37 protein-coding genes and 1 pseudogene are annotated in these 41,978 nt (G+C 66.3%); 21 read left to right on the top strand and 17 right to left on the bottom strand.

Annotation, left to right across the window (positions count from 1 at the left end):
* Positions 1 to 49: 49 nt before the first annotated feature.
* Complete coding sequence (gene glnP, locus VIR09_RS23775; protein ID WP_332015081.1) at positions 50 to 706, top strand: glutamine ABC transporter permease GlnP; 657 nt, start codon at positions 50 to 52, stop codon at positions 704 to 706.
* Positions 703 to 1,431 carry a glutamine ABC transporter ATP-binding protein GlnQ gene (glnQ, locus tag VIR09_RS23770; RefSeq protein ID WP_332015078.1) on the top strand — a complete coding sequence of 243 codons (729 nt, stop codon included), beginning with the start codon at positions 703 to 705 and terminating at the stop codon, positions 1,429 to 1,431. Before glnP ends, glnQ begins: the two co-directional genes overlap by 4 nt.
* 47 nt (positions 1,432 to 1,478) lie before the next feature.
* Here glnQ and VIR09_RS23765 read toward each other — a convergent pair whose 3' ends face one another.
* From VIR09_RS23765 to VIR09_RS23745, 5 genes are all read right to left on the bottom strand, one after another.
* Complete coding sequence (locus VIR09_RS23765) at positions 1,479 to 3,773, bottom strand: bifunctional (p)ppGpp synthetase/guanosine-3',5'-bis(diphosphate) 3'-pyrophosphohydrolase (RefSeq protein WP_332015077.1); 2,295 nt, start codon at positions 3,771 to 3,773, stop codon at positions 1,479 to 1,481.
* A 21-nt stretch (positions 3,774 to 3,794) separates the two neighbouring features.
* Positions 3,795 to 3,998, bottom strand: coding sequence for a DNA-directed RNA polymerase subunit omega (rpoZ, locus tag VIR09_RS23760; RefSeq protein ID WP_006219679.1), 204 nt, complete (start codon positions 3,996 to 3,998; stop codon positions 3,795 to 3,797).
* A 44-nt stretch (positions 3,999 to 4,042) separates the two neighbouring features.
* Positions 4,043 to 4,675: a guanylate kinase gene (gene gmk, locus VIR09_RS23755; RefSeq protein WP_332015076.1), complete on the bottom strand. Its 633-nt coding sequence runs from the start codon at positions 4,673 to 4,675 to the stop codon at positions 4,043 to 4,045.
* A 103-nt stretch (positions 4,676 to 4,778) separates the two neighbouring features.
* A complete protein-coding gene (locus VIR09_RS23750; protein WP_414639459.1) occupies positions 4,779 to 5,696 on the bottom strand; it encodes a c-type cytochrome in 918 nt (305 codons plus the stop codon).
* Positions 5,693 to 6,397, bottom strand: a complete 705-nt coding sequence (locus tag VIR09_RS23745) for a c-type cytochrome (RefSeq protein ID WP_332015075.1) — start codon at positions 6,395 to 6,397, stop codon at positions 5,693 to 5,695. Before VIR09_RS23745 ends, VIR09_RS23750 begins: the two co-directional genes overlap by 4 nt.
* Positions 6,398 to 6,741: 344 nt before the next feature.
* Between VIR09_RS23745 and VIR09_RS23740 the strand changes: the two genes are divergently transcribed.
* Entirely contained in the window at positions 6,742 to 7,512 is a 771-nt protein-coding gene (locus VIR09_RS23740; protein ID WP_332015074.1) for an SDR family oxidoreductase, read from the top strand.
* Positions 7,513 to 7,608: 96 nt separating this feature from the next.
* Here VIR09_RS23740 and VIR09_RS23735 read toward each other — a convergent pair whose 3' ends face one another.
* Positions 7,609 to 8,208 (bottom strand): C40 family peptidase, encoded by a 600-nt coding sequence (locus VIR09_RS23735; protein WP_332015073.1) that lies wholly within the window; start codon positions 8,206 to 8,208, stop codon positions 7,609 to 7,611.
* Positions 8,209 to 8,518: 310 nt separating this feature from the next.
* On the opposite strand from VIR09_RS23735, the gene VIR09_RS23730 reads away from it, so the two are divergent.
* Together VIR09_RS23730 and VIR09_RS23725 are read left to right on the top strand one after the other, a co-directional pair.
* Positions 8,519 to 10,018, top strand: a complete 1,500-nt coding sequence (locus tag VIR09_RS23730) for an AMP nucleosidase (protein WP_414639458.1) — start codon at positions 8,519 to 8,521, stop codon at positions 10,016 to 10,018.
* A 134-nt stretch (positions 10,019 to 10,152) separates the two neighbouring features.
* The gene (locus tag VIR09_RS23725) at positions 10,153 to 11,712 is read left to right on the top strand and encodes an amino acid permease (RefSeq protein WP_332015071.1); all 1,560 of its coding nucleotides are present in this window, start codon (positions 10,153 to 10,155) and stop codon (positions 11,710 to 11,712) included.
* 356 nt (positions 11,713 to 12,068) lie between these two features.
* Here VIR09_RS23725 and VIR09_RS23720 read toward each other — a convergent pair whose 3' ends face one another.
* On the bottom strand, positions 12,069 to 13,001 hold the full coding sequence (locus tag VIR09_RS23720; RefSeq protein ID WP_013393990.1) for a YicC/YloC family endoribonuclease: 933 nt from the start codon (positions 12,999 to 13,001) through the stop codon (positions 12,069 to 12,071).
* Positions 13,002 to 13,186: 185 nt separating this feature from the next.
* Between VIR09_RS23720 and rph the strand changes: the two genes are divergently transcribed.
* Positions 13,187 to 13,921: a ribonuclease PH gene (gene rph / locus VIR09_RS23715; RefSeq protein ID WP_332015070.1), complete on the top strand. Its 735-nt coding sequence runs from the start codon at positions 13,187 to 13,189 to the stop codon at positions 13,919 to 13,921.
* A 68-nt stretch (positions 13,922 to 13,989) separates the two neighbouring features.
* Here the strand turns inward: rph and VIR09_RS23710 are convergent, their stop codons facing one another.
* Positions 13,990 to 15,366: an MmgE/PrpD family protein gene (locus VIR09_RS23710; protein WP_332015069.1), complete on the bottom strand. Its 1,377-nt coding sequence runs from the start codon at positions 15,364 to 15,366 to the stop codon at positions 13,990 to 13,992.
* Positions 15,367 to 15,382: 16 nt separating this feature from the next.
* Complete coding sequence (locus tag VIR09_RS23705; RefSeq protein ID WP_013393987.1) at positions 15,383 to 16,543, bottom strand: acyl-CoA dehydrogenase family protein; 1,161 nt, start codon at positions 16,541 to 16,543, stop codon at positions 15,383 to 15,385.
* A gap of 212 nt (positions 16,544 to 16,755) precedes the next feature.
* On the opposite strand from VIR09_RS23705, the pseudogene VIR09_RS23700 reads away from it, so the two are divergent.
* Positions 16,756 to 18,189: pseudogene (locus VIR09_RS23700) on the top strand (methyl-accepting chemotaxis protein); the annotation flags it as partial.
* 150 nt (positions 18,190 to 18,339) lie between these two features.
* Here VIR09_RS23700 and VIR09_RS23695 read toward each other — a convergent pair.
* Positions 18,340 to 20,193, bottom strand: a complete 1,854-nt coding sequence (locus VIR09_RS23695) for an EAL domain-containing protein (protein ID WP_332015068.1) — start codon at positions 20,191 to 20,193, stop codon at positions 18,340 to 18,342.
* Positions 20,194 to 20,398: 205 nt separating this feature from the next.
* Between VIR09_RS23695 and rdgB the strand changes: the two genes are divergently transcribed.
* The 5 genes from rdgB to ntrC all read left to right on the top strand — a co-directional run bounded on the left by rdgB (position 20,399) and on the right by ntrC (position 26,630).
* Positions 20,399 to 21,022, top strand: coding sequence for an RdgB/HAM1 family non-canonical purine NTP pyrophosphatase (gene rdgB, locus VIR09_RS23690; RefSeq protein ID WP_332015067.1), 624 nt, complete (start codon positions 20,399 to 20,401; stop codon positions 21,020 to 21,022).
* Between the two features lie 37 nt (positions 21,023 to 21,059).
* Positions 21,060 to 22,280 (top strand): radical SAM family heme chaperone HemW, encoded by a 1,221-nt coding sequence (hemW, locus tag VIR09_RS23685; protein WP_332015066.1) that lies wholly within the window; start codon positions 21,060 to 21,062, stop codon positions 22,278 to 22,280.
* Between the two features lie 184 nt (positions 22,281 to 22,464).
* On the top strand, positions 22,465 to 23,877 hold the full coding sequence (gene glnA / locus VIR09_RS23680) for a type I glutamate--ammonia ligase (protein WP_332015065.1): 1,413 nt from the start codon (positions 22,465 to 22,467) through the stop codon (positions 23,875 to 23,877).
* Positions 23,878 to 24,057: 180 nt separating this feature from the next.
* The gene (gene glnL / locus VIR09_RS23675) at positions 24,058 to 25,122 is read left to right on the top strand and encodes a nitrogen regulation protein NR(II) (RefSeq protein ID WP_013393981.1); all 1,065 of its coding nucleotides are present in this window, start codon (positions 24,058 to 24,060) and stop codon (positions 25,120 to 25,122) included.
* Complete coding sequence (gene ntrC, locus VIR09_RS23670) at positions 25,122 to 26,630, top strand: nitrogen regulation protein NR(I) (protein ID WP_332015064.1); 1,509 nt, start codon at positions 25,122 to 25,124, stop codon at positions 26,628 to 26,630. The genes glnL and ntrC overlap by 1 nt, the downstream gene beginning before the upstream one ends.
* A gap of 21 nt (positions 26,631 to 26,651) precedes the next feature.
* On the opposite strand, the gene VIR09_RS23665 is transcribed toward ntrC, so the two are convergent.
* Positions 26,652 to 27,566 (bottom strand): LysR family transcriptional regulator, encoded by a 915-nt coding sequence (locus VIR09_RS23665; RefSeq protein ID WP_332015063.1) that lies wholly within the window; start codon positions 27,564 to 27,566, stop codon positions 26,652 to 26,654.
* A 180-nt stretch (positions 27,567 to 27,746) separates the two neighbouring features.
* On the opposite strand from VIR09_RS23665, the gene VIR09_RS23660 reads away from it, so the two are divergent.
* From VIR09_RS23660 to VIR09_RS23650, 3 genes are all read left to right on the top strand, one after another.
* A complete protein-coding gene (locus VIR09_RS23660) occupies positions 27,747 to 28,445 on the top strand; it encodes a pirin family protein (protein WP_332015062.1) in 699 nt (232 codons plus the stop codon).
* Positions 28,446 to 28,550: 105 nt separating this feature from the next.
* Positions 28,551 to 29,456, top strand: a complete 906-nt coding sequence (locus VIR09_RS23655; protein ID WP_332015061.1) for a pirin family protein — start codon at positions 28,551 to 28,553, stop codon at positions 29,454 to 29,456.
* Positions 29,457 to 29,544: 88 nt separating this feature from the next.
* Positions 29,545 to 30,522, top strand: a complete 978-nt coding sequence (locus VIR09_RS23650; RefSeq protein WP_332015060.1) for a tripartite tricarboxylate transporter substrate binding protein — start codon at positions 29,545 to 29,547, stop codon at positions 30,520 to 30,522.
* A 15-nt stretch (positions 30,523 to 30,537) separates the two neighbouring features.
* On the opposite strand, the gene VIR09_RS23645 is transcribed toward VIR09_RS23650, so the two are convergent.
* The 3 genes from VIR09_RS23645 to VIR09_RS23635 all read right to left on the bottom strand — a co-directional run bounded on the left by VIR09_RS23645 (position 30,538) and on the right by VIR09_RS23635 (position 34,178).
* Positions 30,538 to 31,314: an ABC transporter ATP-binding protein gene (locus VIR09_RS23645; RefSeq protein ID WP_332015059.1), complete on the bottom strand. Its 777-nt coding sequence runs from the start codon at positions 31,312 to 31,314 to the stop codon at positions 30,538 to 30,540.
* A gap of 5 nt (positions 31,315 to 31,319) precedes the next feature.
* Positions 31,320 to 32,990 carry an iron ABC transporter permease gene (locus VIR09_RS23640; RefSeq protein WP_332015058.1) on the bottom strand — a complete coding sequence of 557 codons (1,671 nt, stop codon included), beginning with the start codon at positions 32,988 to 32,990 and terminating at the stop codon, positions 31,320 to 31,322.
* A 144-nt stretch (positions 32,991 to 33,134) separates the two neighbouring features.
* Positions 33,135 to 34,178 carry a Fe(3+) ABC transporter substrate-binding protein gene (locus tag VIR09_RS23635; RefSeq protein ID WP_173148277.1) on the bottom strand — a complete coding sequence of 348 codons (1,044 nt, stop codon included), beginning with the start codon at positions 34,176 to 34,178 and terminating at the stop codon, positions 33,135 to 33,137.
* A gap of 336 nt (positions 34,179 to 34,514) precedes the next feature.
* On the opposite strand from VIR09_RS23635, the gene VIR09_RS23630 reads away from it, so the two are divergent.
* The 6 genes from VIR09_RS23630 to VIR09_RS23605 all read left to right on the top strand — a co-directional run bounded on the left by VIR09_RS23630 (position 34,515) and on the right by VIR09_RS23605 (position 39,509).
* On the top strand, positions 34,515 to 35,291 hold the full coding sequence (locus VIR09_RS23630) for a ferredoxin--NADP reductase (RefSeq protein WP_013393972.1): 777 nt from the start codon (positions 34,515 to 34,517) through the stop codon (positions 35,289 to 35,291).
* A gap of 186 nt (positions 35,292 to 35,477) precedes the next feature.
* A complete protein-coding gene (locus VIR09_RS23625) occupies positions 35,478 to 36,005 on the top strand; it encodes a 2,4'-dihydroxyacetophenone dioxygenase family protein (protein ID WP_332015057.1) in 528 nt (175 codons plus the stop codon).
* 47 nt (positions 36,006 to 36,052) lie between these two features.
* A complete protein-coding gene (locus tag VIR09_RS23620; protein WP_332015056.1) occupies positions 36,053 to 37,024 on the top strand; it encodes a tripartite tricarboxylate transporter substrate binding protein in 972 nt (323 codons plus the stop codon).
* A gap of 28 nt (positions 37,025 to 37,052) precedes the next feature.
* Positions 37,053 to 37,844 carry an SDR family oxidoreductase gene (locus VIR09_RS23615; RefSeq protein ID WP_332015055.1) on the top strand — a complete coding sequence of 264 codons (792 nt, stop codon included), beginning with the start codon at positions 37,053 to 37,055 and terminating at the stop codon, positions 37,842 to 37,844.
* 10 nt (positions 37,845 to 37,854) lie between these two features.
* Complete coding sequence (locus VIR09_RS23610) at positions 37,855 to 38,574, top strand: SDR family NAD(P)-dependent oxidoreductase (protein ID WP_332015054.1); 720 nt, start codon at positions 37,855 to 37,857, stop codon at positions 38,572 to 38,574.
* A gap of 104 nt (positions 38,575 to 38,678) precedes the next feature.
* Entirely contained in the window at positions 38,679 to 39,509 is an 831-nt protein-coding gene (locus VIR09_RS23605) for an IclR family transcriptional regulator (protein ID WP_332015053.1), read from the top strand.
* A gap of 51 nt (positions 39,510 to 39,560) precedes the next feature.
* Here VIR09_RS23605 and VIR09_RS23600 read toward each other — a convergent pair whose 3' ends face one another.
* From VIR09_RS23600 to VIR09_RS23590, 3 genes are all read right to left on the bottom strand, one after another.
* Positions 39,561 to 40,523, bottom strand: coding sequence for a tripartite tricarboxylate transporter substrate binding protein (locus tag VIR09_RS23600; protein ID WP_332015052.1), 963 nt, complete (start codon positions 40,521 to 40,523; stop codon positions 39,561 to 39,563).
* 35 nt (positions 40,524 to 40,558) lie between these two features.
* Entirely contained in the window at positions 40,559 to 40,942 is a 384-nt protein-coding gene (locus VIR09_RS23595; RefSeq protein ID WP_332015051.1) for an AtuA-related protein, read from the bottom strand.
* The coding region (locus tag VIR09_RS23590; RefSeq protein ID WP_332015050.1) for an acyclic terpene utilization AtuA family protein at positions 40,939 to 41,978 on the bottom strand (1,040 nt) is incomplete at its 5' end. The genes VIR09_RS23590 and VIR09_RS23595, both read right to left, overlap by 4 nt.

The raw sequence follows: 41,978 nt of genomic DNA, 5'->3' as shown, positions 1-41,978 counted from the left end.
GCCGCTTCCGCCGTGCCATGCCGCGGCGCTGCGCCATAGGGGGAATATCGTGGAGTTTGACTGGACTGTAATCAAGGACGCGCTACCCAATCTGCTCGAGGGTACGCTGATGACCATCAAGATCACGTTCTGGGGCCTGTTCGGCGGCTTCCTGCTGGGCGCGCTGTCTGGCGTGACGCGGGCTTACGGGCATCCCGTGCTGTCGGCCATCGCGCAGGTCTACGTCGCCGTCATCCGCGGCACGCCCATCGTGGTGCAGGTGATGTTCATCTATTTCGCCTTGCCCCTGCTGGCGAACATTCGGGTGGATGCGGAATGGGCCGCGATCGTCACGCTCGTCATCAATTCCGGGGCCTATATCTCTGAAATCGTGCGCGGCGCGCTGCTGTCGGTGCACAAGGGCCTGAAGGAAGCCGGCCAGGCCATGGGGTTGCCGTTCCACAAGATCCTCTTTCACATCATCGGGCCGGTGGCGTTTCGCCGCATGATTCCGCCGCTGGGCAACCAGTGCATCATCAGCCTCAAGGATTCGTCGCTCTTCATCGTGATCGGCGTGGCCGAGCTGACCCGCCAGGGGCAGGAAATCATGGCCAGCAATTTCCGCGCCGTCGAGATCTGGTCGGCGGTGGCGATCGTTTACCTGATCCTGACCGGCCTCATGGCGCTGGCCCTGCATCTGGTTGAAAGAAGGATGCGCATACTATGAGCATGGTCGAATTCCACAACGTCACCAAGAACTTCGGCGAGTCCATGGTGCTTGACGGCATCTCGCTGAACATCGACGCGGGCGAAGTCGTGGTGGTGGTCGGGCCGTCGGGCTCCGGCAAGTCCACCTTCCTGCGCTGCATCAACGTGCTTGAAACCATCAATGGCGGCGACTTGCTGGTCGATGGCCTGAGCGTGAACGGCGGGGCGGCGCAGGTGCGCGAGATCCGGCGTGAAGCGGGCATGGTGTTCCAGCAGTTCAACCTGTTCCCGCAGATGACCGCGCTGGAAAACGTCATGTTCGGCCCGGTGCATACGCGCGGGCAGAGCCGCGCGGAAGCGCGCGAGTTGGCCGAGAGCTTGCTGACCAAGGTCGGCCTGGCCGAGCGCATGAACCACTATCCGTCGGAGCTGTCCGGCGGCCAGCAGCAGCGCGTGGCGATCGCGCGGGCGCTGGCCATCAAGCCCAAGCTGATGCTGTTCGATGAGCCCACGTCGGCGCTGGACCCGGAGCTGCGCCACGAGGTCCTCAAGGTGATGCGCGACCTGGCCGAGGAGGGCATGACCATGGTGGTGGTCACGCATGAGATGGAGTTCGCGCGCAAGGTGGGCAGCCGGCTGATCTTCATAGACGCCGGCAAGATCGCCCATGACGGGCCGCCCGGCGAGTTGCTGAGCAATCCGCCCAGCCAGCGGCTCAAGGATTTCCTGCAGCACGTGACTTGAGCGCAGCGTGCAGGGCTGGGTTCAGCCCTGCACGCCGGCTTTGCGTTTCAGCCCTTCACGCGCACGATCTTCTGCACCTGCGGCACATGGCGGATGGCGCGGATGACCTGCGCCAGGTGCTTGCGGCTGTCGACCTGGATCGTAAGATGCAACGACACCGTGGCGACCGCGTCGTCGTGCATGGTGACGTGCACGATGTTGGCATCGGCCGCCGTGACTTCCGCGGCCAGCCGTCCCAGCACGCCGCGCTCGTTACGCGTGACGATGTCCAGGCGCGTGGCCAGGTGCTTGGCGGTGTGGGCGTCCCAGGCGACATTGATCCAGCGTTCCGGCTCGCGCAGGCGCTGGCGCGTCGCCACCGGGCAGTCGGCGGTATGCACCACCAGCCCGTGTCCCATGCGCATGCCGGCGATGATGGGGTCGCCAGGCAGGGGGCCGCAGCAAGGCGCCAACTGTACGGCCTGGCCTTCATTACCCTGGATCAGGATGGGGGCGCTGCGCGCCGAGGTCAGTTCGTCCACCGCCGCGGCCGTGGTCGCCACCAGTTGGTGCTCGGGCGCGAAACGGCGCGCCACCACGGCAGCCAGGCGCTTGCCCAGGCCGATGTCGGCCAGGATTTCCTCGCGCGAGCTGGCGCCGGTGCTGCGCGCCAGCTTCTGCCAGGCCGGGTCGTCGGTGGCGGGCAACGGCATGTGCAGTTCCTGCAGCGCCTGGCCCAGCAGGCGCTCGCCAAAGGCCACCGATTCTTCGTACTTGACCGTGCGCAGGTAATGGCGGATTTCGGAACGCGCCCGCCCGGTGCGCACGTAGTTGAGCCACTGCGCGTTGGGACGGGAGGCGGGCGAGGTGACGATTTCCACCGTGTCGCCGCTATTCAGCTCCGTGCGCAACGGTACGAATTCGCCGTTTACCTTGGCGGCCACCGCCTGGTTGCCGATGTCGGTGTGGATCGCGTAGGCGAAGTCCACCGGCGTGGCGCCGCGAGGCAGAGAAATGATCTTGCCGCGCGGCGTGAACACGTAGACCGCGTCGGGGAAGAGGTCGACCTTGACGTGCTCCAGGAATTCGCCGGAGTCGCCGGTCTGGCTCTGGATGTCCAGCAGTGACTGCAGCCACTGGTGGGTGCGCTTCTGCAGGTCGTTCAGGGTCAGGTCCGCGCCCTTGTACAGCCAGTGCGAGGCCACGCCTTCTTCCGCCACATGATGCATGTCGCGTGTGCGGAACTGGAACTCCACGGGCGTGCCGTAGGGGCCGACCAGGGTCGTATGGAGGGACTGGTAGCCGTTCACCTTGGGAATGGCGATGTAGTCCTTGAACTTGCCTGGCACGGGCCGGTAGAGCTGATGCAGCGTGCCCAGGGCCAGGTAGCATTCGGGCAAGGTGTGCACGATGACGCGAAAACCGTAGATGTCCAGGACGTCGGAAAAAGACTTCTTCTGGTCGACCATCTTGCGGTAGATGCCGTAGAGCGTCTTTTCGCGGCCGGTGACCTCGGCTTCGATGCCGGCGGCGGGCAGCGAAGCCCGCACTGAATCGGCGATCTTGGTGATGACTTCGCGGCGGTTGCCGCGCGCGGCCAGCACGGCCTTGTACAGCACCTGGTAGCGGTTCGGGTACATGGCCGCGAAGCACAGGTCCTGCAGTTCGCGGAACAGCAGGTTCAGGCCCAGGCGGTGTGCGATGGGCGCGTAGATGTCCAGGGTTTCGCGCGCGATGCGGCGGCGCTTTTCCGGATTGACCGCGTCCAGCGTGCGCATATTGTGCAGGCGGTCGGCCAGCTTGATGAGGATGACGCGCACGTCGCGCGCCATCGCCAGCAGCATCTTGCGGAAGCTTTCGGCCTGCTGTTCGGCCTTGGTGGCGAAGTCCAGGCGGTCCAGCTTGGACAGGCCATCGACCAGTTCGGCGACTTCAGGGCCGAATTTCTCGGCCAGTTCGTGCTTGGCGATGCCCTGGTCTTCCATCACGTCGTGCAGCAGGGCGGCGGACAACGCGTTGACGTCGAGCTTCCAGCCTGCGCAGATTTCGGTGACGGCGATGGGATGAGAGATGTAGGGCGAGCCGCTGGCGCGGAACTGGCCCAGGTGCGCCTGGTCCGCGAAGCGATAGGCCTCGCGCACGCGCTCTACGTCTTTCTTGTCGAGATAGCTGCCGATGATTTCGGTCAGCGGCGCCAGCGATGCGACCGGCGAGGCGGTCGCGTCCGCCGCTTCTTGCGCGGCGACGGACGGTGGCGTGGGGAGAGTCTTGTCTTTCTTGCCCGTGCGGCGCCCGAGACGGGAGCCGGCACGTAGCGCGGCAAGCAGACCTGATGAAGCGTACTTCAGCCCGGGAAAAGCCATGCTTGCCGCCCCCGGAAATTATCAGGTGGGTACTTTACGCAGCATTTCCACGCCGGTGAGGCCGCCCGCGATTTCGCGCAGGGCAGTGACCGTGGGCTTGTCTTTGCTGTCCAGGCGCGGGGCATGGCCTTGCGCCAACTCGCGGGCGCGGTAGGTGGCGGCCAGCGTGAGCTTGAAACGATTGGGGATTTGATTCAGACAGTCTTCGACGGTAATGCGAGCCATTAGGACACCTGGTGCTGATGGAGGATAGGGAGAATGCGTTCGACTCAGTGCTCGGCCGGGATGCCCAGTTGCGAGAACAACTGGCTGTGACGGGCGGCCTGAGACGAAAAGCGCAGCCGCGCGGCGCTAACTATTTGAGTCAGTTCCGACAAGGCCACGCTAAATTCTTGATTAATAATAACATATTCGCATTCAGGCGCGTGGGCGATTTCGCCGCCCGCAGCCATCAGGCGGCGCGCGATCACCTGGGGCGCGTCCTGGCCGCGCGCCTTGAGCCGGCTTTCGAGTTCATCGATGGACGGCGGCAGCACGAACACGCCGATCGCGCCGGGGAAGCGCTGCTTAACCTGGCGGGCGCCTTGCCAATCGATTTCCAGCAGTACGTCGCGGCCGGCGCGGGTCGCTTCGTCGATGCGGTCCCGCGGTGTGCCATAGAAATTGCCATGCACTTCCGCCCATTCCAGCAGGTTGTTGCCTTCGCGCAGGAGCTTGAATTCTTCCGGAGACACGAAGCGGTATTCGCGGCCGTCTTCTTCGCCGGGGCGGGGCGCGCGGGTGGTGCAGGAAATGGAGAGCAGGATGGAGGGGTCTTGCTGGAGCAAGGCCTTGACCAGGCTGGACTTGCCGGCGCCGCTGGGCGCGACGACCATGAAGACGTTTCCGGGATTGGCGGACATGAATGTGGCAGGCGTGTGATGCTGAGACACGAAGAATAACAAATCGCACGGCCGGGCAGGGGGGAAACCCGCAGCCCGGCCGCGTGATCTGCGGACGCCGGACTCAGCCTCCAGCGCGGGCGGCGGCCTGGGTCAGCTTGCCGCCGGGCGCCGGGGAGTCGCTGCCCAGCAGGTGGCCGTTGACCTCGATGCCGTACAGCGAGTCGTCGGAGTCGTGGTACTTGGCGCGGGTCGCGGCGACCGACTCGGTGTAGCGCGGGTCCTGCGGACGTTCATGCGCGTTCATGAAGTAGGCAACATCCCAGGCTTCCTGGTCGCTCAGCATGCCGGCCTGCCCGAGCGGCATATTGGCCTTGATGAAGCCGGCGGCATTGCCGATCTGGTGCATGCCCGCGCCCCAGTTGAAGGAGTCCGCACCCCACAGCGCGGGGAACACCCAGTGCTTGCCGTTCTTCTGGCCCTGGCCCGCGGCGCCGTGGCAGACGGCGCAATACTGCGCATAGACCTCGCTGCCGCGCACGTAGTCCGCCTTCCGGGCGGGCGGCGGCAATTTGCGGTAACCCTGGCCTTCCAGCACTACCCCGGTGGGAGCCTTGCTGGCCAGCCAGAACATATAGGTCTGCAGGGCGGTCAGCGTGGGATCGTCGGCGGCAGGCGCCTTGCCATTCATGCTGAAGCGGAAGCAGCCTTGCAGGCGCTCGGCCAGGGTATTGACGTGGCCGTTCTTGGCGCGATACGCCGGGTACAGCACATAAGCCGCCCACATCGGCGCGGAATCGGCGCGGCGGCCAGCGTCCAGGTGGCAACTGGCGCAGTTCAGGTCGTTGCCGACGAACTTGCTGGCCTTTTGTGGTGTATGCAGGAAGATCTGTTCGCCTTCGCGTACGGCCTTACCGAAATCGTTGTCCGGGATGGATGCCGCGGATGGCGGGGTGAAGGGCGGACGCGGGTCGGCCGCCGACACGACGGTGGACGCGAACAGGCAGGCGGCCGCGGACAGCAGGCGGATGGCGGTCATCATTGCTGGGCTCCCGCGGTGGTCTGGGCTTGCGCGGCAAGCTGGTCGGCGGCCTTGGGCAGGCCCGCGTAGTAGGTGGACACGGCATCGATCTCGGCGCTGGAGAGGCGGGTAGCCACGGCCGGCATCAGGCCCAGCGGACCCGGCGGACGCTGGCCTTGTTGCCAGGCGCGCAGTTGGCCCGCGATGTAGGCGGCGGGCTGGCCAGCCAGGGCGGGGAAATTCGCGCCAACGCCGATGCCGCCCGGTCCGTGGCACTGATTACAGGCCGGCACGTTCTTGTCCCAGGCGCCGCGGGTGGCCAGCCAGGCGCCGGTGTCGGCCGGCTTGGCCGGATGCATGGCGGTGGCGGCGAGCTTGTCGGTATCCAGCACCGAAGGCAGCGAGGCGTAATACTGCGCCACGGCCTTGCGCTGCGCCGGATCCAGCGCCTTGGCGGTGGCGGCCATGACGGGGCTGACACGCGAACCGTTGGCCATGGCTTCGAGCTGTTCTTCCAGATAGGCGTTGCCCATGCCGGCCAGTTGCGGAAAGCCCGCGGCCGGATTGCCCTCGCCACGAGCGCCGTGGCAGGTGATACAGGCGGGCGCGCCATTCGCGCCCTGGGTGCTGATCTGCTTGCCGTCAGGCGCGCCTTGGGCCCCGGCCGAGGCGGCATAAAGCGCGCCCAGGACGAGTGCGCCAGTCAGGGACCGTGGGGTCATGGATGCTGCTCCATAGGTGTCATTGGACTTTTGGTAATAAGCTAATTTCCAGGAATTATATAAAGACTTGTGACGGATCAACACGAGATTATCGATTCGGTGGCAGGCGTCGCGCTCCAGGCTGCCGTGGAAAATGCGTGGAGCCAAGCCGCGTGCGCAGGCGGGCGCGAGGCGCGTGCGCTGGCGGAAAAAAGCCTCGTATCCAGCTTTCCGGCGGGCCGCCTTGCCGCGTAATTTTTGCTTGCGTGTGACGGCTGCGTAAGTGTCACGGCTGGAACCTTCGCTTGCAGCATCGCCAGAATGATTCGGGTAGCATTTCGCCGATCGATAACAAGGAGAATCCGATGCAAGCGAACGACATCGAACACCCGCGCGTGGCGCTGGTCACCGGCGCGGGTACCGGCATAGGCCGCGCAGTGGCGCTGGAATTCCTGGCGCAAGGTTATCGGGTCGTGTTGGCCGGCCGTCGCCGCGAACCGCTGGAAGCGACCCGCACCGCGGCGGGCGAGGACGGCGTGCGGGCGCTGGTGGTGCCCACGGATGTGTCGGACGAGCAGGCCGTGCGCGAACTCTTCGACGCGGCGCAGCGCGAATACGGCCGGCTGGATGTGCTGTTCAACAATGCCGGACGCGGCGCGCCGGCGATGCCGATCGAGGAATTGCCCGTCGCTGTCTGGCGCGAGGTGGTCGACACCAACCTGACCGGCATGTTCCTGTGCGCGCAGGCCGCCATCCGCGTGATGAAGGCGCAGAACCCGCGCGGCGGCCGCATCATCAATAACGGTTCGATCTCGGCGCATGCACCGCGCCCGTTCTCCATTGCCTACACGGCCACCAAGCATGCGGTGACCGGCTTGACCAAGTCGATTTCGCTGGATTGCCGGCCCTACAACATCGCTTGCGGCCAGATCGACATCGGCAACGCCGCCACCGACATGACCGAGCGCATGGCGGCAGGCATCCTGCAGGCCGATGGCAGCACCAAGGTGGAGCCGCGCATGGACGTGGCGCACGTGGCGCAGGCGGTTGCCGCCATGGCGCGCCTGCCGCTGGAAGCCAATGTGCAGTTCATGACCATCATGGCGACCAATATGCCCTTCGTGGGCCGGGGCTGAAACGCGCTCAGCCTGCGGCGGCGCGTCCATCAAGGACTGGCCGCGGCAGGCTGTGGTGCCGCCCCCGTGGCGCGCTGCAAGCGCGCCTTTTTTTCGTCAGGGCGCGGAGGCCTGGGCCAGCATCTGGCCCGGCTGCATATCCAGGTAGCGTCGCGCGCCGACGTAGCGCTTGGTCCAGTACGGATTCTTCATTTCATCGACACGCACCTTGGTGCCGCGGCGCGGGGCGTGGACAAACTTGTTCTGGCCGATATAGATGCCGACGTGCGAGGTCACGCCGCGGCCGCGCGTGGCGAAGAACACCAGGTCGCCAGGGCGCAGCGCCTGCTTGTTGGCGACGGATTCGCCGGCGGTGCGCTGGGCGCGGGCCGTGCGCGGCAATTCCAGGCCGGCGATTTCGCGGAAGACATGCAGGACCAGTCCGCTGCAATCGAAACCATCGGCGTCGTCGCCGCCCCAGCTATAGGGGGTGCCGATTGCTTCCAGGCCGGCTTGCACGACCCGGTCGCGCAGGGTGGGGACGGTGGGTTCCTGCGCCAGGCGCAGGCCGGTCAGCGAGGGGCGGGCCGGCTCGGGGCGGATGGACGCCTGGGCGGCGTCGGGGATCCAGGAGAGCGTCAGGGCGATGATGGGCGCTGACAGGAATACGGGTATGCGCAGTTGGGCAGTTCGGGCTTTTCGCGTGGGCGGCGTCATTACGTCACTTCAAGAATCGGAGTGGGCGGCATGGCTTTGCCTGGACAGGCAAGCCGGCGGAAAGAGGGCAACACCCGGGCACGGAATCCCGGATTGCCACATGATTGTAATGGAATAATGTTTCATTACATTTGTAGTGCAATGCAGCATTCTTGTCGGCAGACATTACCGGCGCGCGCCGTTCGCGGGGGCCGAATATGACACTTCATCTTGCGCTGGCTCGTGCATAATCGTCGCCATCGGCCCCACGGCACGGCAAGCCGGGCAGCGGCCGCTGAAACAGATAAGATGAGAAGCGGAGTAAAGCTCGATGATGAACGCAGTGCACCCTTTGTCTTCCATGAGCCGGCCAGAGGCCTTGCCCTTCGAACCGTTCCAGGATGCGGTGGCGGCGGTGGAGCGCCTGATCGAAATCTATGCGCGCAACACCGCTTTCCTGCGCGCCGCCTTCCGCGAAGTGCTGAAAGGCTCGACCAACGGCCGCGAGCGCGCCCGCGCCTACTACCCGGCCATCCGCATCGTGGTGGAGACCTATGACCCGATCGACACGCGGCTGTCCTATGGCCACGTGGCCGAGCCGGGTGTCTACCAGACCACCATCACCCAGCCCGCGCTGTTCCGCGACTATCTGATAGAGCAGGTGGGTCAGCTGCTGCAGAATCACCGCGTGGCGGTGGAAGTCGGCGAGTCCGATTCGCCCATCCCGCTGCATTTCGCCTTCCCCGAGGGCGCCTATGTCGAAGGCGAGCACCTTGAAGCCCTCAAGCGGCCCTTGCGCGACCTGTTCGACGTGCCAGACCTGGCGGTAACGGACGACGCCATCGTCAACGGCTCCTGGCGCGGCAAAGAGGGCGAGCCCAAGCCGCTGGCGCCGTTCACCGCCCAGCGCGTGGACTATTCGCTGCACCGCCTGCAGCACTACACCTCGACCGCGCCGGCGCACTTCCAGAACTTCGTGCTGTTCACCAACTACCAGTTCTACGTGGACGAATTCTGCGCCCGCGCCCGCGCGTTGATGGCCAGCGGCAACGAAGACTACGACATGCTGGTGGAGCCGGGCAACCGCATCACGCGCCGCGGCGAAAGCGGCCCGGGCGACGAGGACCAGGCTGTCCGCCTGCCGCAGATGCCGGCGTATCACCTGGTGCGCGGCGACCATTCCGGCATCACGCTGGTGAACATAGGCGTGGGCCCGTCCAACGCCAAGACGATTACCGACCATATCGCCGTACTGCGCCCGCATGCCTGGCTGATGCTGGGCCACTGCGCCGGCCTGCGCGATTCACAGCGCCTGGGCGACTACGTGCTGGCGCATGGCTATGTGCGCGAGGACCACGTGCTGGATGCCGACCTGCCTACCTGGGTGCCGGTGCCGGCGCTGGCCGAGGTGCAGGTGGCGCTGGAACAGGCGGTCGAAGAAGTGGCGGGCCTGTCGGGCTGGGATCTGAAGCGCATCATGCGCACGGGTACCGTCGCCACCATCGACAACCGCAACTGGGAGCTGCGCGACCACCTGGAGCTGGTGGAGCGCTTTGCGCAGTCCCGCGCCATTGCGCTGGACATGGAGTCCGCCACCATCGCGGCCAACGGCTTCCGTTTCCGCGTCCCCTACGGCACCTTGCTGTGCGTGTCGGACAAGCCTTTGCATGGCGAGCTGAAGCTGCCCGGCATGGCCAGCGCGTTCTATCGCCGGCAGGTGAACCAGCATCTGGAAATCGGCATCCGCGCGCTGGAGCGGCTGCGCGACATGCCGCCGGAACGCCTGCATTCGCGCAAGCTGCGCACCTTCATGGAAACGGCGTTCCAATAGTCTGATTGATCCGTCCCTGAGGCCCCGCGATTTCGCCGGATGGGGTCTCTTGCGCTATTCTCGCCGGTTGCTTGGAAATCCCCAGGCACCTGGCGCGTGGCGCGGGTGCCTTCATGACCTGAAGGAAACGCATTTTGGCACCATCGGAACACGATGAACGTCGCTCAGGCGGCACGCGCAAGACGGAGGCGGAACGGCCTTCCGAGCTGCGCCGCACGCTGTCCGCGCGCCACCTGACCATGATCGCGGTAGGCGGGTCGATCGGCACCGGGCTATTCGTGGCCTCGGGCGCGACCATCGCCAAGGCCGGCCCTGGCGGCGCGCTGCTGGGCTATGTGCTGATCGGCATCATGGTTTATTTCCTGATGACCAGCCTGGGCGAGCTGGCCGCCGCCATGCCGGTTTCGGGATCCTTCTCCACTTACGGCGCGCGCTATGTCGAGGACGGCTTCGGCTTCGCCCTGGGCTGGAACTATTGGTACAACTGGGCGGTTACGGTGGCCGTTGACCTGGTGGCGGCGCAGCTCGTCATGGCCTATTGGTTTCCGGACGTGCCTGGGTTCTATTGGAGCGCCTTGTTCCTGGCGATCACGTTCGGCCTGAACGCCATGTCGGCGCGCGGCTTCGGCGAGGCGGAGTTCTGGTTCGCGCTGATCAAGGTGGTCGCCGTGCTGGCGTTCGTGGCCATGGGCGTGATGATGCTGCTGGGCATCATCCGCGGCGGGGAGACCGGCGGCCTGGCCAATTGGACGGTGGGCGACGCGCCTTTCTCGGGCGGCTTCGCGGCGCTGATCGGCGTGGCGATGGTGGTGGGCTTTTCGTTCCAGGGCACCGAGCTGATCGGCATCGCCGCGGGCGAATCCAAGGATCCGGCGCGCAACCTGCCGCGCGCGGTGCGCCAGGTGTTCTGGCGCATCCTGCTGTTCTACGTGGCGGCCATCCTGGTCATCGGCCTGCTGATTCCGTATACCGATCCGCATCTGCTGCGCAACGAGGTCGAGGACATCAGCGTCAGCCCCTTCGCCCTGATCTTCGAACGCGCCGGTCTGCTGGGAGCGGCTTCGGTCATGAACGCGGTGGTGCTGACGTCGGTATTGTCCGCGGGCAACTCCGGCATGTACGCAGCCACGCGCATGCTCTACAGCCTGGCCCGTGAAGGCAAGGCGCCGCGCATCTTCGGCCGCATCTCGCGCAGCGGCGTGCCGCTGTGGGCGCTGCTGGCGACGACGGTCGTGGCGGCGCTGTGTTTCTTTACCTTCATCTTCAGTCCCAATGCGGTATATATCTGGCTGCTGAACACTTCCGGCATGACCGGCTTCATCGCCTGGCTGGGCATCGCCATCAGCCACTACCGCTTTCGCCGCGGCTACGTGAAGCAGGGCCACAACCTGGCCGATCTGCCCTATGTATCGCCGTTCTTTCCGTTCGGGCCGATCTTCGCCTTCGTGCTGTGCCTGGTCATCACCCTGGGGCAGAACTACCAGGCGTTCCTGCAGGACAGGATCGATTGGGGCGGGGTGGTCGCGACCTATATCGGGATTCCGCTGTTCCTGCTGATCTGGGCCGGCTACCGGCTGGCGCGCGGCTCGCGCTTCGTGAACTACCGCGACATGCATTTCCCGGATGCGCGGGCGCGCAGTGCGTATCTGGATTCAGCGCTGCGGGGGGAGCCGGCGGCGGGCGAGGCGAGATGAGGGGCGCGCGGGCGACGAGCAGGCCGTCATGGGCGCTGCTCCTGTGCGGGCCGCGGTCAAGGATGCGGCCTGCGCAAGTCTCTCAAGCGTGTTCAATCTCCGCATGCAATTTGAGTCCCAAGGCGCGGATCACTTTCATGATGTCCGTCCATGTAGATGTTGACCTAACGACGCGCCTCAGGTGGCAAGCGCGGTAGTGGGCTATATCAACTGATGTGGACGGTTGCCCGGCTTCTCTCATCTCAAAAACCAGACGAAAAACAGCCCTTACCTGCTGGATCATCCATCCAGCAGGTAAGGGCTGTTTTTTTGCGCCAGGATCCGGCGCCCACTCAGAGGCGCCGCCGCATATCCCGCTACTCGATGTTCTGCGCCTGTTCCCGCATCTGCTCGATCAGCAGCTTCAAGTCCATGGCTGCGCGGGTGACTTCCATGCTGCCGGCCTTGGAGCCCAGGGTGTTGGCTTCGCGGTTCATTTCCTGGAACAGGAAGTCCAGACGCTTGCCTGCGCTGCCGGCGTTCTTCTTGCCGGAGGCTTGCTTGCCGCCGCCGTCGCCCAGCAAATGGCGCAGTTCTTCCAGGTGCGAGCGCAGGCGGGATAGTTCTTCGGCCACGTCGATGCGCAGCGCGAACAGGTTGGCTTCCTGCGACAGGCGTTCCGACAGTTCCGCGCCGGAAATGTGGGTGAAGCCGCCGGGGAAGGCGGATTCCACGCTTTCGCGCAGCTTGGAAGCCAGCTTGTCGCGGTGGTCGGCCAGCAGTTGGGGCAGGTGTGCCTGCACCAGTTCGACGATGCGCGCCACGCCGTCGGCGCATTCGCGCATCATGCCGGCCAGGCGTTCGCCTTCGCGTTCGCGGCCTTCCTGCAGCTGGGTCAGCGCTTGCTGCGCGGCCTGCAGGCAGGCGGCGCCCCAGACTTGCGGGTCGAGGGCGTCGTTGGCGCGCTGGCCGGGCCAGTTGAACAGTTCCACCAGGCGCGGGGCGGCGATGTCCGGGAGGATGCGGCGCGCCGCCTGCAACTGTTCGGCCAGGCTTTCGAGCCAGGCCGGCTCCAGCTTGGACAGGTCAGTGCTGGCGTTGCGCGTGTAGGAGACGCGGATCTCGACCTTGCCGCGCGCCAGGTTGGCGGTCAGCAGTTCGCGCAGCGGCGTTTCGACGTGGCGCAATTCGTCGGGCAGTCGGAAATAGAGGTCGAGAAAGCGGCTGTTGACGCTGCGGAATTCGAGCGCAAGCGTGCCTTGCTCGAGATCTGCGCGGGCGTTGCCGAAAGCGGTCATGCTGCGAATCATGATGTGCGTGTCCTGGTAATGCTTTTTATTGGGAACCGGTTACGGCCCAGCCCGCGCCAGCCGGTATTTCGGCGCGGACCTTGTGTTTGTACCGGTTACATCGCGGCAGGATACTCCAAGCGGCGGTTTCCTGCGGCGGCACCCCGTACAATGCGGCGGATCTAAGCCACGTCTGGAGTCTGCCTGTGACCACTACCCCCGCCATCGCCCGTCCTTCGGGCCGCACCGTCGACGAATTGCGGCCGTTCAGCCTGGAGCGCGGATTCACGCGCTACGCCGAAGGTTCGGTACTGGTGAAGGCTGGCAACACCCACGTGCTGTGCACGGCCAGCGTATTGGAGAAGGTACCGCCTTTTCTGAAGGGCAAGGGGGAAGGCTGGGTAACGGCTGAATACGGCATGTTGCCGCGGGCCACCCATACCCGTGGCGATCGCGAGGCCGCGCGCGGCAAGCAGAGCGGCCGTACGCAGGAAATCCAGCGCCTGATCGGCCGCAGCCTGCGTGCGGTGTTCGACATGAAGGCGCTGGGCGAGCGCACCCTGCATCTGGACTGCGACGTGCTGCAGGCCGACGGCGGCACGCGCTGCGCCAGCATCACCGGCGCCTGGGTGGCGGCCTCTGACGCCATCGCCTTGCTGATGAAGCGCGGCGATCTGGCCGCGAACCCGATACGCGACGCGGTGGCGGCGGTGTCGGTCGGCCTGGTGCAGGGCCGCGCGGTGCTGGACCTGGATTACGAGGAAGACTCGGCCTGCGACGCGGACGTGAACGTCATCATGACCGGCAGCGGCGCCTTCGTGGAAGTGCAGGGCACGGGCGAGGGCGCCACCTTCACCCGCGCGGAACTGGACACGATGCTGGTGCTGGCCGAAGGCGGCATCGCCGGCCTGGTGCGTGAACAGCGCGCGGCGCTGGCCTGATCAGCGCCAAAAAATAACGGGTTGGACGGACTCAATCCGGCCAACCCGTCGAGCAGCCTCTGCTGGCATCAGGCCCGCGGCAGCAGCGCTTCCAGCTTCTCCGCCTGCTCCAGATTCCAGATCGCCGCGATCAGCCGGCGCAGCTCCTGCTCGGTGGCGGCGTCCGCGTAGCGGCCCAGGCTTAGGGTCTTGTCCTCGATTTCCGCGCGGCTCAAAGTGTTGCCCGGATCGCCCTTGGGCTCGTCGACGCGGCCATGCAGCTTGCGGCCGTCGCGCGTGTAGACGGTGACCTTGCCGATCCAGCGTTGGGGGTAGGCGCCGTCGACTTCGGCGTCCAGCTCCATGTCGACCTTGCCGCGGAACGTGGCCACGCCGGGATCGTCCAGGCCGGCGTCGAACTCCGCCAGGCCGGCGCGGCCCTGGCGGGCGATCAGCGCCAAGACTGTACCCATCGAGAACTTGGATTGGTGCACGGTTTGCGGATTGACCACCGGACCCAGCACGTCGATGGCGCCCTGATGCACATGGGCCACGACCCGTTCGACGTCGGCCTCGGTCAGGTTGTTGTCGCGCAGCGCCTGTTGCAGCGCGTCGGCCGCCGGATGGGTGTGGCGGCAGGAGGCGTGGAACTTGAACGAGGTCTCGGCCAGCGCCCAGCGTTCGCCCAGCCGATCGCACAGGCGGCTGGGGTCTGCGTCGGTCGACATGCCGGCGGCCATGCCTTGCGGGCCTTCCAGGATGTGGCGCGCGCCGGTGAAGCCTTCGCGCGCCAGATAGGCCGCGGTGATGCCGTCGGCCGCGGCCTTGGCGGTATGCAGTTGCTTGGAGTCAGCGGCGTCGCGCAGGAATTCCCAGAGACCTGCTGCCTGCGTGCCTGCAGAGCCCAACGCGTGCAGCATTTCCTCGGGGGACAGATTGAGCAGCCGGCCGGTGGTGACGGCGGCGGCCAGCGTGCCGGCGGTGCCGGTGGTGTGGAAGATCTTGTAGTGCGAGCGGCCCAGGAATTCGCCGACGCGGATCCCCACTTCGTAGCCCGCCACGGCCGCGACCAGCAGGTCGCGACCGGAACGGCCCAAGGCCTGGGCCACGGCCAGCGCCGGCGGGAACACCACGGCCGCGGGGTGAAACACGGAGCCGTTGTGCACGTCGTCCTGCTCGACCACGTGGGCAGCGGCAGCATTGACCATGGCGGCGAACAGCGGCGTGGTGCGGCGGCGGGTGATCAGGACTTCGCTGGGGCCGTCGGCCGGGCCCATGGCGGTGGCATAGCGGTCGATGGCCTGGACCGCGCGGGCGGAGGCGCCCGCCAGGATGGAGGCCAGGCAGTCCAGCAGCAGGTCCTCGGCGCGGCGCAGCACCGGGGCCGGGATGTCTTCATAGCGCAGGTTGGCGGCAAAGGCCGCGAGCTCGGCGCTCAAGTGCGGGGTGTCTTTGGCAACGGTCATTGATGTCGGGATCCGATCAGAAGGAGCGGGGCAGGCCCAGGATGTGTTCGGCCACGTAGGACAGGATCAGGTTGGTCGAGATCGGCGCGACCTGGTACAGGCGGGTTTCGCGGAACTTGCGCTCCACATCATATTCCGTGGCGAAGCCGAAGCCGCCGTGGAACTGCAGGCAAGCGTTGGCGGCTTCCCAGGAGGCATCGGCGGCCAGCAGCTTGGCCATGTTGGCCTGGGCGCCGCAGGGCTCATGGGCGTCGAACAGGCGGCAGGCTTCGTAACGCATCAGGCTGGCGGCTTCGACGTTGATGTGGGCGCGGGCGATGGGGAACTGCACGCCCTGGTTCTGGCCGATGGGGCGGCCGAACACCATGCGCTCCTTGGCGTAGGCGGTGACCTTGTCGACGAACCAGTAGCCGTCGCCGATGCACTCGGCGGCGATCAGGGTGCGTTCGGCGTTCAGGCCGTCCAGGATGTACTTGAAACCCTTGCCTTCTTCGCCGATCAGGTTTTCTTCGGGGATTTCCAGATTGTCGAAGAACAGCTCGTTGGTCTCGTGGTTGACCATGTTGGGGATCGGGCGGATAGCCATGCCGTGCTTCACGGCGTGATGCAGGTCCACCAGGAATATGGACATGCCTTCCGACTTGCGCGTGACCTGGTCCAGCGGCGTGGTGCGCGCCAGCAGGATCATCAGGTCCGAGTGCTGTACGCGCGAGATCCAGACCTTCTGGCCATTGATGACGTAGCGGTCGCCGCGCTTGACAGCGGTAGTCTTGATCTTGGTGGTGTCGGTGCCGGTGGTGGGTTCGGTCACGCCCATCGATTGCAGCCGCAGTTCGCCTGCGGCGATGCGCGGCAGGTATTCGCGCTTCTGGGCTTCGGAGCCGTGGCGCAGCAGCGTGCCCATGTTGTACATCTGGCCGTGGCAGGCGCCGGAGTTGCCGCCGCTGCGGTTGATTTCTTCCATGATGACCGACGCTTCGGTCAGGCCCAGGCCGGAGCCGCCGTATTCCTGCGGGATCAGCGCGGCCAGCCAGCCGGCCTCGGTGAGCGCGCGGACGAAGGCTTCGGGGTAGCCGCGTTCTTCGTCGACCTTGCGGAAATATTCGGAGGGGAACTGGGCGCAGAGGTCGCGCACGGCTTCGCGGATGTCCTGATAGGCGTGGGAGGCGTTGGGCATGTTGCTGTTTTCTATATGGGTAATGGATCGGTGCAGCGTTGAATGTGCCGCAAGCCGCGGGCCCTGCCAATTCACAATTGCTTAATACGGGGTTCGGTTTCGTGACGGGAGTTTGTCATCCGGGCGGCGGGGTTGTGTCAAGAAATTGCCAAACTGGGTGTCCATAATCGCTACGAACGCCGCCGCTGGCGGCAGGTTTTGTATGGACTGATATGCGGAAAAACATCAGGGTCACGACGGCGTTGTCGGCCATTCTTGCGTTGTTCGTGGTGCTGTTCGCGGTGGCGGCGGCGGCGGGAATCTCGGTGCTGCGGGAAAACCGCGCGGACATTGAAGCGCTGGGCCGGGGCAGCATCGAACGGGCCGGCGACCTGGCCGACATGACCAGCCGGTTGTTCCAGGCGCGCGCCGCGCTGACGGATGCCAAGACGGCGATGGAAGGCGGCCTGGAAGAGGCGCGCAACGAGTCCCTGGCGCACGCCGAGGCGCTGTTCAAGCAGGCCGCGGCCAGCCTGGCGCGCCTGCGCGCCAATCCCGACGCCAGCGCCGGGGGCGCGCCGCTATTCGAAGGGGTGCTGGCCGCCTATGCCGCCTTCGCGGACAAGACGCTGACGCCCATGCATGCGGCGATCAAGGGCTGGAACGGCATCGAGGTGAACCGCCTGGTTGACAAGGTGTTGCCGGGCAGCGGCGCCGCCTACGTCAAGCAGGCGGACGCCTACCAGACCTACGCCCGCGACCAGGGTCAGGCGGCAGTCGCCAGCGCCAGCCTCACGTTGCAGCGGGTGATCGCGGTGGCGGCCGGCGTGCTGGCGCTGGTGCTGCTCTTGGCCGTGCTGATCCGGCTGGCGTTCCGCCGCAGCATCCTGCGGCCGCTGAACGAGGCCGGCGCGCATTTCGACCGCATCGCCGACGGCGACCTGACCGGTACGATCGCCATGCGCGGCGACAACGAGATCGGCGTCCTCTACAGCGCCATGCGGCGCATGCAGAAGGGGCTGTCGGCGGCCGTCGCCTCGGTGCGCCATGGCGTCGAGGAAATCCATACCGGCTCGGGCGAGATCGCCGCGGGCGGGGCGGACATGTCGGACCGCACCGCGCGCCAGGCGGGCTCGCTGCAGGAAGCGTCGGCCAACATGATGCAGCTGGCGCATACGGTGCAGCTGACCGCGGGCAACGCCGACCTGGCCAGCCGCCAGGCGTTGGGCGCCACCAAGCTGGCGCAGCGCGGCGGCGCGGCGGTCGACGAAGTGGTGCAGAGCATGCAGGGCATCGCCGAGAGCGCACGCCGTATTGGCGAGATCGTCGGCGTGGTCGACAGCATCGCCTTCCAGACCAACATCCTGGCGCTGAACGCCGCCGTGGAAGCGGCGCGCGCGGGTGAGCAAGGCAAGGGCTTTGCGGTGGTGGCGGGCGAAGTGCGCTCGCTGGCCCAGCGCAGTGCGCAGGCCGCCAAGGAGATCAAGGGCCTGATCGAGGACTCCGCGGAGCGCGTGCAGGCGGGCGTGCGTCAGGTCAGTCTGGCTGGCGATACCATGCGCGACATGGTCCAGTCGGTGGATCGGGTGACGCAGATCGTGGCCGAGATTTCCAGCGCCACGGCTGAACAGGCTGCCGGCATTGCCTCGGTGAACCACGCGGTGGCGGACATCGAGCGCTCGACGCAGGAGAATGCCGCCATGGTGGAGCAGACTGCCGCCGCGGCGGCCGCCCTGGAAGCCCAGGCGCAGGGTTTGCGCCGGGCGGTGGCGGTGTTCCAGATTGCCCAGCCGGCCTTTGGCGCGGCCGGACACGATTCAGCTGTCGAGCTGCGGCAGGATGCCGCCGGTGTAGCGCTCGGCTACCAGCGACAGGTTCCCGTGCTTGACCTTGTGCTTGACATGAGCGGCGGCCGACGCGATGTCCTCAGGGCGGATGCGCTCGCATAGGGAGGGCGTGACGGTGAGGGCGCCCACGCCCAGCGTCACGAAGGGAAAGAAGCGAGGCACGCCGTAGCGGTCCTCCGCTTCGATCCCGCCGTTGCGGCGGCCCTCGTCGTCGTACAGGTCCATCGCGCGGTCGTTGAATTCCGCGATGATGCGGCGGGTGCGCTCCATCCAGTCGGGGCTGCGCAGCAGCACCACGAAGTCGTCGCCGCCCACATGGCCAACGAAGTCGCGCTGCGGGTCGCAATGGCGCTTGATGACTTCGGCGGTCAGCATGATCATGTCGTCGCCGCGCCAGTAGCCGTAGACGTCGTTGAAGGGCTTGAAGTTATTCAGGTCGCCATAGCAGACGGTGAAGTCGTCCGCGTCTTCCAGCAGCGTGGCGATGTGCCGGCTGATGGGAATGTTGCCGGGCAGGGAGGTCAGCGGATTGGCGTAGCGCGCCGCCTCGATGCGCATTTCGGTGACCGAGCGCACCAGCGTTTCGCCGGTGGCCAGCCCGTCGTAGCGGCCTTCGCGCGTGATGATCAGGCCGTCCATCAGGTAGCGCTGGTCTTCCGAGATCAGCACGTGGCTCAACTGGTCGATGGAGACGTGCAGGTCCACCAGCACGGGCTCGGCATTCATGAAGGTGGAGCAGGCGTCGCGTCCGAACAGTTCGCGCGTATAGCGCTGGGCGTAATGTTCCGAGAAGTCGCGGCGGTTGATGATGCCGACCGGGCGGTTGTCGTCGTCGACCACGGCCACTGCATGCATCTCCTTGTGCTCGATGAACAGCCGGTGCACGTCGTCGTTGGTGTGTCCGCTCAATTGCACTGCCGGCGCTTCGACGCGCAGGCTGGCGGCGGTGCCGCCCATGCCACGCTGCAACGGGGCCGCAGGCGTCCGCTGCCGCAGCGAATCGCGTAGCGGCGGCGCCAGCTCGGTCAACAGCATTTCCTCCGGCCGGCCCAGCAGCCAGCCTTGCGCGTAGCGGATGTCCAGCTCGCGCACCACGGCCAGGTCCTCGGCGGTTTCGATGCCTTCGGCGACGATGGTGGTGCCCAGGTGCTGCGCCACCTTCAGGATGGCGCGCACCATGTTCTGCTTGCGTTCGTCCTGGCCGATGCCGTCGAAGAAGTAGCGGTCTATCTTGACCAGATCCGGCTGCATCTCGGCCCAGAGCTGCAGATTGGAATTGCCTACGCCATAGTCGTCCAGCGCGACGCGCATGCCGTGCTCGCGCAGGCAGGCGAAGGCGCTGGACAGCTCCGCCATGTGCTCGGACAACGGATCCTGCTCGGTCAGTTCGACGATGATGCTGGTTGGCGCGAGCGAGCAATCTTTGAGCAGGCGCCGGGGCATTTCCTCGCCCCACAGGCTCCAGTAATGCAACAGCGCCGAGCCGGACAGGTTCAGGAACAGCATGCCGGCCGGGTCGTGCTGATGAAAGCCCTGGGCGCCAGCGCGAAAGCTGGCCAGTTCCAGCTGCGGATGCAGGCCCTGGCGGCGGGCCTCGGCAAACAGCGCGTCGGGAAAGTGCAGGGCAGTGTCGGCCGGGCCGCGGATCAGGCTTTCATGGCCGTAGATGCGGCTGTGCGAAAGGTCGACCACGGGCTGGAAGCGCGGGCGCAGCAGCCGTTCGCGCAGGATGCCGGCCAGGCTCACGTGCGCGGACGCGCTGTCCAGGGAAGATGAGGGCGCGCGGGCCGCTACCGGCCGGGGCAAAGCGTGAATGGGGTCCATCGCCGGTGGGTTCAGATACTATCAGTGACAAGTTTGATCATATTGACAAGAAAATATGTCGGCGTTGTTGCGTCGACGACGGGCGCGCCATATTCAATTAGGGTACGCATCACTGTCAACCCCGGCCCAAGGCATATCCTTCAAGCGCGCGGGGGCATCCCGCCCCGCGGCGGCGCGGCGGGCCCGCGCCCTATACAATTTGCCCATGACTGCTCCCAAGATTCCCGATTCCCTGCGCCGCGTCGTGCTGGCCTCCAACAATCCCGGCAAGCTGCGCGAGTTTTCCGCCTTGTTTGCGCCTCTGGGCATGGAACTGGTGCCCCAGGGCGAGCTGGGGGTGCCTGAAGCCGAAGAGCCGCACGTCACCTTCGTCGAAAACGCGCTGGCCAAGGCCCGCCATGCCAGCCGCCTGACGGGACTGCCCGCGCTGGCCGACGATTCCGGCCTGTGCGTGGCGGCGCTGGACGGCGCGCCCGGCGTGTATTCGGCGCGCTACGCCAAGATGCATGGCGGCGAAAAATCCGACCAGGCCAATAACGAACTGCTGGTGCGCAAGCTGGCCGGCGTGGCCGACCGCAGCGCCTGGTACGTGGCGGTGCTGGCGCTGGTGCGTTCGGAGAACGATCCCTGCCCGCTCATCGGCGAAGGCCTGTGGCACGGCGAGATCATCGACCAGCCTGAAGGCGCCAACGGCTTCGGCTATGACCCGCATTTCTACCTGCCCGGCCAGGCCCTGACCGCCGCAGCCCTGGATCCCGAGGAAAAGAACCGGCTGAGCCACCGCGCCCGCGCACTGCGCGAACTATTGAGCAAGCTGAGCCAGGCTTGACGAGGGCGCCGCTTGGCGCCCGGTCCAGGAATTTCGCATGTCCATCATCATTCCCATCCGCAACGACATGGGCGCGCAGCCGTTGCGCCTGAAGCTGCCGGCCGGCGCCACGCTGACCAGCCTGCCGCCGCTGTCGGTCTACGTGCACGTGCCCTGGTGCGTGCGCAAATGCCCTTATTGCGACTTCAACTCGCACGCGGCGCCGGGCGAGATTCCGGAACGCGCCTATCTGGATGCCCTGCGCAGCGACCTGGAACAGGCGCTGCCTTCCATCTGGGGGCGGCAGGTGGTGTCGGTTTTCATCGGCGGGGGCACGCCGAGCCTGCTGTCGTCCGAGGGCCTGGACGAGCTGCTGGCGATGCTGCGCGCCTGTCTGAACCTGTGGCCCGACGCCGAGATCACGATGGAAGCCAATCCCGGCACCGCCGAGGCGGGGCGCTTCCGCGACTATGCCGCCAGCGGCGTGACGCGGTTCTCGCTGGGAATCCAGAGTTTCGACGACGCACAACTGAAGAAGCTGGGCCGCATCCATGACAGCGCCCAGGCGAGGGCGGCGATCGAGATGGCGCAGCGCGCGGCGGCGCGCGTCAACCTGGACATGATGTTCGCCTTGCCGGGTCAGACGCTGGAGGCCTGTGTGGCCGACTTGCGGCAAGCGGTGGCCTTCGGCACCGAGCATCTGTCGCTCTACCACCTGACGATGGAGCCCAACACCGTCTTCGCCAAGTTCCCGCCCGAAGACCTGCCCGACGACGACACCAGCGCGGCCATGCAGGACGCGGTGGAAACCGAACTGGCGGCAGCCGGGCTGGCGCGCTACGAGGTCTCGGCCTATGCCAAGCCCGGCGCCCGCTGCCGCCACAACCTGAATTACTGGGAGTTCGGCGACTACCTGGGCCTGGGTCCGGGCGCGCACGGCAAGCTGTCCTTCCATGACCGCATCCTGCGCGAGGCGCGGCTGCGCAGTCCGGACTCCTGGATGCAGGCGGCCATGGCGCGCGACGGCAGCCACATTGCCGAAAGCCGCCAGGTCGGCCCGGACGAGCTGCCGTTCGAGTTCATGCTGAATGCCTTGCGCCTGAAGGACGGCGTCGCCGCCACCGCCTTCAACGAGCGCACAGGCCTGTCCCTGGCCGCCATTGCGCACCAATTGGAGGCAGCCACCAAGCGCGGGCTGCTGGACGCCGATCCCACCCGCCTGCGTGCCACCCCGCTGGGCTGGAGTTTCCTCAATGACCTGCAGGAAATGTTCCTGTAGCGCGAATGCACCATAGTGGGGCTGGCATGCCCCACTTTTTGCACCATTATGGTGCTACATTTTCCCGTGACCCAGCTGCCTTCCCCGGGGAATCCCGGGGGTAAAACCTGGCACGCTTATTGCTTCCCTCTTTTATGCCAGTCGACGGGCATAGCCCTCGACCTTTTTATCTAATGGAGATGACATGGCAAGCCCGAAAGACGTCCTGAAACAGATCGCCGACAACGAAGTCAAATTCGTGGATTTCCGCTTCACCGATACGATTGGCCGTGAGCACCACGTGTCCGTGCCTATCAGCCAGATCGACGAAGACAAGCTGGAAAGCGGGCAGGCCTTCGACGGTTCGTCGATCCCGGGCTGGAAGGGCATTGAAGCCTCCGACATGCTGCTCATCCCCGACCTGTCCACCGGCAACCTGGATCCGTTCCGCGAAGAGCCGACCCTGATCCTGTCGTGCGACGTGGTCGAACCGTCCGATCTGAAGGGCTATGACCGCGACCCGCGTTCGCTGGCCAAGCGCGCCGAAGCCTACCTGAAGTCCTCCGGCCTGGGCGACACCGCCTACTTCGGTCCGGAACCCGAATTTTTCGTCTTCGACGGCGTGACCTGGAACAGCGACATGTCCGGCACCTTCGTCAAGATCAAGTCGGAAGAAGCGCCCTGGTCCTCGGGCCTGGAATTCGAAGGCGGCAACACCGGCCACCGTCCCACCGTCAAGGGCGGCTACTTCCCCGTGCCCCCGGTCGACTCCTTCCAGGACATGCGTTCGGAAATGTGCCTGCTGATGGAACAGATGGGCGTGCCGGTCGAAGTGCACCACCATGAAGTGGCCGGCGCCGGCCAGCTTGAAATCGGCACCAAGTTCAGCACGCTGGTGCAGCGCGCCGACTGGACGCAGATCGTCAAGTACGTGATCCACAACGTGGCCCACGCCTACGGCAAGACCGCCACCTTCATGCCCAAGCCCATCGTCGGCGACAACGGCTCCGGCATGCACGTCCACCAATCCATCTGGAAGGACGGCCAGAACCTGTTCGCGGGCAACGGCTACGCCGGCCTGTCGGAATTCGCGCTGTACTACATCGGCGGCATCATCAAGCACGCCCGCGCGCTGAACGCCATCACCAACCCCGGCACCAACTCGTACAAGCGCCTGGTTCCGCACTACGAAGCGCCCGTGAAGCTGGCCTACTCGGCCCGCAACCGTTCGGCTTCGATCCGCATTCCGTACGTCGGCAACCCCAAGGGCCGCCGCGTCGAAGCGCGTTTCCCGGACCCCCTGGCCAACCCGTACCTGGCCTTCTCGGCCCTGATGATGGCCGGCCTGGACGGCGTGCAGAACAAGATCCACCCGGGCGATCCCGCCGACAAGAACCTGTACGACCTGCCGCCGGAAGAAGACGCCAAGATCCCGACCGTCTGCGCGTCGCTGGAGCAGGCGCTGGAAGCCCTGGACAACGACCGCGAGTTCCTGACCCGCGGCGGCGTGTTCAGCAACGACATGCTCAGCGCCTACATCGAACTCAAGATGGGCGACGTGAACCGTCTGCGCATGACGCCGCACCCGGTCGAGTTCGACATGTACTACAGCCTCTGATGCGTTGAGGCTGTAGCTGGAGGTCGCGCGATGCAGGCAGAAACCAGGGCCCGCACCACGCGCACTTCCAGGTCGCGGTTCGACGTACTGCCCGCCAGGTGCGACACCCGGCGGGCAGCGCCGCCGGTTCCGGCGCCGCCGTCGCGTTCCGCCTTCCCCTCACATTCGGGTATGTAGAAAATGAATGTAGAAGCTCTCGATTTGCTAGCCACGTCCGTTTTCCTGGTCAACGCACGCGGTCATATCGAATACGCCAACGCGGCCGCCGAAGATCTGTTCGGCCGCTCGCGCAAGCAACTGGGCGGCCAATCCGCCGCCACGCTGTTCGACAGTCCGGAAAACATCCAATCCTCCATCGACCGCGCCGCCGCCGGACGCTATGCCGACGTCAGGCAGCTGGCTTCGTTGCGCCGCGCCGCCGAATCCGTGGAAGTTTCCGTAACGACCGTCGGGCTGACGGGCCAGCGCTGGCCCGTGCTGATAGAAACCCGCGAGATCGAGCAACGCGTGCTGGCCGACCGCAACCACCGGCTGGTTGACGAGATCGAGGCCCACCGCGAACTGCTGCGCAATCTCGCGCATGAAGTCAAGAATCCCCTGGGCGGCCTGCGCGGCGCCGCGCAACTGCTGGAAGCCGAGCTGCCCAGCGCGGCCCTGGCCGAGTACACCCAGGTCATCATTTCCGAAGCCGACCGCCTGCAGGCGCTGGTGGACCGCCTGAGCGGCCCGCAACGTGTGCCGCTGAACGCGCGGCCGGTCAACATCCATGAAATCTGCGAACGTGTCTGCGCGCTGATCCAGGCTGAGTTCCGCAACGACGTCACGCTGCTGCGCGACTACGACGCCTCGGTGCCGGACCTCAAGGGCGACGCCGCCCGCCTGATGCAGGCCGTCCTGAATGTGGCCCGCAATGCCGCGCAGGAACTGGTGGCGCGGCCGCAAGGCCCGCAAACCGAGCCCGGCGTGATCACGCTGCGTACGCGCGTGGCGCGCCAGGTGATGCTGGCCCACCGGCAGCACCGCCTGGCGCTGGAATTGTCCATCATCGACAACGGTCCCGGCGTGCCGGATCAGATCCGCGACCGCATCTTCCATCCGCTGGTCACGGCCCGGGCCGGAGGCACCGGCCTGGGCCTGAGCCTGGCGCAGGACTTCGTGCAGCAGCACGGCGGCATCATCGAATTTGAATCCCGGCCCGGCCGCACCGAGTTCCGCCTGGTCCTTCCGATGGAGCCTGCACTCTGATGAAACCCGTATGGATCGTCGACGATGACCAGGCCATCCGCTGGGTCCTGGAAAAAGCCCTGGCGCGCGCCGGGATTCCGACCCGCAGCTTTTCCCAGTCGGCTGACGTGCTGGACGCGCTGGCGCGCGACAAGCCGGCCGCGGAAATGCCTGCCGCGTTGGTTTCCGATATCCGCATGCCCGGCGGCAACGGACTGGAACTGCTGCGCCAGCTGAAGGAACGCCAGCCCGGCCTGCCCGTGATCGTGATGACCGCGTTCGCGGACCTGGACAGCACCGTATCCGCCTTTCAGGGCGGCGCGTTCGACTACCTGGCCAAGCCTTTCGACGTGAACGAGGCGGTAGCGCTGATCCAGCGCGCCATGCAGGAGTCAGCCCAGCCGGAAGGGCCTGAAGGGCAGGGCGAGTCGGCGCAGAACAACGAGCGCTGGATGATGACGCAGTCCTCGTCCACCGCCATGCAGGAAGTGTTCCGGGCGATCGGCCGGCTGGCCCAATCCAAGGTCACCGTGCTGATCACGGGCGAGTCCGGCACCGGCAAGGAGCTGGTGGCGCGCGCCCTGCATGGCCATGGCGTGCGCGCCGGCGGCCCCTTCGTGGCGCTGAACGCGGCGGCCATCCCGCGCGACCTGCTGGAGGCCGAGCTGTTCGGCCACGAACGCGGCGCGTTCACCGGCGCCAACAATCTGCGCCGCGGCCGCTTCGAGGAAGCGCACGGCGGCACGCTGTTCCTGGACGAGATCGGCGACATGCCCATCGAGCTGCAGACGCGCCTGTTGCGCGTGCTGGCCGAAGGCAGCTTCTACCGCGTGGGCGGCGCGCAGCCGGTGCGCGTCGACGTGCGCATCGTCGCCGCCACCCACCAGCCGCTGGAGCAGCGCGTGGAGCAAGGCCTGTTCCGCGAGGACTTGTTCCATCGCCTGAATGTGATCCGGTTGCGCCTGCCGCCCTTGCGCGAGCGGGTCGAGGACATCCCGGCCCTGGCCGGCCATTTCCTGACCGCCAGCGCCCGCGCGCTGGGGGTGCCGGTCAAGCGCCTGACGCCGGAAGCCCTGGCCGTGCTGTCCAAGTTCGATTTTCCGGGCAACGTGCGTCAGCTGGAGAACTTCTGCCACTGGCTGACGGTGATGGCCCCCGGCCAGACGGTGGAGCGCGCCGACCTGCCGCCGGAAATCCGCGCCATGGAGCAGCAGCAACAGCCGAGCCCGGCTCTTATTCGTCCGACCGCGCCCACGGCCGGCGTGGGCACTGTGGTGCAGGTTGCGGCGCCCGTGGGCGTCGATTCACCGCGCAACTGGCAGGATTCCCTGTTGCGCGACGCGCAATACCGACTGGAACGCGGCGAGCCCGCCGTCATGGCCACGCTGACGCGCCAATTCGAGAAGATCCTGCTGCAAAGCGCGCTGGACGCCAGCCGCGGCCGCCGCGTGGAAGCGGCTTCGCGCCTGGGCATAGGCCGCAACACCATCACGCGCAAGCTGCGAGAGCTGGGCATCGAGGACGAGTAGGGCGCGCGGCCGCGCGCCTTACTACCCCATCCCCAGCAGGCTTTCGCAGAGGCGCGGCGACTTCAGTTTCTGCAGCCACCATTTCAAGGCTTCGCCTGGGGGGTCCGAGCGCCAGGCGTAGGCCAGGTGTTCCGTCAGGGACATGCCTTCGTCCGTCTCGCACACCACCAGCAGTCCTTGCGCCAGATAGGGCGCGGCCAGCGTCAGCGGCAGGTAGCCGCAGCCCAGGCCGCGCACCTGGGCGTCTATCTTCGCCTGCATGGTGGGCATGACCAGCATGGGCTGTTCAGCAAGGATGCCGCGGGTCTGCGGCGCCAGGTTGCGGGACGTATCCGCCACCACCACCGCGCAGTAGCGCGTGATGTCCCCGCGGCTCAGCGGCTGCGGCAAGGACGCGAGCGGATGATGCGCGGCCACGCAGAAGCCGAATTGCGATTGCCCCATGGCTTGCGAGCGATAGGGACCGGTGGGCTCGCCGGCGGCACCCGCGCCGATGACCAGATCGGCCCGCCCGGAAGTCAGCGCGTCCCAATTGCCGCTCAGCACCTCGCTGGAAAAGCGCAACGTGGTGGCGCTGCCCAATGCCTGGAATTCCTCGATCAGGTCGTACAGCGGCCGCCACGGCAGCACTGCGCTGACCGCAACGCGCAATTCCACTTCCCATCCGGTGGCGATGCGCTTGACGCGGCAGGCCAGATCGTCCAGCGACTGCAGCACGTGGCGCCCATCCTTCAGCAGCGTTTCGCCCGCCGGCGTCAGCAGCGCGCGGTGTCCCGAGCGGTCGAACAGCAGCACGTCCAGCCCATCTTCCAGCTTGCGGATGGAGTAGGTCACCGCCGAGGGCACCTTGCCGAGTTCGCGCGCCGCCTTGGCAAAGCTGCCGTGGCGCGCGATGGCGTCCACCAGGATCAGGAGTTCGGGGGTAATGGCTTGCATGGATGCGCCTGGAGTGACCATTCAAAAAATTTGAATGATTCCGTCAAAATATAGCGCCAAACAGGCGAGGGCGCACGCGCACAATATCACTCATGCCGGTGGTGCAGCGGCTTCCCTTCAAATGAGGGTGATGAAAGCCAGGCTGCACAACCATTCACATTATTGAAACAGGAGTCCACAATGCTTACCACTCGCCGCGCTGCTGAACGGGGTCACGCCAACCATGGATGGCTGGACTCGTTTCACACCTTTTCCTTCGCCAACTACTACGACCCGGCCCACATGGGCTTCGGCGCGCTGCGCGTGATCAATGACGACCGCATCGCGGCCGGCCGCGGCTTCGGCACGCACGGCCACCGCGACATGGAAATCATTACCTATGTGCTGGACGGCGCGATCGCCCACAAGGACAGCATGGGCAGCGGCTCGACCATCCAGCCCGGCAACGTGCAGCGCATGAGCGCCGGCCGCGGGGTGATGCACTCTGAGTTCAACCCGCTGTCGGACCGCGAAACGCACATGCTGCAGATCTGGATCGAGCCCGACGTCGCCGGCATCGCGCCGGAGTACGAAGAGCGCAGCTTCAGCGACGAGCAGAAGCGCGGCCGGCTGCAGGCGCTGGTGTCGCCCGATGGCGCTGACGGCTCGATGAAGATCCATCAGGACGCGCGTCTGTACGGCGGCCTGTTCGATGGCGACGAGTCCGCCGCGCTGGCACTGGCCGCTGGCCGCCGCGCGTGGGTGCACGTGGCCCGTGGCAGCCTGACGGTCAACGGTGTCGAGCTCTCGGCCGGCGACGCGCTCGCCATCACCGACGAGACCCGCGTGGAACTCTCGGGTGGCAAGAATGCCGAAGTCCTGGTGTTCGACCTGGCGTAAAAGCCCTGGGCGGGCGGGCTGACGAAGCCCGCCCGCCGTTGTTTTTCCCTTGCAAGCGGCAGGCCTTAAGATGGCCATTGGCCCTACAACCCGGAGAGTCTGATCATGTCCACCTTGTCCGAAGCCGGCGAAAGCCAGATTGAATCCGTCGTGGTGCCGCGCACCAGCGACTTGGGCGGTTTTTCCGTGCGTCGCGCCATTCCATCCGCGCAGCGCCGCACCGTCGGGCCGTTCGTCTTCCTGGACCACATGGGTCCGGTGGATTTCGCGCCCGGTTCCGGCATAGACGTGCGCCCGCACCCCCATATCGGCCTGTCCACCGTGACCTACCTGTACGAAGGATCCATGGTGCACCGCGACGGCGCCGGCAATACCCAGACCATCCTGCCGGGCGAGGTCAACTGGATGACGGCCGGCCGCGGCATCGTGCACTCGGAACGTTCCTCGCCCGAAAGCCGCCAAGGCGCGCAGCGCCTCTGTGGCCTGCAGATCTGGGTGGGACTGCCCAAGGAGCATGAAGAGACCGATCCGGGCTTCACCCACTACGGGCTGGATGCGCAGCCGGTCGTTGAAGGCGAGGGCGTGCGCGCCCAGGTGGTTGCGGGTTCGCTGTTCGGCAAGACATCCTCGGTGAAGACGCTGTCGCCGCTGTTTTATGGCGATCTGCAATTGCAGGCGGGCGCGACCACGGTGTTGCCGGCCGAGCACGAGGAGCGCGCCGCCTATCTGGCGCAGGGCACGGTCGAGATCGACGGCCAGGAATTCGAAAGCGGCCGCCTGGTCGTGTTCGCGCCGGGCCGGCCGGTACAGATCCGCGCCAAGACCGCGGCGCGCTTTGCCGTGATCGGCGGCGAGCCCCTGGACGGCCCGCGCTTCGTGTGGTGGAACTTCGTTTCCAGCAACAAGGACCGCATCGAGCAGGCCAAGCAGGACTGGCAGCGCAGCCGCTTCGACCAGATCGTGCCGGGCGACGAGACCGAGTACATCCCGCTGCCCGAGCCGCGCGCCTGATCTGGCAGGTTCGCCGGCCGCGCGGACAACGCGCGGCCGGCGGTATGATGCGCCTCCCGACCCAACAACAAACCGGGATGGAGACATCATGCATCGCTACACATTCAATGCGCTGCGCGGCCTGGCCGCGCTGGCGCTGATCCAGGGCGCATCGGCCGCGCTCGCCGCCGGCTATCCGGCCAAGCCCATCACCTTCATCGTGCCCTACACGGCGGGCGGCACCACCGACCTGGTGGCGCGCACCGCTGGCCAGAAAGTGGCCGAAAAGCTGGGCCAGCCTGTCATCGTCGAAAACCGCCCGGGCGCAGGCGGCAACATCGGCATGGACGCCGTGGCCAAGGCCGCGCCCGATGGCTACACCATCGGCTTCGGTGCCATCTCAACCAATGCGCTGAATCCCTTCGTCTATCCGTCGATGCCGTTCGATCCCACCAAGGATTTCACGGGCGTCAGCATGCTGGGCGCGTCCACCGTGGTGCTGGAAGTCGGTCCGGCCTTGAAGGTCGATAGCGTCAAGGACCTGGTGGCCTACGCCAAGCAGCATCCGGGCACCTCGTTCGGCACGCCGGGCACCGGCACCTCCATGCATCTGGCCGGCGTGATGTTCGACCAATTGACCGGCGCCGGCATGCAGCACATCCCATACAAGGGCAGCGCCCAGGGCCTGAACGATCTGCTGGGCGGCCACCTGCCGGTGATGTTCGACAATCTGCCGGCGTCCCTGCCGCACATCAAGGCGGGCAAGGTGCATGCGTTGGCGGTGACCGGCAGCAAGCGCGCGCCGGCCTTGCCGGACGTGCCGACGCTGGCCGAGCTGGGCTACGAGGCTGCCGTGGTGGATCCGTGGTTCGCGGTCTATGGCCCGGCGAAGATGTCGCCGGAAGTGACCCGTGCCCTGAGCGAAGCCTTCCAATGGGCGCTGGCCTTGCCGGAAGTGAAGACCAAGCTGGAACAGGCCGGCTTCATGCCCTATGGCTCCACGCCGCAGGAAGTGGAACGCTTGACCCAAAGCCAGCACGAGGCCTTCAAGGCCTTGTCGCAGAAGGTGAAGCTGTCGGCCGACTGAGCGGCCGGCGCAGACTCAGCGGCCGCGGGCGTAGGCCTGCTCGCGCCGCTCTTCCAGCGCTTCGCGGCGGATGAAATCGCGCACGAAGTCGCTGGCGGGATGATGGTGCAGGTTGTAGGGCGTGTCCCATTGCGCGATGCTGCCCTGGGACATGACGCCGATGCGGTCGGCGATGGCGAAGGCTTCCGCCTGGTTGTGCGTCACCAGGATGGCCGTATGGCCGGTGGTCTTGAGGATGTCGCGCACTTCGAACGCCAGGCGCTCGCGCGTGTCCACGTCCAGGTTCGAGAACGGCTCGTCCAGCAGCAGCAGGTCGGGCGAGGGCGCCAGCGCGCGCGCCAGCGCCACGCGCTGTTGCTGGCCGCCGGAAATCTCATGGGGATAGCTGTTGGCGGCGTGCGCCAGGCCCACCAGTTCCAGCATTTCCTCGACCCGCCGGGCGCGCTCGAGGCGCGCCAGCTTGCGCAGGCCAAAGGCCACGTTCAATGCGACCGACAGGTGCGGAAACAGCGCGTAGTCCTGGAACATCATGCCCACGCGGCGATGCTCGGGCGCCACCTGCACGGTGGGCGAGGAAATGACCGTGCCGTCCAGCAGGATGCGTCCGGCCCGCACCGGCTCGAAGCCGGCAATGGCGCGCAGCACCGTGGTCTTGCCGCAGCCGGACTCGCCCAGCAGGCAGCCGATATGGCCGACGGGCAGGCCCAGCGTCAGGTCTTGCACCACGGGCTTGAGTCCCGCCGGGGTGTCATAGGCGAGGGAAAGGTGATCGAGTTCTAACAGATCGGGCACGATGATCAATGTCCCATTTTCAGATTGGTGCGCGCCAGCAGGATGACGGGGAACAGGCCGGCCAGCACGATGGCCAGCGCCGCGACGGCGCCTTCTTCATAGGTGCCGCGGGCAGCTTCGGCGTAAAGCCAGGTGGCGAGCGTGTCGAAATTCATGGGCCGCAACAGCAGCGTCGCAGGCAGTTCCTTCATGGCGTCCACGAACACCAGCAGGGCGCTGGCCGCCAGTGCCGGGCGCAGAAGCGGCAGATGCACGCGGCGCAAGGTGCCAGCCGAACTCTCGCCCAGCAGGCGTGACGCCTGCTCCAGCGACGGCGGGATGCGGGCCAGGCCGGCTTCCAGCGCTCCGGTGGAAATCGCCAGGAAGCGGATCGCGTAGGCGCAGACCAGCGCGCCCATCGACCCCATCAGGAACAGGCCGGTGCCACCGAATACCTTGGCGACCGCGGTATCGATCCAGACGAAAGGCGTGAGCAGGCCGATGGCCAGCACCGTGCCGGGTACCGCATAGCCCAGGCTGGCGATGCGCGCGCAGGCGCGGCCGGGATTGAAGCCTGAGCTCTCGCGTAGCGTGCGTCCGGCCCAGGCGACGATCAGTCCGCACAGCAAAGTGACGATGGTGGCGCTGAAGGCCACGATCAGCGTATTGCTCAAGCCATTGAGCAGTTGCTGCGACACGCCGCCCACCAGATGCATGCGCTTGTAGGTTTCCACGATCAGGTAGAGCGCGGGCGCGACGAAACCCGCCAGCACCGGGATCCACCCCAGCATTGCCGCAATCGCGCCAGCGGCGCCGCGCAGGCGGCGCGGCTGCATCGGGCGCATGCGCTGCGTGTTGGCGTAACGCTGGCGTTTGCGCCCATGGCGCTCCAGCAGGATCAGCCCGATCACGATCGCCAGCATGGTCAGCGCGATCTGGGCCGCGCCGGCCAGATCGGAACGCGTGACCCAGGTGGTGTAGACCGACACGGTCAGTGTCTGCACGCCCAGGAATTCGGAGGCGCCGATATCGTTCAGCGTTTCCAGCAGCGCCAGACTGACACCCACCACGATGGCGGGCCGGGCCAGCGGCAGGGCCACGCGGAAGAACACGGCAACGCGCCCGGCGCCCAGCGTGCGGGCCGCTTCCAGCAGGCTCGCGGCCTGCGTCATGAACATGACGCGGGTGCTGAGGTACACATAGGGATACAGCACGAAACCCAGCACGAAGATCGCGCCGTAGATCGAACGCAGGTCCGGCAGGCGGAACTGGCGCGGGCTGTCGTAGCCCAGTACTGCGCGGATCCCGCTCTGTATCGGGCCTATCGGGTGCAGCAGGTCCAGATAGGCAAAGGCGATGATGTAGGTCGGCACCGCCAGCGGCAGCAAGAGCGCCCAGGTCAGCACGCGGCGAGTGGGGAAGTCGTAGGCGGTCACCAGCCAGGCCGCGCCCGTGCCCAGCAGGGTGACCAGCACGCCGACGCCGGCCAGCAGCATGGCGGTATTGGCCAGCGCCTGGGGCAGCACATAGCTGGCCAGATGCTGCCAATGCGACAGATCACCGCCCAGCGCCCACCAGCCCAGCGTCAGGACGGGCGCCAATACGGCCAGCGCGATCAGGGCGGCGCCGGCCAGCCAGCCGGCCCCGCGTTCAGTCCAGCGCAGACGCAGCGGCCGGGGCAAAGAATCAGTGTGCATGCTTCAAGTCGATTGCATCAATGGCAAGGCCTGCTCCCTCCAAAAAAGGGAGCAGGCCCTACGCGCAAGCCTGGGCGCAGCCCGCGCGGGTGTCACTGCCACATGGCTGTGCCGCGCCGCAAGGCGTGGCGCGCCACGGGTTTATCAGTTGTCGAAACCGACCTTGTCCACCAGTTCGCTGGCTTGCTTGCGATGCTTGGCGATCTCGGTCAGCGGCAGCGGGTCCACCTTCAGTTCGCCAAAGCTGGCGATCACGGGGTCCAGCTTCACGCCCTTGCGGACGGGGTACTCGTAGTTGGCCTGGGCGTACAGGGCCTGGGCGGGCTCGGACACCAGGAAGTCCAGCAGCTTGACCGCGTTGGCCTTGTTGGGCGCGTGGGCGGCAACGGCCGCGCCGCTGACGTTCACGTGCGTGCCGCCGCTCTTGGCGTTGGCGAAGGTCGGGCGGATGACCTTGATGGCATCGCCCCACTTGCGCGCGTCGGTGCCGGGTTCCGCGTTCTTCATGTGGCCGACGTAGTAGGCGTTGGCCAGGCCGATGTCGCAGATGCCGCCGAGGATGTCGCGGGCCACGTCGCGGTCGCCGCCGGCAGCCTTGCGGGCCAGGTTGGCCTTGACGCCGCGCAGCCATTTTTCAGTGGCTTCGGCGCCGTCATGCGCGATCATGGAGGCGACCAGCGCGGTGTTGTAGGGATGTTGACCCGAACGGATGCAGACCTTGCCCTTCCACTTGGGATCGGCCAGGTCTTCGTAGCGGAAGGCTTCCAGCTTCAGGTCCTTTTCCACGTACAGCACGCGGTCGCGCAGCGACAGGGCGTACCATTTGCCATCGGCGCCGCGCAGGTTGGCGGGGATGACGGATTCCAGCGTTTGCGACTTGACCGACTGGGTCACGCCGCCGTCGACCAGATCCAGCAGGTTGCCGATGTCCACGGTCATCAGCACGTCGGCGGGCGACTTGGCGCCTTCGGCCTTGACGCGTTCCAGCAGGCCGTCCTTGACGAAGACCGTATTGACCTTGATGCCGCTTTCCTTGGTGAAGGCGTCCAGCAGCGGCTGGATCAGCTTGGGTTCCCGGGTGGTGTAGAGGCTGACTTCCTCGGCGGCGTTGGCCGACACGGTGAAGGCGGCGGCGCCGGCCAGCGCCAGGGCACGCAGCAGCGAATTCAATTGGGGACGCTTGTTCATGAGGAGGTGCTCCGGCTAGGGCTGCGGCGGGAATCCCGGATGTCCAAGCCTCCCGCTGCTCAAAACAGTCTGCTAACGAAAATGATTATCAAATGAGAACGCGACGATAACAGGAAGCAAAGCGGCGTTCAACTACTAGTAAGTCAGGCAGGCTTCAGGCTTGATCCCCATCAATACGGCATAAGCGTATTACGGAATAATGAGAGCAGTTATCATCGAGACCCTGTAGAATAGGGTCAACCCTAATGCCGGCCGCGTCTTTTTTGCGGCACGGAATGACCCAGCGGCACAAGCCGGGCCCAATAGCCCGGGGCGGTCGCCCTAATTTGATACGACATGGCTGCTTTCAACACTGAGCGCGTACTAAGCGTGCACCACTGGAACGACACCCTGTTTTCCTTCACCACGACGCGTGACTCGGCCTTGCGGTTCCACAATGGCCACTTCGTGATGATCGGATTGGAAGTTGAAGGCAAGCCCCTGCTGCGGGCCTACAGCATCGCCAGCGCCAACTATGAAGAGAACCTCGAGTTCCTCAGCATCAAGGTGCAGAACGGGCCGCTCACGTCGCGCCTGCAGCACCTGAAGGAAGGCGACACCATCCTGGTCAGCCGCAAGCCCGTGGGCACGCTGGTCGTCGACGACCTGAAGCCGGGCAAGCACCTGTTCCTGTTCGGCACGGGCACCGGCCTGGCGCCTTTCATGAGCATCATCAAGGACCCGGACATCTACGAACGCTTCGACAAGGTCATCCTGGTGCATGGCGTGCGCTGGGTCAGCGAACTGGCCTATGCCGACTTCATTGAAAAAGAGCTGCCGAACAACGAGTTCTTCGGCGATGTGGTACGCGATAAGCTGGTGTACTACCCGACGGTCACGCGTGAACCGTTCCGCAACCAGGGCCGCATCACGGAACTGATGGAAAACGGCAAGCTGTGCGAGGACATCGGTATCCCCCAGATCAACCCGGAAACCGACCGCGCCATGATCTGCGGCAGCCCGCATATGCTGGCCGATATCAGCGCCATGCTGGACAAGCGTGGCTTCACCGTGTCGCCGGGCGTGGGCCAGCCGGGCGACTACGTGGTCGAGCGCGCGTTCGTGGACAAATAAGTCCCGGCGCCGGCTTCAAGCCAGAAACCCATCGCAGCGATGCGATGGGTTTTTTGTTTTCTGGCATCGCGCAACGCGGCGCTGCACCGCAGCTAAGGGTTAGCCCGCTGTAGCCGCGGGCAGGGCAGTTCTTATAATTCGTCCATAAAGTAAACAATATGTCCATAATATGGAAGGATTGAAAGCATGCCTTTAGACAAGCCCGATGCCGAACCCTTGACGCCGTACCAGTATCCGAATCCGCCCCAGGCCTTGCCCGAAATCGTGATTCCGCATGCGATCCCCACCGACGAAAGGCTGTGGGTGCCGCAGGCCGAGAACGTCTGGTTCCGGCCGCTCTGTCTGAACGCCAGCCAAGGCTACTGGATGAACCTGCTGCGGGTGCGCAAGTCGGGCGTGCTAAGCCGTCACCGCCATCCACAGGCCGTGCATGGCTTCGTCCTGAAAGGCCGCTGGCGCTACCTGGAGCATGACTGGGAAGCGACCGAAGGCAGCTATGTGTTCGAGCCGCCCGGCGAAACGCACACGCTGTACGTGCCGCCCGACGTCGAGGAAATGATTACGTACTTCCAGGTCAACGGCGTCATGTACTACACCGACCCTTGGGGCAAGGGCATCGGCTATGAAGACGTTTTCACCAAGATCGACATGTGCCGCAAGCACTTCACCGAGGTCGGCCTGGGCGAAGACTACGTGAAGCAGTTCATACGCTGAATTCCGCATTCCCACCCGCAGCACATAAAACACAAACCGGAGACACCATGAAACGTCGTGCGTTCAATCGCTGCATTTTTTCCGCGTTGCTGGCTGGCGCCACGTTGGCCGCGGGGACCGCGGCACAGGCCCAGAATTTCCCCAGCCGGGCCATCGAGATGGTGGTTCCGTTTGCCGCGGGAGGCGGCACGGACGCCATGGCGCGCGCCATGGGCGACGCCTCGCGCTCGCATCTGCCGCAACCCATCGTGGTGCTGAACAAGCCCGGCGCGGCCGGCGGCATCGGCCTGACCGAAGTAGCCAACGCCAAGCCCGACGGCTACAAGCTGGCGCTGGTGACAGCCGACATGGTGATCATTCCCCACCTGGGCCTGACCAAGACGACCTACGAAAAGTTCACGCCCATCATCCAGCTCAACGCCGACCCCTCGGCGATCACCGTGGCTGCCGATTCGCCGTACAACACCATCGAAGCGTTCCTGGACGCGGCGCGCGCCAAGCCGGAGAGCATGCAGGTGGGCAACGCGGGCATAGGCTCGATCTGGCATCTCGCGGCCGCCGCGCTGGAGGACAAGACGGGCGCCAAGTTCAACCACATCCCCTTCAATGGCGGCAACCCGGCAGTGCTGGCTTTGCTGGGCGGACACATCGACGCGGTGGCGGTCAGTCCGGCCGAGGTCATGCAGTACGTCAAGGCCGGCAAGCTCAAGCCGCTGGCGGTCATGGCTGATGCACGCGTGCCCGGCTTCGAGAACGTGCCCACGCTGAAGGAGCGCAATATCGACCTGTCCATCGGCACCTGGCGCGGCATCGCGGCGCCGAAGGGCACGCCGCAACCGGTGCTGGACGCGCTGGGCGTCGCCTTCCGGCAGGCGGCCGCCGAGAACAGCCTGAAGCGCTTCATGGCGGAGCAGAACCTGGGCTATGCGGTGGCGGACCAGCAGACCTTCACGGCGCTGATGGAGCGCGACAATGCAACATTCAAGGCGCTGATCGAGAAATTCGGCATGCGCCAGTGATAGTGCGGATAGCAAAAAGGAGCAAGAGATGGATCTGGGCATTACTGGCAGGACCGCGCTGGTGGGCGGCGCGAGCAAAGGGCTGGGCTATGGATGCGCGCTGGCCCTGGTGCGCGAAGGCGTCAACGTGGTGATCGTGGCGCGCGGCGCCGACGCCCTGGAATCCGCGCGCCAGCAACTGCTGCAGGCGCGGCCCGACGACAAGACCTTCGTCAAGGCCGTGGCCGCCGACATCACCACGCCGCAGGGCCGCGAGGCCGTGTTCGCTGCGCATCGCGACTACGACATCGTGGTTACGAACGCGGGCGGACCGCCTCCCGGAGACTTCCGCGATTGGGGCAGGGAACAATGGCTGGGCGCGGTCGAGGCCAACATGCTCACGCCGATCGAGCTGATCAAGGCGACGGTGGACGGCATGGCCGGGCGCGGCTTCGGGCGCATCGTCAACATCACCTCCAGCGCGGTCAAGGCGCCCATTGATATCCTGGGTCTGTCCAACGGTGCGCGCAGCGGGCTGACCGGTTTCGTGGCGGGCGTGGCGCGCAGCGATATCGCGGCGCGTGGCGTCACGATCAACAACCTGCTGCCGGGTGCATTCGCCACCGACCGGCTGAGCTCGGCCCTGGCGGCATCCGCAGCCAAGACTGGGCAGGATGCGCAAGCCGTGCGCGCTCAACGCCAGGCGGCGATACCGGCCGGGCGTTTCGGCAATGCGGAGGAGTTCGGCGCCATCTGCGCCTTCCTGTGCAGTGTCCATGCGGGCTACGTCACCGGCCAGAATGTGTTGGCCGACGGCGGCGCCTATCCAGGCACTTTCTGAGCGAGCGGCAATGACGTTTCAAGCAGATCTGTTTGCCGGAAGGACGGCGCTGGTGACCGGCGCCACGCAAGGCATAGGCGCGGCCGTCGCCAACCGGCTTGCGTCGCTGGGCGCGCGCACGGTCGCCGCCGGGCTGCAGTCCGATGCGGGCGAGCTGGCAGCGGGCATCGAGGTGCGGCTGGGTGACGTCAGCCAGGCCGGCGACGTCGAACGCTTGCTGCAAGGCCTGGACGAACTGGACATCGTGGTCAATTGCGCCGGTATCATCCGCCGCGGCGCGGAATATGATCCCGACGTGTTCGAGCAGGTGTTGGCCGTCAACCTGACCGGCACCATGCGCGTGTGCAGCGCCGCCCGCGAACGGCTGGCGCGGCGCGGCGGCTGCATCGTCAACACCGCGTCCATGCTCAGTTTCTTCGGCGGATCGCTGGTGCCGGCCTACGCGGCCAGCAAGGGCGGGGTGGCGCAGCTGACCAAGTCGCTGGCGCTGGCCTATGCGGCGGACGGCATCCGCGTGAACGCGGTCGCGCCAGGCTGGATCGCCACGCCGCTGACCCGCGCCCTGCAGGACGACCCCGAACGTTCAGGACCGATCATGCAGCGCACGCCGCTGGGGCGCTGGGGCAAGCCGGAAGACGTGGCCGAAGGCGTCGCGTTCCTGTGCGCTCCCGCAGCCTCGTTCATGACGGGCGTGATCCTGCCCGTGGATGGCGGCTACCTGGTGGCTTGATGGGCCGTCGGGCCGTGTACGCGCGCCGGCGTTTGCAGGGATAATGGCGAGGCCGCGCCGCAGGGGGCGGCCTCGTTCGTATCGTCAACGCCACGTCTCCCGCCATGTCAGAACTGCCGCAAGTCGCCAATCCTCCCGCCGCGCAGGTGGCGGGCACAGCCGCCTTCTCGAAGTTCATGCACGTGCTGCAGGTGGTGGCCGATACCCCGGAATCCATGACGGTAGCGGAACTCAGCAAGCGTAGCGGCTATCCACGGCCGACGGTGTATCGCACGGTCGCTGCGCTATTGGCCGAACGCCTCCTGGCCGAACATCCCGTCACGGGAAAGCTGAGTTTGGGGCCGCGACTGATCCAGCTTGCCAGCCGCAGTTGGGGACGCTCCGAGATGCGGCTGGCAGCGGTCGAGAACCTCAAGCAGCTGCGCGACGTCACCGGCGAAACCGTGCATCTGGCCGTGCCCAACGGGCAGCACATGGTCTACATCGAGAAGCTGGAAAGCCCCAGCGTCGTGCAGATGAATTCGCGCATCGGCACCAACGTGTCCATGCATTCGACGGCAGTGGGCAAGGCCTACCTGGCCATGCTCGACGAGACGGCCCTGCAGGCTGCGCTGGAGATGCTGCCCCAGCCATACGCATGCCATACGCCCAGCACGGTCAAGGACCCGGCGGCGCTGCGCCGCCAGCTCGAAGTGGTGCGCGAGCGCGGCTGGGCCGTGGATGACGAAGAGAACGAGGCCGGCATCTATTGCTTCGGCGCTCCGATTTTCGGCCAGAACGGCGTGCCGGTGGCGGCCATCAGCGTGAGCACGTTGCGTTTCCGCCAGAAGCCGGACCCTGAAGCGGCTTATGTGTTGCCGCTGCTGGCTGCCTGCCGTGCGATCTCGCAACGCATCGCCGGGACCCCGATGCTGGCGAGCAGCGATTTGCTCTAGGGCGCAACGGGCGAGGCGGGTTTCTGCGCCGCCGCCCGCGCGCGGTCCTGCCTATTCGGGCTGGATACCCGCTTTCTTGATGATCTCGCCCCACTTCTTCGACTCGGCCTGCTGGAACTTCGCGAGTTCGTCAGGCGTGGAGCTTGCGGCATCCGTGCCGGTCTGCGCATAGAACTGCTTGGCGGGCGCGCTTGCGGTGGCCTTCACCAGCAATTCGTTCAGGCGCTTGACCACGTCCGGCGGCGTGCCGGCCGGCGCATAGGCGGCGAACCAGTAACCCATTTCGTAGCCCGGCACGCCGGCTTCGGCGATGGTGGGCACGTCCGGCGCCAGCGGCGAACGCGCCTGGCCGGTGACGCCCAGCGCGCGCAGCTTGCCCGACTTGACCTGGGGCAGGCCGGTGGCCGTATCGGTGATCATCATGTCGATCTGGCCGCCCAACAGGTCGGTGACCGCCAGCGGATTGCTCTTGTACGGTACGTGCAGCAGTTGCACGCCCGCCATCTGCTGCAGCAGTTCGCCGGCGATGCGGCTGCTGGAGCTGCCGCTGCCGAAGCTCAGCTTGCCGGGCGACTGCTTGGCCTGGGCCAGGAAGTCGCCCACGGTCTTGGCCTGCGAACTGGGGTTCACCACCATGATCTGGCCGCCCTTGCCCAGCAGGGTCAACGGCGCGTAGTCCTTGACCGGGTTGTAGGTCAACGTCTTGTAGAGGTGCTCGTTGGCGGCGTGCGTGGTGTTGGTGGTGATCAGCACCGTATAGCCGTCAGGGGCGGCGCGGGCGCCGGCGGCGGCGCCTATCATCGCGCTGGCGCCGGGCTTGTTCTCGATCACGACGGCCTGGCCGGTTTGTTCCGTGACGCCTTGGCCGATGGCGCGGCCGATCTGGTCGGTGGCGCTGCCGGCCGCGAACGGCACGATGAAGGTGATGGGTTTGGTGGGGAACTGGGCCATGGCGCTCAAGGGCAGGGCGGCGGCCAGCAGCAAGGCCAGCCGGCCTTTGGTAGCAATGCGCATGTGTGTCTCCTGTGGGTTTTTTATAGGAATTGAAATCAGGCGGCCGCGGGGCGGTCGCCGGGTATGTCTGGCAGCCGGGCGGCCAGCGCCGGGCTGACCTCGACCGTCATGTCCAGCAATCTGAAAGACAGGCTCTTGCCATGCGTGTCCAGGTTGAGGGCATCGTTGACGCCGCCGTCCAGCACGCCTTCGAGCACGAAGTTCATGGCGTGCAGCGTGGGCAGCGTGTAACGGGCGACACGCCGCGGATGGCGGTAGGCGAACCAGGCGGCGACGCGGGCTTCGGTGACCTGGACGGCCAGCGCTTCATAGCATTCCGGGTCCCAGGCGATCAGGCTCAGGTTGGAGATGTCGCCCTTGTCGCCCGAGCGGCTGTGCGCCAGGCGGTACAAGGGGACCGCGATCAGCGGCGGATTCATTGCGGGGCTTCCTCCAGGAAGGTCCAACCGCTGGGCACGGCGCCGCGCGGCAGGGTGCAGGACATCATGTTCAGGCGCGGGCGCAGTGCGGTGCGCACGCCGCCGCCGCCGGCCGGGCCGCAGGTATAGAGCGCGGTCACTTCGCGCAGCACGCTTTCCGCCAGCTTGCGGTCCATGTGTTCGGCCGCCATGCGCAGGCGCACGTCGCGCCCATGGCCGTCGGGCAGGCTGGACAGCATTTCGCCGGCATCGTCGCCCAGGATGCTGATGGCGCCGATCAGGTCGGCGCGCAGGCGCAAGGCCGGATCCAGGCGTTTGCGCACGATGTCGGCCGCCAGGCGGGCGCGCGCCTCGGCCTGCACGCCGGCGTAGGAGATCTCGGCCTCCGCCAGCCAGCCGCCGTGGTAGCAGACGTTGACCTTGAGTTCGTCGGGACGCGCATGGCCGGTGATGCCGCGCACCGCCACCCGATCGCCGCCCAGGTCGGCCACTGCGGCGAGGCTCAGGTCGGCGACGACGTCCGGCGTCAGGTAGCGCGCAGGATCGTGTACTTCGTACAGCAGTTGTTCCTTGACCGTGCGCGTGTCGACCATGCCGCCGGTACCGTCCGCCTTGCCGATCACGAACTCGCCGTCGGCGTGGATCTCGGCGATGGGAAAGCCCGCGGCATGCACGTCCGGCACGTCCTTGAGCCCCGGCACGCAGAAGTAACCGCCAGTGACCTGCAAGCCGCATTCCAGCATGTGGCCGGCCATGGTGGCACGGCCCAGGCGTGGCCAATCGTCCATGGCCCAGCCAAAGTGGGCCAGCGCCGGGCCCAGCGTCAGGGAGGGATCCGATACGCGGCCCGCCACCACGACCTGCGCGCCTGCCGCCAATGCTTCTGCGATCTCGGCGGCGCCGAGGTAGGCGGTGGCGCTGACCACGTCCAAGCCGTCCAGTGCGCCGCCCAGGCGTTGGCGCAGCAATGCCCGCTGCGCGTCGCTCGCGAGCGCGTCGCCGTGCACCACCGCAATGCGGGGCGCGGGCAGGCCTT

Source organism: Achromobacter sp. (genome assembly GCF_036567245.1).
Lineage (GTDB): Bacteria > Pseudomonadota > Gammaproteobacteria > Burkholderiales > Burkholderiaceae_B > Achromobacter.
This window is presented reverse-complemented; position numbering and strand designations above follow the sequence as displayed.

What these genes read in the sequence shown, in the direction of transcription:
- VIR09_RS23595 (WP_332015051.1), bottom strand. Translation starts at nt 40,942, where the DNA reads ATGAATCCGCCGCTGATCGCGGTCCCCTTGTACCGCCTGGCGCACAGC.
- VIR09_RS23665 (WP_332015063.1), bottom strand. Translation starts at nt 27,566, where the DNA reads ATGCAAGCCATTACCCCCGAACTCCTGATCCTGGTGGACGCCATCGCG.
- VIR09_RS23730 (WP_414639458.1), top strand. Translation starts at nt 8,519, where the DNA reads ATGATGAACGCAGTGCACCCTTTGTCTTCCATGAGCCGGCCAGAGGCC.
- VIR09_RS23635 (WP_173148277.1), bottom strand. Translation starts at nt 34,178, where the DNA reads ATGAACAAGCGTCCCCAATTGAATTCGCTGCTGCGTGCCCTGGCGCTG.
- VIR09_RS23600 (WP_332015052.1), bottom strand. Translation starts at nt 40,523, where the DNA reads ATGCGCATTGCTACCAAAGGCCGGCTGGCCTTGCTGCTGGCCGCCGCC.
- VIR09_RS23745 (WP_332015075.1), bottom strand. Translation starts at nt 6,397, where the DNA reads ATGACCCCACGGTCCCTGACTGGCGCACTCGTCCTGGGCGCGCTTTAT.
- rpoZ (WP_006219679.1), bottom strand. Translation starts at nt 3,998, where the DNA reads ATGGCTCGCATTACCGTCGAAGACTGTCTGAATCAAATCCCCAATCGT.
- hemW (WP_332015066.1), top strand. Translation starts at nt 21,060, where the DNA reads ATGTCCATCATCATTCCCATCCGCAACGACATGGGCGCGCAGCCGTTG.
- VIR09_RS23630 (WP_013393972.1), top strand. Translation starts at nt 34,515, where the DNA reads ATGGCTGCTTTCAACACTGAGCGCGTACTAAGCGTGCACCACTGGAAC.
- VIR09_RS23695 (WP_332015068.1), bottom strand. Translation starts at nt 20,193, where the DNA reads ATGGACCCCATTCACGCTTTGCCCCGGCCGGTAGCGGCCCGCGCGCCC.
- VIR09_RS23615 (WP_332015055.1), top strand. Translation starts at nt 37,053, where the DNA reads ATGGATCTGGGCATTACTGGCAGGACCGCGCTGGTGGGCGGCGCGAGC.
- glnA (WP_332015065.1), top strand. Translation starts at nt 22,465, where the DNA reads ATGGCAAGCCCGAAAGACGTCCTGAAACAGATCGCCGACAACGAAGTC.
- VIR09_RS23620 (WP_332015056.1), top strand. Translation starts at nt 36,053, where the DNA reads ATGAAACGTCGTGCGTTCAATCGCTGCATTTTTTCCGCGTTGCTGGCT.
- gmk (WP_332015076.1), bottom strand. Translation starts at nt 4,675, where the DNA reads ATGTCCGCCAATCCCGGAAACGTCTTCATGGTCGTCGCGCCCAGCGGC.
- VIR09_RS23605 (WP_332015053.1), top strand. Translation starts at nt 38,679, where the DNA reads ATGTCAGAACTGCCGCAAGTCGCCAATCCTCCCGCCGCGCAGGTGGCG.
- VIR09_RS23765 (WP_332015077.1), bottom strand. Translation starts at nt 3,773, where the DNA reads ATGGCTTTTCCCGGGCTGAAGTACGCTTCATCAGGTCTGCTTGCCGCG.
- glnL (WP_013393981.1), top strand. Translation starts at nt 24,058, where the DNA reads ATGAATGTAGAAGCTCTCGATTTGCTAGCCACGTCCGTTTTCCTGGTC.
- glnQ (WP_332015078.1), top strand. Translation starts at nt 703, where the DNA reads ATGAGCATGGTCGAATTCCACAACGTCACCAAGAACTTCGGCGAGTCC.
- VIR09_RS23720 (WP_013393990.1), bottom strand. Translation starts at nt 13,001, where the DNA reads ATGATTCGCAGCATGACCGCTTTCGGCAACGCCCGCGCAGATCTCGAG.
- ntrC (WP_332015064.1), top strand. Translation starts at nt 25,122, where the DNA reads ATGAAACCCGTATGGATCGTCGACGATGACCAGGCCATCCGCTGGGTC.
- VIR09_RS23650 (WP_332015060.1), top strand. Translation starts at nt 29,545, where the DNA reads ATGCATCGCTACACATTCAATGCGCTGCGCGGCCTGGCCGCGCTGGCG.
- rdgB (WP_332015067.1), top strand. Translation starts at nt 20,399, where the DNA reads ATGACTGCTCCCAAGATTCCCGATTCCCTGCGCCGCGTCGTGCTGGCC.
- VIR09_RS23625 (WP_332015057.1), top strand. Translation starts at nt 35,478, where the DNA reads ATGCCTTTAGACAAGCCCGATGCCGAACCCTTGACGCCGTACCAGTAT.
- VIR09_RS23610 (WP_332015054.1), top strand. Translation starts at nt 37,855, where the DNA reads ATGACGTTTCAAGCAGATCTGTTTGCCGGAAGGACGGCGCTGGTGACC.
- VIR09_RS23660 (WP_332015062.1), top strand. Translation starts at nt 27,747, where the DNA reads ATGCTTACCACTCGCCGCGCTGCTGAACGGGGTCACGCCAACCATGGA.
- VIR09_RS23705 (WP_013393987.1), bottom strand. Translation starts at nt 16,543, where the DNA reads ATGCCCAACGCCTCCCACGCCTATCAGGACATCCGCGAAGCCGTGCGC.
- VIR09_RS23655 (WP_332015061.1), top strand. Translation starts at nt 28,551, where the DNA reads ATGTCCACCTTGTCCGAAGCCGGCGAAAGCCAGATTGAATCCGTCGTG.
- VIR09_RS23750 (WP_414639459.1), bottom strand. Translation starts at nt 5,696, where the DNA reads ATGATGACCGCCATCCGCCTGCTGTCCGCGGCCGCCTGCCTGTTCGCG.
- VIR09_RS23740 (WP_332015074.1), top strand. Translation starts at nt 6,742, where the DNA reads ATGCAAGCGAACGACATCGAACACCCGCGCGTGGCGCTGGTCACCGGC.
- VIR09_RS23640 (WP_332015058.1), bottom strand. Translation starts at nt 32,990, where the DNA reads ATGCACACTGATTCTTTGCCCCGGCCGCTGCGTCTGCGCTGGACTGAA.
- VIR09_RS23735 (WP_332015073.1), bottom strand. Translation starts at nt 8,208, where the DNA reads ATGACGCCGCCCACGCGAAAAGCCCGAACTGCCCAACTGCGCATACCC.
- VIR09_RS23710 (WP_332015069.1), bottom strand. Translation starts at nt 15,366, where the DNA reads ATGACCGTTGCCAAAGACACCCCGCACTTGAGCGCCGAGCTCGCGGCC.